Raw genomic sequence first — 56,732 nt, 5'->3', positions numbered from 1 at the left:
ACCGACTTCACCCAGGGCCATGGCCAGGACTTCTTCGAATACCTGACCCACGACAAGGGCTACGCCCGTCGCCTGACCAACTTCGGCAAGATCATCAACCCGCTGGGCATCCGCACCGTGGGCGAGTTCCCCAATCTCACCGAGACCCTGCTCAAGCGCGGTCACTCCGAGCGTGTGGTGCGCAAGATCATGGGCGAGAACTGGGTCAACGTCCTCAAGGACGTCTGGGGCGAATAACGCCAACCCTCCACAGCACACACCTGTAGTCGCTGCCGAAGGCTGCGATCGGCTCCGAAGGAGACGCGCTCCTGCGGCCCTCGGAAGGCTCTTCGAGCCTTATCGCAGCCTTCGGCAGCGGCTACGGATGCACCAATCCAAAAGAATTCCGGAGTTTTGAAACATGGCCAAGATCGCCCCACAACTGCCTATCGAAGTCGACAGCGAAACCGGTGTCTGGACCTCCGACGCCCTGCCGATGCTGTACGTGCCGCGTCACTTCTTCGTCAACAACCACATGGGCATCGAGGAAGTACTGGGCGCCGACGCCTACGCCGAGATCCTCTACAAGGCCGGCTACAAGTCCGCCTGGCACTGGTGTGAAAAAGAAGCCGAATGCCACGGCCTGGAAGGCGTCGCGGTGTTCGAGCACTACATGAAGCGCCTGTCGCAGCGCGGCTGGGGCCTGTTCAAGATCCAGGACATCGACCTCGACAAGGGCACCGCCAGCGTCAAGCTCGAACACTCGGCCTTCGTCTATGTGTACGGCAAGGTCGGACGCAAGGTCGACTACATGTTCACCGGCTGGTTCGCCGGCGCCATGGACCAGATTCTGGCCGCCCGCGGTAGCAAGATCCGCACCGTCGCCGAACAGGTCTACGGCGGTTCCGAAGAAGGCCACGACGATGGCCTGTTCACCGTCAAGCCGTTGTAAGCGGAGTTAAGAAAAATGGCTTTCGAAGCGATGTTCCAGCCGATCCAGATCGGCAAACTGACCATCCGCAACCGGGTGCTCAGCACCGCGCACGCCGAGGTCTACGCCACCGATGGCGGCATGACCACCGACCGCTACGTGAAGTATTACGAAGAGAAAGCCAAGGGCGGTATCGGCCTGGCGATCTGTGGCGGTTCGTCCGTGGTGGCCATCGACAGCCCGCAGGAATGGTGGAGCTCGGTGAACCTGTCCACCGACCGCATCATTCCGCACTTCCAGAACCTGGCCGACGCCATGCACAAGCACGGCGCCAAGATCATGATCCAGATTACCCACATGGGCCGCCGCTCGCGCTGGGACGGTTTCAACTGGCCGACCCTGATGTCGCCGTCGGGCATCCGCGAACCGGTGCACCGCGCCACCTGCAAGACCATCGAGCCGGAGGAGATCTGGCGGGTGATCGGCAACTACGCGCAAGCTGCCCGTCGCGCAAAGGCCGGCGGCCTGGACGGCGTCGAGCTGTCCGCCGTGCACCAGCACATGATCGACCAGTTCTGGAGCCCGCGGGTCAACAAGCGGACCGACGAATGGGGCGGCAGCTTCGAAGGCCGGATGAAGTTCGGCCTGGAAGTGCTCAAGGCGGTGCGCGCCGAAGTCGGCGACGATTTCTGCGTGGGCATGCGTATCTGCGGTGACGAGTTCCACCCGGACGGCCTGTCCCACGAGGACATGAAGCAGATCGCCAAGTATTACGACGACACCGGCATGCTCGATTTCATCGGCGTCGTGGGTTCGGGTTGCGATACCCACAACACCCTGGCCAACGTGATTCCGAACATGAGTTATCCACCGGAGCCGTTCCTGCACCTGGCCGCCGGGATCAAGGAAGTGGTCAAGGTTCCGGTACTGCACGCGCAGAACATCAAGGATCCGAACCAGGCCACCCGCATCCTCGAGGGTGGTTACGTCGACATGGTCGGCATGACCCGGGCGCACATCGCCGACCCGCACCTGATCGCCAAGATCAAGATGGGCCAGGTCGACCAGATCAAGCAGTGCGTGGGCGCCAACTACTGCATCGACCGCCAGTACCAGGGCCTGGATGTGCTGTGCATCCAGAACGCCGCGACCTCCCGTGAATACATGGGCGTGCCGCACATCATCGAGAAGTCCACCGGGCCGAAACGCAAGGTGGTGGTGGTCGGCGCCGGCCCGGCCGGCATGGAATCGGCGCGGGTGGCGGCCGAACGTGGCCACGACGTGACCCTGTTCGAGAAGAAAGAGGCCATCGGCGGGCAGATCACCACTGCGTCGAAAGCGCCGCAGCGCGACCAGATCGCCGGCATCACCCGCTGGTATCAGCTGGAGCTGGCACGGCTGAAGGTCGACCTGCGCCTGGGCACCGCGGCCGATGCCGAGACCATCCTCGACCTGCGTCCGGACATCGTGGTGCTGGCCGTCGGCGGGCATCCGTTCCTTGAGCAGAACGAGCACTGGGGCGCCGCCGAAGGGCTGGTGGTCAGCAGCTGGGACGTGCTCGACGGCAAGGTCGCGCCGGGCAAGAACGTGCTGGTCTACGACACTATCTGCGAGTTTACCGGCATGTCGGTGGCCGACTTCCTCGCCGACAAGGGCAGCCAGGTCGAGATCGTCACCGACGACATCAAGCCGGGCGTGGCCATCGGCGGTACGTCGTTCCCGACCTACTACCGCAGCATGTACCCCAAGGAAGTGATCATGACCGGCGACATGATGCTGGAAAAGGTCTACCGCGAAGGCGACAAGCTGGTGGCGGTGCTGGAGAACGAATACACCGGCGCCAAAGAGGAGCGGGTGGTCGACCAGGTGGTGGTGGAGAACGGCGTGCGGCCCGACGAAGCGATCTACTACGCGCTCAAGGAAGGCTCGCGCAACAAGGGCCAGGTCGACGTCGAAGCGCTGTTCGCGATCAAGCCGCAGCCTTCGTTGAGCCAGGCGGGCGACGGTTATCTGCTGTTCCGCATCGGTGACTGCGTGGCGCAGCGCAACACCCACGCGGCCATCTATGACGCCCTGCGGATCTGCAAGGATTTCTAAGCCATACCTGTAGCCGCTGCCGAAGGCTGCGATCGACTGCGAAGCAGTCGTGCTCTTGAGTTCGCAGGGAAGTCCTGCGGACTTCATCGCAGCCTGCGGCAGCGGCTACAACGACCGAGCTGGTCTTTGGGAGCTCCACCATGTTGAACACCCTTCTTCCCATCCTGCTGTTCGCAGCCATCGGCCTGGCTGTCCTGGGCGCGTTGCGGCGGGTGGCCATGTGGCGCCGGGGCCGTGCGTCCAAGGTCGACCTGATCGGCGGCCTGCTGGCCATGCCCAAGCGCTACATGGTCGACCTGCACCATGTGGTGGCGCGGGACAAATACATCGCCAACACCCACGTGGCCACGGCCGGTGGCGCCGTGGCGTCCATCGTGCTGGCGATCCTGGTGCACGGTTTCGGCCTGCATAACCGCATCCTCGGCTACGCCTTGCTGCTGATGTCGGCGGTGATGTTCGTCGGCGCGATCTTCGTTTACCTGCGCCGTCGCAACCCGCCGGCGCGCCTGTCGAAAGGCCCGTGGATGCGCCTGCCGAAAAGCCTGCTGGCGTTCTCGGCGTCGTTCTTCCTGGTGACCCTGCCGGTGGCCGGGATCCTCCCGGAAAACTTCGGTGGCTGGGTACTGGCCGCGATCCTCGGTATCGGTGTGTTGTGGGGCGTGTCCGAGCTGTTCTTCGGCATGACCTGGGGCGGCCCGATGAAGCACGCCTTCGCTGGTGCCCTGCACCTGGCCTGGCACCGCCGTGCCGAACGCTTCGGTGGCGGCCGCTCCACCGGCCTCAAGCCGCTGGACCTGGAAGACCCGAACGCGCCGCTGGGCGTGGAAAAACCCAAGGATTTCACCTGGAACCAGTTGCTTGGCTTCGACGCCTGCGTGCAGTGCGGTAAATGCGAAGCCGCGTGCCCGGCCTTTGCCGCCGGCCAGCCGCTGAACCCGAAAAAGCTGATCCAGGACATGGTCGTCGGCCTGGCTGGCGGTACCGATGCCAAGTTCGCTGGCAGCCCGTATCCCGGCAAAGCCATCGGCGAACACAGCGGCAATCCGCACCAGCCGATCGTCAACGGCCTGGTGGACGCCGAGACCCTGTGGTCCTGCACCACCTGCCGCGCTTGTGTCGAGGAATGCCCGATGATGATCGAGCACGTCGATGCCATCGTCGACATGCGCCGTCACCTGACCCTGGAAAAGGGCGCCACCCCGAACAAGGGCGCCGAAGTCCTGGAAAACCTGATCGCCACCGACAACCCGGGCGGTTTCGCCCCGGGCGGGCGGATGAACTGGGCGGCGGACCTCAACCTGGCGCTGCTCGGCGAGAAGAAAACCACCGACGTGCTGTTCTGGGTCGGCGACGGTGCCTTTGACATGCGCAACCAGCGCACCCTGCGCGCCTTCGTCAAAGTGCTGAAAGCGGCCAAGGTCGACTTCGCGGTGCTGGGCCTGGAAGAACGCGACAGCGGCGACGTGGCCCGGCGCCTGGGCGACGAGGCGACCTTCCAGCTGCTGGCCAAGCGCAATATCCAGACCCTGGCCAAGTACAGCTTCAAGCGCATCGTCACCTGCGACCCCCACAGTTTCCATGTGCTGAAAAACGAATACGGCGCCCTCGGCGGCGAGTACGTGGTGCAGCACCACAGCACCTACATGGCCGAGCTGATTGCCGGCGGCGCCTTGAATCTGGGCCAGCACAAAGGCAACAGCGTGACCTATCACGACCCGTGCTACCTGGGCCGCTACAACGGCGAGTACGAGGCGCCGCGCGAGGTCCTGCGCGCCCTGGGGATCGAGGTCAAGGAAATGCAACGCTCCGGTTTCCGCTCGCGCTGCTGCGGCGGCGGTGGCGGCGCGCCGATCACCGACATCCCGGGCAAGCAGCGGATCCCCGACATGCGCATGGACGACATCCGCGAAACCGGCGCCGAGCTGGTGGCCGTGGGTTGTCCACAATGCACCGCGATGCTCGAAGGCGTGGTCGAACCACGACCACTGATCAAGGACATCGCCGAACTGGTGGCCGACGCCTTGCTGGAAGACGCCGCGCCTGGCAAGCCGGTGACCCCGGCCAAACGTGAACCTGCGGAGGCCCACTGATGAGCGACATTATCCGCCGCGACCCGCGGGCCGAATGGATCGCCCGTAACCGCCTGCACCCGCTGCACGCGGCCATGCAGCCGGCGCAGCACAGCTGGATGGGGCCCAACGGCATCCTCCGCAAGAACCCCCACGGGATCGGTTTCATCGGCCCCAACGGCATCAAGCGTATCGACCGCAGCGGCGCCCAGCAGGGCGGGGCGGTCAAGCGCAGCGCCGCGGTCGAAGTCCAGCTGCCGCTGCATCAGGTGGCGCAGCCGGCGTTCTACATCAGCGTGGTGCCGGACATGGTCGGCGGCCGCCTGAGCAGTCACGACCGCGACCTGCTGGGCCTGGCCCACCAGTTGGCCGGCAAGGACGGCGCGGTGCTGGCGGTGGTGTTCGGCGAGCATAAGGAAAACGCCTTCGCCACGGCCGGCGTCGACCGCCTGCTGGTGCTCGAGGGCAACGAATTCAGCGGTTATGCACCGGAACAACGGGTCCAGGGCCTGCGGGCTGTGGATAACCAGTTCAGCCCACGCCACTGGTTGCTGCCCGACAGCCGTACCGGTGGCGGCGAACTGGGCCGGCGTTTTGCCGCGGCCCTGGGCGAACGCCCGGCCACACGGGTCTGGCAGGTCAAGGACGAGCAGTGCATCGGCCGCGCCGGTGCCGGCTTGCAGGACCTGGCTCGACCGCTGGCGCGCTTGATCCTGGCCGCTGCCGAATGCGCGGAGCCGGTCAGTGAAACCCGCCACGAAGCCCTGCCGGTGGAGTTATCCACAACGGTGGCGCGCAGCCTGGCGCGAATCGAGGACCTGGGCGCGGTGGCGGTGGACCCGGCGGCGATTCCCATGGCCGAGGCCGAATTCATTTTCTCCGGCGGCAACGGGGTCAAGGACTGGGAGCTGTTCCACAAAACCGCCGCGGCCCTGGGCGCCACCGAAGGCGCGTCGCGGGTGGCGGTGGACGATGGCTTCATGGCCCGCGACCGTCAGGTCGGCGCCTCGGGCACTTGGGTCACAGCCCGGGTGTACGTGGCGGTGGGGATTTCCGGGGCGATCCAGCACCTGCAGGGCATCGGTGCCTGCGACAAGGTGGTGGCGATCAACCTCGATCCGGGCTGCGACATGATCAAACGCGCCGACCTGTCGGTGATTGGCGAAAGCGCCGAGCTGCTTCAAGCCTTGATCGCGGCGGTAGAGGCCTACCGCAACGGCGCCAAGCGCGATGCGGCTTAAGGGAAGGACAGAGCTTATGAGTACCAATGTGATCAGCCTGGTGTCCATCGGCGCCCACCCGACTTCCGGCCGGCCCCGGCGCGCCGAGCAGGATGCGCGGGCGGTCGAGCTGGGGCTGCAACTGGCCGGGGACAGGCTGCAGGTGCTGCACGCCGGCGATATCGCCGAGCCGGCCCTGCGCGCGTACCTGGGCATGGGCCTGGAACAGATGCACGTGCTGGAGCAGTCGGCCGGTGCCGATGCGCTGCCGGCGCTGACCGATTATCTGCGCGATGCCGGGGCGCAAGTGGTGCTCACCGGCAGCCAGGCGGAAACCGGCGAAGGCTCGGGCATGCTGCCGTTCCTGCTGGCGGAAAACCTCGGTTGGCCGCTGGTGGTGGGCCTGGCCCAGGTGGAATCCATCGACGGCGGCGTGGCCCTGGTGCTGCAAGCCCTGCCGCGCGGCCAGCGCCGTCGGCTGAAGGTGCGCCTGCCGTTCCTCGCCACTGTGGATAACGCCGCGCCCAAGCCGCGGCAGAGCGCCTACGGCCCGGCCCGGCGTGGGCTGCTGCAGGCGCGGCAGGTGGAAGTGCTCGACGATGAGTTATTCACCAGCGCCACCCTGCAACCGGCCAAACCGCGGCCCAAGCGCCTGAAAGTGATCAAGGCCAAGAGCGGCGCCGACCGCATGAAAGCCGCGACCGCCAAGGCCAGCGGCGGTGGCGGCCAGGTGCTCAAGGGTGTCAGCGCCGAAGCCGGGGCCGAGGCCATCCTCAAGCTGCTGATCGAAGAAGGCGTGGTCCGCTAGGGTCTGGCCTGTCGCACTATCGTTATCGCGAGCAAGCTTCGCTCCTACAGGGGCGCGGCTTGCCAGCCACTGATTTCCCTCCTGTATCCACGGTTACCCACAATCCCTGTGCGCGCCTCTGTGGATAAGATGTTCGTCCCTCTCTGCAAGCCTCGCCAATCAAGCGCTACAGCGCGTTGTACGAAAAACGATCAAGCTAAGTCGAGGTTTTTCCGAAGGTTTTTTCTGTGGATAAGGAGCTCCCTCGATCCTCCGCCGCTGCCAAGTTGCCCCCAAAGTCTGTTGGCCTCTTTGTGGATAAGATGTTCGCTGTCCGTTGAGAGCCTTATAAACAGCGGCTTCCATAGGGTTGATCAAAAAACAGTCAGTTCCGGGGTTTTGCCCTGCCGGCAGCACTGAAACCTCGATATTTCGCGCTATTCGGCGGTTTTCCACAGCTCGCTGCCCTTGGCCGCAAAGTTGCCCCCAAAGTCTGTTGGCGCTTCTGTGGATAAGGTGTTCGCCTTCATCTGCGGGCCTTTAAAAACGTGGCTTACAGAGCGCTGTTCAAAAAATGAACAAAGTCTTGTGGAAAAGGCCTTTCCGGATAAGTCACGGATTTTCTTCAGGTTCTGCCAGTGAATCCGCCGGCTGAAAGCCGAGTTGCCCACATTTGCTGTGGGTGGAGGTGTGGATAACTTGTTCGCGGTCTTCTGTAAGCCTTGGCGGGTGGTATCTCGACGGGGGCGATCATTTTTTATACAGCTTGGGGGTGACCCTCTCGTTTGTTTCGGGCTCGGATAAAACCTGAGTGAGGTTTGGTTTATATATTCAGCCTGCATAAATGCAGTTTCCTATGGGTATAAGTGGCTGTTTGACGCCTGATGGGCACGCGGCTTTACTCTTTCAAACAAAAGGAGTGGGGCGGATTTTCAAGGGCAATAGTCGAGTTCTTCGGCTGCACTTCAAGATAATCCATGACAGGAGTCAAACATGAAAAGCATGTTTTTGTTTCTGCACTTCCCTAATAGCTGATACCGAGTCTGGTTGATCGGTGAAAGTGCTATCTCCAACGTCCTTCCGGTTGATGAAGTCCACGATTGATTTTTGGAATTAATAAAGGCTGATTCTGAATGATGGACTCGGGAGAATTGCGGGCGTTATGAACGTTACCGTTCCCGCGAGTGAAAGGCACAAGAGTGCCGGTTGTTTAAATTACAAGGAGTTATTGAAATGTCCGAAGCATCCAAAGCAAAAACCAAGGCCAAGCCTGTTGCTGCACAAGGCAAGGAAGCCTATGTCGAGTTACTCAACGAAATGCGTGTGCATGCGAAAAGACGATTGTCGGGCGAGGCCAGGGGCCTGCTGATGGCTTCGCCGCACCTGCAGCAGATTCACCTGCGCAGTCTCTACGTCACCAAGAGTTCCAATGATCCTGCGGTGCGGAACCTCGAGCCTCAGGCCCGGGAAGTGGGGGAAAGCCAAGCTGATCAGTCGGAGTCCGAGCTGGTCAAGGCTACGGAAAGTTTTCAGAACTCGGGTTCGACCGACACCACGGACTACAAGAAAAAGCTCGAAGAGTTGCGTAAGCGGGACAAGGAATCAGCAGATAAACGCATCGACAAGATGTATGACGCGGCGATCGAGCAGTTGGACCAATACCCCCAAAGCGCTGATGCGGTGGTTGGGTTCATGGAAACTTTCGGTGGCCTGTTCAATACCGTGCTGGACAAGGTCAGCGAGTTTTTCACCGAGATTGGCAAGAATATCCTCAATTGGTTGAAGAACGTCTGGGAGAAAATCACTAATACATTCAACTCGATCGTCAGTTGGGTCACTGGCTGGTTCTCTTGACCAGCTGAAATAGTGAGGTGGCTATGAACAAACCTGTCGGTCCACCGCCTTTTATTGATAATCATCAGCCTGAGTGGGACAGGGCTTTTTATATCGAGGAAGGTAGAGCGCTGGCTGCTAACAAGGCCCGGCTCGATGTACTTCGGCAGCACGATAAAAAGAAAACCCAGGAAAGAATTGACGGCTTGTATGACGATTTGCAACGACGTATCGATCCGAATTACAAGCGTGCGCCCAATATCGAAGACTTGGGAAATATCTTTGATACAGCGCAGGACATCATTCACGCCTGGAACTGGTAGTAGCCACTTCACGTCATAAAAAACCGCGAGCATGCTCGCGGTTTTTTATGGCCGGGACAGCGCGTTTAGCCGTGAACCGGCACGCCCTTGAGGTACGGAGCCGGTTCGGCGCCGAGGTTGCTCAGCATGCGTTCGCTGTACCAGTCCACGAAGTTGACCACGCCGAACTCGTAGGTCTTGGAGTACGGGCCTGGCTGGTAGGCGGTGGAGTTGATGCCGCGCTGGTTTTCTTCGGCCAGGCGACGGTCCTGGTCGTTGGTGGCGTCCCACACCTGGCGCATGCGCGCGACGTCGTAGTCCACGCCTTCGACCGCGTCCTTGTGCACCAGCCACTTGGTGGTGACCATGGTTTCCTGGGCGCTGATCGGCCACACGGTGAACACGATGATGTGGTCGCCCATGCAGTGGTTCCACGAGTGCGGCAGGTGCAGGATGCGCATCGAGCCCAGGTCGGGGTTCTTGATCCGGCCCATCAGCTTGGCGCAGCCCTGCTTGCCGTCCATGGTCATGGACACGGTGCCCTTGAGCAGCGGCATGCGCACGATGCGGTTGCGCAGGCCGAAGCTGGCGTGGGCGTAGGGGATCTTCTCGGCATCCCAGGCGGCGGCCGAAGCGGCCACGTGGTCCTTGAACGCCTGGTCGGCGCGCGGGTCGGTGACGTCGTCCCACTCCAGCAGGGTCTTCAGCAGTTCCGGGTGCGCACCGCCGCAGTGGTAGCACTCGCGGTTGTTTTCCAGCACCAGCTTCCAGTTGGCCTTTTCCATCAAGGTGGTCTGCACCGCCACCTTGGTGTTCTCCATGTCGTAGGGTTCCATGTAGTGCGTCAGGGTCGCCAGGAAGTCATCGATGGCCGGCGGGTTCTCGGCCAGCGAGATGAAGATGTAGCCACCGGCGGTCTTCACGTTCACTGGCTTGAGGCCGTACTGCTTCATGTCGAAGTCGGCGCCCATCTCGGTGCCGGCGAACAGCAGGCGACCGTCCAGCTCGTAGGTCCACTGGTGGTAGTGGCAGACCAGCTTGGCGACCTTGCCCTTGTCGCTGGTGCACAGGCGCGAACCGCGGTGGCGGCAGACGTTGTGGAAGGCATGGACCACGCCGTCGGCGCCACGGATCACGATGATCGGATTCTTGCCGACCTGCAGGGTCATGTAGTTGCCCTTGGTCGGAATCTCGCAGGTCATGCCGGCGATCAGCCATTCCTTCTGGAAGATCTCCTGCATGTCGATATCGAACAGGCGCTCGTCGCAGTAGAACGGCTGCGGCAGGGAAAAGGTCCGCTCGCGTTCTTGGAGCATTTGCGCGGTGGCCTTGCGTGCGGGTTCCAGCGGATCGCCCAGGCTCAGGGTTGCGGTGACGTCCATCGTTTTGGTCCTCATGGCCATCTGTGTGGCCGGCGAAAGTGGCTACGGTTGGTGCGACGCAAGGCTGAAAAATCAGCGGTTATCAGTTGAGGCGAGTGTGGGGCCGGCGCGGCCCGGAACCTTATCCATGGGCGACATGGCCCAATCTGTTCCCGACGCGCAAGCCCCGGTGGTTGGGGGCTGGTCGCGATAAGTATGTGAATGTCGCAGATAGGTAAATGGGTGTTCATGGGCCTGCGCACAATCGCCACCATAAAGGCCGGCAGTCGGCCGTGGAGATCAGCATGTCCAACAACTTCCTGAACCCGGTAACCACCCAGACCTGGGCCAATGGCCGACACATCGTCCGTTGCGTCAAAGTCATCCAGGAAACCTGGGACGTGCGCACCTTCTGTTTCATGGCCGACCAGCCGATCATGTTCTTCTTCAAACCGGGGCAGTTCGTCACCCTGGAGCTGGAGATCGAAGGCCAGCCGATCATGCGTTCCTACACCATTTCCAGCTCGCCCTCGGTGCCGTACAGCTTCTCGGTGACCATCAAGCGCGTCCCGGGCGGCAAGGTCTCCAACTGGCTGCACGACACCCTGCACGAAGGCCAGGAACTGGCGGTGCACGGGCCGGTGGGGCTGTTCAACGCTATCGACTTCCCGAGCCCGAAAGTCCTCTACCTCAGCGGCGGCGTCGGCATCACCCCGGTGATGTCCATGGCGCGCTGGTTCTACGACACCAACGGCAATGTCGACATGGTGTTTATCCACAGCGCCCGTTCGCCGAAGGACATCATCTATCACCGCGAGCTGGAGCACATGGCGTCGCGGATCGACAACTTCAGCCTGCACCTGATCTGCGAGAAACACGGCCTGGGCGAGCCCTGGGCCGGTTATCGCGGCTACCTGAACCACAAGATGCTGGAGCTGATGGCTCCGGACTTCCTCGAACGCGAAGTGTTCTGCTGCGGCCCGACGCCGTACATGAACGCGGTCAAGCGCCTGCTCGAAGCCAGCGGCTTCGACATGTCGCGCTACCACGAGGAATCCTTCGGCGCGACGCCGGCGGAAGCCCGTGCCGACGCCGTGGAACAGGCCGAGCAGGCCGCCGAGGCGCCGGAAATCGACATCGCCGACCTGCACCAGGTGGAGTTCACCGCTTCGGGCAAGAGCATCCGCGTGGCGCCGGGCGAGACCGTCCACGCCGCCGCGGCCAAGCTCGGCCTGATGATCCCCAAGGCCTGCGGCATGGGGATCTGCGGCACCTGCAAGGTGCTCAAGCTGGGCGGTGAAGTGGAGATGGACCACAACGGTGGGATCACCGAGGAAGACGAAGCCGAAGGCTACATCCTGTCCTGCTGCAGCGTGCCGAAGGGGGATGTGCGGGTCGAGTATTGAGTGACGGACCGGTAGCCCGTAGCCGCCGCCGAAGAATGAGGCTGCGATCGGTTGCGTAGCAACCGTGAACCCGGAGCTCTCGGTGCTTCTGACCTATCGAGGGGCTGGGTTTGCGACTGCTTTGCAGTCGATCGCAGCCTCGTACCTCGGCAGCGGCTACAGATTGATCCGCTCGCTCAATCGATAAACAGATCCGTCATCAGCGTTTCGCTGCTGTCGGGATCGAAGCGGTAATGGGCGAAGTCGCTCACCCCCTGTTCGCGCAGTATGTCTTCGTCTATCAGCAAGCGCCCGGTGATGCGGCGCTGGCTGCTGGAGAGGATCGCGTGGGCCGCGTCGGCCATGATTGCAGGCGTGCGCGCATGCTTGAACGACTCGCGCGAACCCAGCTGGAACTCGATGGCGGCCGTGGCGATCATGGTCTGCGGCCACAGCGAGTTGACGCTGATGCCGTAGTTGCTGAATTCCTCGCTCATGCCCAGGGTCAGCATGCTCATGCCGTACTTGGTCACGGTGTAGGGGCTGTACTGGGCGAACCATTTACTCGCCAGGTTCAGCGGCGGCGACAGGTTGAGGATGTGCCCACCGCTGGTTTTCAGGTAGGGCAGGGCCGCCTGGCTGCACAGCAGTACGGCGCGGGTGTTGATCTGGTGCATCAGGTCGAAGCGCTTGAGCTCGATGTGCTGCACCCCGGTCAGCTTGATCGCCCCGGCATTGTTGACCAGCGCATCGATGCCGCCGAACTGCTCGGCGGCCTTGGCCAGGGCCTGGCGCACCGTCTCTTCGTCACGCACGTCCACCTGCAACGCCAGGGCCTTGCCGCCCGCCGCCTCGACCTCGCGGGCCACACTGAAGATGGTGCCGGGCAGCTTGGGATGGGGGTCGGCGCTTTTGGCCGCGATCACGATATTGGCCCCGTCCCGCGCCGCCCGCAGGGCGATTTCACGGCCGATGCCACGACTGGCGCCGGTGATGAACAGGGTCTTGCCTTGTAAGGACATGGATGCGCTCCCGATTATTGTCGTTATCCGAGCGGGTACAGCGGCTCGCCAGACAATCTAGTTCATGTCTGGCGGCGCGCGCGGATCAGGGGCGAAAAGGCGAAGGGCCGCGAGTGTTGCCCGCGGCCGGGGAGGGCTCAGTACAGCGCCGGGCGGCGGTCCAGGTGCACGTGGTTATGGGCGCTGATGTGCTTGTGCCGGGCGTCCGCCAGGGGCAGCTCCGCCAGCAGCAGTTGCTGCTGGGGCTGACGGGCGCTGCCGGCCAGCGGATATCCGTCGGCGTCGACGATCAGCGAGCCGCCGACCCAGGCCACGCCACGCTCGTCGCCGCAGCGGTCGCAGGCGGCGATGAACATGCGGTTGACCGCCGCGTTGGCCTGGACCCGGACCATTTCCGCCGGGCGTTCGCCCGGCGGACGCGGCCCGTCCGGCCAGTTGACCGGGGCGCAGAGCAGGGCGGCGCCGGCCAGCGCGGGCAGGCGCACCCATTCCGGGAATTCCAGGTCGTAGCAGATCAGCATCGCGATCGCGCCAAAGCGGGTTTCCACCACCGGCGGCGGTTGGTCGCCAACAGTGAACACCAGCTTTTCCCGGTCCCACAGATGGGCCTTGCGGTACACCGTCACCCGCCCCTCGGGCTCGACCAGCGCGGCGCTGTTGGCCACTTGCCCGGCATTCAGGCGCTCGCAGAAACCGCCGACGATCACCAACTGCAGCTCTGCGGCCAGGGCCTTCCACAGGGTCAGCGTCGGCCCATCGAGGGCCTCGGACAGCGCCAGCGCTTCCTGCCGATCGGTGAACACATAACCGCTCTGCACCAGTTCCGGCAGCACCACCACCTGGGCGCCCTGGGCAGCGGCCTCGCGGATGGCCCGCTGGCCCAGTTCGCGGTTGTAGTCGAGCTCGCCCACCCGTGGGGCGATCTGCTGGCAGGCGACTTTCAGGGTGGGCAATCCAGTCATTGGCCGGCTCCTTCCAGTTGGCGTTCGCTGGCCTGGATCGCCAGGCGCTCGGCGTCCAGGTCCAGGCCCCGGGTCAGCGCCCAGTAGGCCACGCCGGCCACGGCCAGGCCGATGACAAAGGCGATGTCCGCGCCCTCCAGCGCCCGGGCCACCGGGCCCTGGTAGAAACTCAGGGACATGAACGGAATCATTGCGACCAGGCCGAGGAAATAGGCGATGAGCCCGGGCATGGCCCAGCGGCCATAGATGCCGGCCGGGTTGAAGATGTCGCTGATGGCGTAGTGACCTTTGCGCACCACGTAGAAGTCCGCCAGGTTGACCGCGGTCCAGGGCACCAGGAAATACAGCATCAGCAGCACGAAGGTGTTGAAGCTCGCCAGGTAGCTGTCGGGAATGTTCATGGCGATCAGGAAAATCACCACCGCCACCAGGGCGATACCCACCACCCGGCTCTTGAGGTTCGGCTGGATCTGCAGGAAACCGTCGATGGCGCTGATGCCGGTGAGCATCGCGCCGTAGCAGTTGACCGCCATGATGCCGACCAGGGCGGGCACGGCGATCAGCACGGTAAAGGTGCCGAAGCCCGGGATCATCTGGTTGCCGACTTCGCGGACACTGCCGATGGCGTCGGGGGACGGCAGGGCGGAGGCGAGGAAGGCACCCAGGGACATCAGCCACAGCGCCGAGCCCGCGGCGCCCAGGTAGGTCCAGAAAATCACCTGGCGCGACGAGGTCTTGTGCGGCAGGTAGCGCGAATAGTCCGAGACATACACCGAGTAGCTGATCTGGTAGCCGGCGGCCGCCGACAGCTGGATCAGGAACGCCGACCAGGAGAAGTGCGCGTCGGCCACGGCGGCGTCGGCCTGCAGGGTCATCAGCGCGCTGATGGTCAGCACGGTGAACACGCTGATCATGATGTAGGTCAGCCAGCGCTGCACGGCGTGCAGCAGGTCATGCCCGACCACGGCGATGATCACCGCGAGGATGATCATCAGGCTGTACCAGGGCGCCCGCGCGCCGGGCACCACGGTGTTGATGGCGTCGGTGGCGAGGATCACGTTGAACACGTTGAAGCCGATGTAGACGAAGACCACCGCGGTGAAGGGCACGATGGCCCCGCGCAGGCCGAATTGCGCCCGCGACTGGATCATCTGCGGCAGGCCCATGCGTGGCCCCTGGTTGGCGTGGAAGGCCATGCAGAAGGTGCCCAGACAGACGCCGAGGACGATGGCCAGGATCGAGTAGTGCAGGCTCAGGCCGAGGGCGGCGCCGGTGAAGCCGGTGACCATGGTGGTCAGGACGAAGTTGCCGGTGAACCAGAACGGACCCTGGTGCCAGACCTTGCCGTGGCGCTCGTGGCGCGGCACGTAGTCGATGGAGCGGGTTTCGATCTTGAGGCTGGGGGACGGGGCTTTTTCCGTTGCCGCGGGCAGGCTGGTCATGGGGCTGTGCCTTGTTTTTATAAATTGACCCCGGAGTCTCGGATATACGCCTGTGATGTTGAATCAGTGGAGGGAAATAATCAGTTCAGGAATTTGTGAACTGATGTCATGCAGCGCCGGCCCACCGCACCCGATCTCGACAGGAGGCGGCAGGCCGGCGAGGGCATTCAGCCGGCCATGACCTGGCGAATGTCCGCGGCCAGTTCGCGGACCCGCGCTTCTTCGGTGTCCCACGAGCACATGAAGCGCGCGCCGCCTTTACCGATGAAGGTGTAGAAGCGCCAGCCCTTGGCGGTCAGCGCGGCGATGGCCGGTTCCGACAGTTGCAGGAACACGCCGTTGGCCTGCACCGGGAACATCAGCTCCACCCCTGGAATGTCCGCCACCAGCTCGGCCAGCAATTGCGCGCAATGGTTGGCGTGGCGGGCGTATTTGAGCCAGGCGTCGTTTTCCAGCAGGCCGACCCAGGGCGCGGACAAAAAACGCATCTTCGAGGCCAGCTGGCCGGCCTGCTTGCAGCGGTAGTCGAAGTCTTCGGCCAGCTTGTGGTTGAAGAACAGGATCGCCTCGCCCACCGCCATGCCGTTTTTCGTGCCGCCGAAGCACAGTACGTCGACCCCGGCTTTCCAGGTCAGGTCGGCGGGCGAGCAACCAAGGAAGGCGCAGGCGTTGGAGAAGCGCGCGCCGTCCATGTGCAGGTTCAGCCCCAGCTCCTTGCAGGTGGCGCTGATGGCGCGGATTTCTTCCGGGGTATAGACGCTGCCGACCTCGGTGGCCTGGGTCAGAGTCACCACCCGTGGCTTGGGGTAGTGGATGTCCTGGCGCTTGAGGGCGATGTCGCGGATCGAGTCCGGGGTCAGCTTGCCGTTCTCGGTGCCGGCGATCAGCAGCTTGGAGCCGTTGGAGAAGAATTCCGGCGCGCCGCATTCGTCGGTTTCGACGTGGGCGGTTTCCGAGCAGATGACGCTGTGGTAACTCTGGCACAGCGACGACAGGGCCAGGGAGTTGGCGGCGGTGCCGTTGAAGGCGAAGAACACCTCGCAGTCGGTCTCGAACAGCTTGCGGAAATAATCGGCGGCGCGCGCGGTCCACTGGTCGTCGCCATAGGCGCGTTCGTGGCCGCGGTTGGCCTGGTCCATGGCCGCCCAGGCCTCGGGGCAAATGCCGGAATAGTTGTCGCTGGCGAATTGTTGGCTCTTGTCGGTCATGGCCGTCTTCCGTGCTAAGGGTCCGAGAGGGGAGTCCTTCGATAAAGGGCTCCGGATAAGGCGCTCCTGGGTAAGGAGCCCTTGGGTAAAGCGTCCGCAACGAGGTCTGGGCCGGCAGGACAGCGCAGGCCCCGCAGAGATCGGTGGAGCGCCACTTTACCCAAGATTGAGGGGGGAGCACACGCTCTGTTTATGGGTGAAAAATGCACAGGCCATGAGGATATATGCCAGACTCGCTGCTGACCCCGCTGGCCGCCCGGCGCGATGGCGCCCTGGACCTGCTCAAGTGGCTGGCGCTGCTTTGCATGGTGCTCGATCACCTGCGCTACGTCGGCTGGAGCCTCGATCTGCTGTATGTGCCCGGGCGCCTGGCGTTTCCCTGGTTCTGCCTGGCGCTGGCGGCCAATGTGGCGCGGGCCGGCGCGGTGGGTCGCGAGGGCGCGGGGCAATGGCGTTACCTGGGCTGGCTGCTGTTGTTCAGCTTGCTCAGCGAGGTGCCGTACCGGCTGTACATTCCCGACCCCGACACCCTGAATGTGCTGCCGACCCTGGCCCTGGGCCTGTTGGTGGCCCGCGCCTGGCAGCGTCGCGGTGGGCTGGCGCTGTGGCTGGGGATCGGCGCGGCCTTGCTCGGCGGGCTGTTCGACCGGTACCTGATGTTCGGCCTGTTCGGCGTCTTGCTGCCGCTGGCGATGTTGCTGGTGCTGCAGCGCCGCTGGTACTGGGCGCTGCTGCCGGGGTTGCTGTGCCTGGCGGCCAACCAGTGGCAAAGCCTGCTGCCGGCGGCGCGCCTGGGTAATCAGGTGGCCGCCTGGGCGCTGTTCGCCTGCGTGCTGGCGCCGTGGCTGGGGCTGGCGATCCTGCGCCGGATGCGCGGTTTTTCGCCGCCACCGATGCGGCGCTGGGCCTATCTGCTGTATCCCGGGCATTTCCTCCTGCTGCTGATGCTGCGCAACCTGCTGGCCTGACGGCGAACCGTTGTCGCTACGAACGCCCTGTAGCCGCTGCCGAGCTGGCGAGGCTGCGCTCGGCCGCGAAGCGGTCGTAAAACCAGGCAACCTGTTCTTCCAGGCATATCGCGTGCTGAGGTTTTGCGAGGACTGCGTCCTCGAGCGCAGCCTCGCAGGCTCGGCAGCGGCTACAGATGCGACACACCAACCCGAAAGCTGTGGCGCCACTGGTCGGTGGCGGGGGCTGGCGGTCGCGGGCAAGCCACCGATATAGAGCCTTCGGCGCGTGGCGCCCGCAAGCAATTGTCTCTCTGCGCCAGGCCATGTCGTAAACGCACCTTTGCGTGGCGTCCATAGGCATTTGGCCGGTCAGCGCCGGTCATACCATCGCATCCAAAGGGCACTACCGCAGGGTACGTGCCTCACCGAGACGAAAGGCGCACCGCCGCCGCTGGGAGAGACGCGATGTTCAGCAAGCAAGACCAAATCCAGGGTTATGACGATGCACTGCTGGCGGCCATGAATGCCGAGGAGCAACGTCAGGAAGATCACATCGAGCTGATCGCGTCGGAGAACTACACCAGCAAGCGCGTGATGCAAGCGCAAGGCAGCGGCCTGACCAACAAGTACGCCGAAGGTTATCCGGGCAAGCGCTACTACGGCGGCTGCGAGCACGTGGACAAGGTCGAGGCCCTGGCCATCGAACGCGCCAAGCAACTGTTCGGCGCCGACTACGCCAACGTCCAGCCGCACTCCGGTTCCTCGGCCAACAGCGCCGTGTACCTGGCCCTGCTGCAAGCCGGCGACACCATCCTGGGCATGAGCCTGGCCCACGGCGGCCACCTGACCCACGGCGCCAAGGTGTCGTCCTCGGGCAAGCTGTACAACGCCGTGCAGTACGGCATCGACACCAACACCGGGCTGATCGACTACGACGAAGTCGAGCGCCTGGCCGTCGAGTGCAAGCCGAAGATGATCGTCGCCGGCTTCTCGGCCTACTCCAAGACCCTCGACTTCCCACGCTTCCGCCAGATCGCCGATAAGGTCGGCGCGCTGCTGTTCGTCGACATGGCCCACGTCGCCGGCCTGGTCGCCGCTGGCCTGTACCCGAACCCGCTGCCTTACGCCGACGTGGTCACCACCACTACCCACAAGACCCTGCGCGGTCCGCGGGGCGGCCTGATCCTGGCCAAGGCCAACGAAGAAATCGAGAAGAAGCTCAACGCCGCGGTCTTCCCGGGCGCCCAGGGCGGCCCGCTGATGCACGTGATCGCCGGCAAGGCGGTGTGCTTCAAGGAAGCGCTGGAGCCTGGCTTCAAGGCCTACCAGCAGCAAGTGATCGACAACGCCCAGGCCATGGCCGGCGTCTTTATCAAACGCGGCTACGATGTAGTGTCCGGCGGCACCGACAACCACCTGTTCCTGGTCAGCCTGATCCGTCAGGGCCTCACCGGCAAGGAGGCGGACGCCGCCCTGGGGCGCGCCCACATCACCGTGAACAAGAACGCCGTGCCGAACGATCCACAGTCGCCGTTCGTGACCTCCGGCCTGCGTATCGGCACCCCGGCGGTGACCACCCGCGGCTTCAAGGTTACCCAGTGCGTGGAGCTGGCCGGCTGGATCTGCGACATCCTCGACCACCTCGGCGATGCCGATGTCGAGGCCAATGTCGCTCGTCAGGTATCGGCCCTGTGCGCGGACTTCCCGGTTTATCGCTGAGTGCGGTTTTGGAGTAAATGACTATGCAACGCTACTCGGGCTTCGGCCTCTTCAAGCACTCCCTCAGCCACCATGAAAACTGGCAGCGCATGTGGCGCACGCCGACCCCGAAAAAGGTCTACGACGTGGTCATCGTCGGCGGTGGCGGGCATGGCCTGGCGACCGCCTACTACCTGGCCAAGGAGCACGGCATCACCAACGTCGCCGTGGTCGAGAAAGGCTGGCTGGGCGGCGGTAACACCGCGCGCAACACCACCATCGTGCGTTCCAACTACCTGTGGGACGAGTCGGCGCACCTGTACGAACACGCGATGAAACTGTGGGAAGGCCTGTCCCAAGACCTCAACTACAACGTGATGTTCTCCCAGCGCGGCGTCTACAACCTGTGCCACACCCTGCAGGACATCCGTGATTCCGAGCGTCGGGTCAGCGCCAACCGCCTCAACGGCGTGGACGGCGAGCTGCTCAACGCCAAGCAGGTGGCGGACGAGATTCCGTACCTGGACTGCTCGAAAAACACCCGCTACCCGGTGCTGGGCGCCACCGTCCAGCGCCGTGGCGGCGTGGCCCGTCACGACGCCGTGGCCTGGGGCTTCGCCCGCGCCGCCGACGCCCTGGGCGTGGACCTGATCCAGCAGACCGAAGTGATCGGCTTCCGCAAGGAAAACGGTGTGTGCATCGGCGTGGAAACCAACAAGGGCTTCATCGGCGCCAAGCGCGTCGGCGTGGTCACCGCCGGTAACTCCGGGCACATGGCCAAGCTCGCCGGCTTTCGCCTGCCGATCGAATCGCACCCGCTGCAAGCGTTGGTGTCCGAGCCGATCAAGCCGATCATCGACAGCGTGATCATGTCCAACGCGGTGCACGGTTACATCAGCCAGTCCGACAAGGGCGACCTGGTGATCGGCGCCGGTATCGACGGCTGGGTCGGCTACGGCCAGCGCGGTTCGTACCCGGTGATCGAGCACACCATCCAGGCCATCGTCGAGATGTTCCCGATCCTTTCGCGGGTGCGCATGAACCGCCAATGGGGCGGCATCGTCGACACCACCCCGGACGCCTGCCCGATCATCTCCAAGACCCCGGTGCCGAACATGTTCTTCAACTGCGGTTGGGGTACCGGTGGCTTCAAGGCAACACCTGGCTCGGGCAACGTATTCGCCGCGAGCCTGGCCAAGGGTGAAATGCACCCGCTGGCCGCACCTTTCTCCATCGACCGTTTCCACAACGGTGCGCTGATCGACGAACACGGCGCTGCAGCTGTCGCCCACTAACAGGAGAAATCCCTATGTTGCACATCTTCTGTCCTCACTGCGGCGAACTGCGCTCCGAAGAGGAATTCCATTCGTCCGGCCAGGCGCATATCCCGCGTCCACTGGACCCGAACAACTGCACCGACGAGGAGTGGGGCGACTACATGTTCTTCCGCGACAACCCTCGCGGCCTGCACCACGAGCTGTGGATCCATGCCGCCGGCTGCCGTCAGTACTTCAACGCCACCCGCGACACCGTGACCTACGAGATTCTCGAAACCTACAAGATCGGTACCAAGCCGCAATTCACCGACAAGACCGATAGCCCGAAAGCGGCCACGCAGGCTCTGGGAGAGAAGGTATGAGCCAGTCCAATCGCCTGTCCAACGGCGGACGCATCGACCGCAACAAAGTCCTCAGCTTCACCTTCAACGGCCAGACCTACAAAGGCTTCGAAGGCGACACCCTGGCCGCCGCCCTGCTGGCCAACGGCGTGGACATCATCGGTCGCAGCTTCAAGTATTCCCGGCCGCGCGGGATCTTCGCCGCCGGTGCCGAAGAGCCGAACGCGGTGCTGCAGATCGGCGCCACCGAAGCCACCCAGATCCCCAACGTGCGCGCCACCCAACAGGCGCTGTACCAGGGCCTGGTCGCCACCAGCACCAACGGCTGGCCGAGCGTCAACAACGACATGATGGGGATTCTCGGCAAGGTCGGCGGCAAGCTGATGCCGCCGGGCTTCTACTACAAAACCTTCATGTACCCGCAATCGTTCTGGATGACCTACGAGAAGTACATCCGCAAGGCCGCGGGCCTGGGTCGCTCGCCGACCGAGAACGATCCGGACACCTACGACTACATGAACCAGCACTGTGACGTGCTGATCGTCGGTGCCGGCCCCGCCGGCCTGGCCGCGGCCCTGGCGGCTGCGCGCAGCGGTGCGCGGGTGATTCTCGCCGACGAGCAGGAAGAATTCGGCGGCAGCCTGCTGGACAGCCGCGAAAGCCTGGACGGCAAGCCGGCGGCCGAGTGGATCGCCACCGTGGTCGCCGAGCTGAAGTCGCTGCCGGACGTGACCCTGCTGCCACGGGCTACCGTGAACGGCTACCACGACCATAACTTCCTGACCATTCACGAGCGCCTGACCGACCACCTCGGCGACCGCGCACCAATCGGCCAGGTGCGCCAGCGCATCCACCGGGTGCGCGCCAAGCGCGTGGTACTGGCCACCGGCGCCTGTGAGCGTCCGCTGGTCTACGGCAACAACGACGTGCCGGGCAACATGCTGGCCGGCGCGGTCTCGGTCTACGTGCGCCGCTACGGCGTGGCACCGGGCAAGAAGCTGGTGCTGAGCACCAACAACGACCACGCTTACCGTGTGGCCCTGGACTGGCTCGATGCCAGCCTGCAAGTGGTGGCCATCGCCGATGCCCGTCACAACCCACGCGGCGCGCTGGTGGAAGAAGCCCGCGCCAAGGGCATTCGCATCCTCACTTCCAGTGCGGTGATCGAAGCCCGTGGCAGCAAGCATGTGACCGGCGCCCGCGTCGCGGCGATCGACGTCAAGGCTCACAAGGTCACAAGCCCGGGCGAGTGGCTGGACTGCGACCTGATTGCCAGCTCCGGCGGCTACAGCCCGGTGGTGCACCTGGCGTCGCACCTGGGCGGCAAGCCGATCTGGCGTGAAGACATCCTCGGTTTCGTACCGGGCGAAGCACCGCAGAAACGCGTGTGTGTCGGCGGCATCAACGGCGTCTATGGCCTCGGCGATTCCCTGGCCGACGGTTTCGAAGGTGGCGTGCGTGCCGCCAGCGAAGCGGGTTTCAAGGCCGTGGAAGCGATACTGCCCAAGGCCCTCAGCCGTGTGGAAGAGCCGACCCTGGCGCTGTTCCAGGTGCCCCATGAGAAAGGCACCGCGCGGGCACCCAAGCAGTTCGTCGACCTGCAGAACGACGTCACCGCCGCCGCCATCGAACTGGCGACCCGCGAGGGCTTCGAGTCGGTCGAGCACGTCAAACGCTACACCGCCCTGGGCTTCGGTACCGACCAGGGCAAGCTCGGCAACGTCAACGGCCTGGCCATCGCGGCCCGTTCGCTGAACGTGAGCATCCCGCAGATGGGCACCACCATGTTCCGTCCGAACTACACGCCGGTGACTTTCGGTGCGGTGGCCGGTCGTCACTGCGGGCACATCTTCGAGCCGGTGCGTTTCACCGCGCTGCATGCGTGGCACGTGAAGAACGGCGCCGAGTTCGAGGACGTCGGCCAGTGGAAGCGCCCCTGGTACTTCCCGAAGAATGGCGAAGACCTGCACGCCGCGGTCAAGCGCGAGTGCAAGGCGGTGCGCGACAGCGTCGGCCTGCTCGACGCCTCGACCCTGGGCAAGATCGATATCCAGGGCCCGGACGCCCGTGAGTTCCTCAACCGCATCTACACCAACGCCTGGACCAAGCTCGACGTGGGCAAGGCGCGCTACGGCCTGATGTGCAAGGAAGACGGCATGGTCTTCGACGACGGCGTGACCGCCTGCGTCGGCGAAAACCACTTCATCATGACCACCACCACGGGCGGCGCGGCGCGCGTCCTGCAATGGCTGGAGATCTATCAGCAGACCGAATGGCCGGACCTCAAGGTGTACTTCACCTCGGTCACCGACCACTGGGCGACCATGACCTTGTCCGGGCCGAACAGCCGCAAGCTGCTCAGCGAAGTCACCGACATCGACCTGGACAAGGACGGCTTCCCGTTCATGACCTGGAAAGAAGGTCTGGTGGGCGGTGTGCCGGCGCGGGTGTTCCGCATTTCCTTCACCGGCGAGCTGTCGTACGAAGTCAACGTCCAGGCCGATTACGCCATGGGCGTACTGGAGCAGATCGTCGAGGCCGGCAAGAAGTACAACCTGACCCCGTACGGCACCGAAACCATGCACGTACTGCGGGCCGAGAAGGGCTTCATCATCGTCGGCCAGGACACCGACGGCTCGATGACCCCGGACGACCTGAACATGGGCTGGTGTGTCGGTCGCACCAAACCGTTCTCGTGGATCGGCTGGCGTGGCATGAACCGCGAAGACTGCGTGCGCGACCAGCGCAAGCAACTGGTGGGCCTGAAACCGATCGACCCGAACCAGTGGCTGCCGGAAGGCGCGCAACTGGTGTTCAACACCAAGCAGGCGATCCCGATGAGCATGGTCGGTCACGTGACCTCCAGCTATGCCCATAACTCCCTGGGTTATTCGTTTGCCATGGGTGTGGTCAAGGGCGGCCTGAAGCGGATGGGCGAGCGGGTGTTCGCGCCATTGGCCGACGGCACGGTGATCGAGGCGGAAATCGTTTCTTCGGTGTTCTTCGATCCGAAAGGCGATCGCCAGAACGTTTAACAAAGGTCCTGTAGCCGCTGCCGAAGGCTGCGATAAGGTTCGAAGAACCTTCCGGCGCCATCAAGAGCGGCGCCTGCTTCGCAGTCGTTCGCAGCCTGCGGCAGCGGCTACAGGATCGGTGGTTTTCGCACAACAGAATTTCAAGACAGGTGCTCTATGACCGCAGTCAACGTTTACCAACAGCGCCCGACCACTGGCGCCAAAGCCGAGTCGTCGCTGCACCATGCCGACCTCGCCAGCCTGGTGGGCAAGGGCCGCAAGAACGCAGGCGTGACCCTGCGCGAGAAGAAACTCCTCGGCCACCTGACCCTCCGTGGCGATGCTCATGACCCGGCCTTCGCTGCCGGCGTGCACAAGGCCCTGGGCCTGGAGCTGCCAGTGGCCCTGACCGTGGTCGCCAAGGGCGAGACCAGCCTGCAGTGGATGGGCCCGGACGAATGGCTGCTGGTGGTGCCGAGCGGCGAAGAATTCGCCGCCGAGAAAAAACTGCGCGAAGCGCTGGGCGACCTGCACATCCAGATCGTCAACGTCAGTGGCGGCCAGCAGATTCTCGAACTGTCCGGCCCGAACGTGCGCCAAGTGCTGATGAAGTCCACCAGCTACGACGTGCACCCCAACAATTTTCCGGTGGGCAAGGCCGTCGGCACTGTGTTCGCCAAGTCGCAACTGGTGATCCGCCGCATGGGCGAAGACACCTGGGAACTGGTGATCCGCCGCAGCTTCTCCGATTACTGGTGGTTGTGGCTGCAGGATGCCGCCGCCGAATACGGCCTCAGCGTCCAGGCGTAACACAAATCCCTGTAGCCGCTGCCGAAGGCTGCGATCGACCCCGCAGGGGGCGTCGCTCTTGAGGGCGCTGGAAGGTCCTTCGACCAACGTGGCCCGGACTTATCGCAGCCTGCGGCAGCGGCTACAGAAGTGTACTTACGAACAGGAGTCACCCCGCATGAGCCGCGCACCCGATACCTGGATTCTCACCGCCGACTGCCCCAGCGTGCTCGGCACGGTGGACGCGGTGACCCGCTTTCTGTTCGAGCAGGGCTGCTACGTCACCGAGCACCACTCCTTCGATGACCGGCTTTCGGCGCGTTTTTTCATTCGCGTGGAATTCCGCCAGCCCGAGAATTTCAACGAGCAGGGCCTGCGCGACGGTCTGGCCGAGCGCGCCCGGGCTTTCGACATGAACGTCGAGCTGACCCCGCCGCAGCATCGGCCGAAAGTGGTGATCATGGTCTCCAAGGCCGATCACTGCCTCAACGACCTGCTCTACCGCCAGCGCATCGGCCAGCTGGCGATGGACGTGGTGGCGGTGGTGTCCAACCACCCGGACCTCAAGCCCCTGGCCGACTGGCACCAGATCCCGTATTACCACTTCCCCTTGGACCCCAACGACAAGCCGTCCCAGGAGCGCCAGGTGTGGCAGGTGATCGAGGACTCCGGCGCCGAACTGGTGATCCTTGCGCGCTACATGCAAGTGCTGTCGCCGGAGCTGTGCCGCAAGCTCGATGGCAAGGCGATCAACATCCACCACTCCCTGCTGCCCGGTTTCAAGGGCGCCAAGCCTTATCACCAGGCCTACAACAAGGGCGTGAAACTGGTGGGCGCTACCGCGCACTACATCAACAACGACCTGGACGAGGGCCCGATCATCGCCCAGGGCGTGGAAGTGGTGGACCACAGTCATTACCCCGAGGACCTGATCGCCAAGGGGCGCGATATCGAAGGCCTGACCTTGGCGCGGGCCGTGGGTTATCACATCGAACGGCGGGTGTTCCTCAACGCCAACCGGACGGTGGTGCTTTAGCGGCAGCTGCAAGTTTCGAGCTTCAAGCCGCAAGAAAGAGCGGTAGATGTCAGACGTAGCAACGGTTTCACGCTTCAAACTTGCGGCTTATGGCTTGACGCTTGTAGCTGCTCTAATAACAACAGCGAGGTGAAAGCATGTCTGGTAATCGTGGTGTCGTGTATCTCGGCAATGGCAAGGTCGAAGTACAGAAAATCGACTATCCAAAAATGCAGGACCCGCGCGGCAGGAAGATTGAGCACGGCGTCATCCTGCGCGTGGTATCCACCAATATCTGCGGCTCAGACCAGCACATGGTGCGCGGCCGTACCACTGCCCAGGTCGGCCTGGTCCTGGGTCACGAAATCACTGGCGAGGTGGTGGAGAAGGGCAGCGACGTCGAGAACCTGAAGCTCGGCGACCTGGTCTCGGTGCCGTTCAACGTGGCTTGCGGGCGCTGCCGTTCCTGCAAGGAGCAACACACCGGGGTCTGCCTGACCGTCAACCCGGCCCGCGCCGGCGGTGCCTACGGCTACGTCGACATGGGCGACTGGACCGGCGGCCAGGCCGAATACGTGCTGGTGCCGTACGCCGACTTCAACCTGCTGAAACTGCCGGACCGCGACAAGGCGATGGAGAAGATCCGCGACCTGACTTGCCTGTCCGACATCCTGCCGACCGGCTATCACGGTGCGGTAACGGCTGGCGTCGGCCCGGGCAGCAGCGTCTACATCGCCGGTGCCGGCCCGGTAGGCCTGGCCGCGGCTGCGTCCGCCCGTCTGCTGGGCGCGGCGGTGGTGATCGTTGGCGACGTCAACCCGGTGCGCCTGGCCCACGCCAAGGCCCAGGGTTTTGAAATCGCCGACCTGTCCAAGGACACCCCGCTGCACGAACAGATCGCCGCGCTGCTCGGCGAGCCGGAAGTGGATTGCGCGGTCGACGCGGTGGGCTTCGAGGCTCGCGGCCATGGCCATGCCGGTGCCCAGCACGAAGCGCCGGCCACGGTGCTCAACTCGTTGATGGGCGTGGTGCGGGTTGCCGGCAAGATCGGTATTCCCGGCCTCTACGTCACCGAAGACCCGGGCGCTGTGGATGCGGCGGCCAAGATGGGCAGTCTGAGCATCCGCTTCGGCCTCGGCTGGGCCAAGTCCCACAGCTTCCACACCGGCCAGACCCCGGTGATGAAGTACAACCGCCAACTGATGCAAGCCATCATGTGGGACCGCATCAACATCGCCGAAGTGGTCGGCGTGCAGGTCATCAGCCTGGACGACGCTCCGCGTGGCTACGGCGAATTCGATGCCGGCGTGCCGAAGAAATTCGTCATCGACCCGCACAAGCTGTTCAGCGCGGCCTAAGGCTTTGACGCAGTAAAAAGGGCGACCCTCGGGTCGCCCTTTTTTATGTCTGTTTTCGATGTTCAGAAACCTGCGCCCGGATAGTGGAGCCAGTACTTTCCGGACAGTATTTCTGCAATATCGGGTGGAGGGAACACAGACGGCGCATCTCGGTTGAAGCGGGAGCGCCATTGCGGAAGCCACCAATAGTTGAGTGCGGTTCCTCTGGGTTTAAGGACAAACCCCAGCACTGTGTCATCGATCCGCCCCTCTTTATAAAACCTGTGGCTGTGATCCATGAGGTTCAGGTAATGGTTGATGGGCAGCTTCAGCATCAGGATCGAGGTATAGACCTTCTCCGACTGTGTGCGTGTCGGACTTTCAAGCAGACCGAGCGCTTCGCAGTAATACGCTTGCGGCTGCTGGGTGATGCTGCTGGCCGTGGGTTCGGCGAGGATATCGAAGACGTTGGTGTCTTCTTGCCAGGCTCTTTCATTACCTTGCTTGAAGTAGTCGGTAACGAAACGGGTCAGCGGGCCGTTGGCTACGGTTTGGCCTGCACAGGCCAAATCATCGACCGGTGACCAGACGCGCCAGGCCACGATGGAGATGAGTGCAATGGCCAAGAGTGGATACAGGATTTTTTTCATTGTGGTTTGCTGTGTTTGTAGCGACGGAAAACAGTAAAGTCATGATCACCCCTGGAGGCGGTGCCATTGAAGTTTCGGAAACCTGCATCATTGACCTCAACCTTTAACCAGCCCGCAGATACACAAACCCCCTTGGCAACGACAAAACCAACGTGACCACTCGCGTCTGAATAATTGGCGGTGTAAGCACCAATATCGCCAGGTAGCGGTTGTGTCTCGACTTTCCAGCTATTGAGTAACTTGTCAGGATTACCCCACTCGGCAGCCAAGGGCGGACTCAGGCTACCATTGCCTGGAAGCCATGTCAGTCGACCATGTTCAATAAGCGCCACGGAAATACCGACAGAAGTGAGAACGTCGTAAACGAACAAGTTGCATTTGTTAGTGTTTTTCTTGAATGAGGTGGTTTTCTCTAGAGTTGGATGAGGTAGCGATTCCTTTTCTTTTGGTCCTGCCCAATCGGTCGAACCACGATGGGAAAGTGCTTTCATCAATATTTTTCTAGGTATGTCATGAACGGCGATTTTTACCGTTCTGATTTCATTGTTATTATTCTTTACTCCGTACTCTACTGAGTAGAAGTTATCATTCGATGGCGTGTCCTGAGTCGATAGCTGGATTTTTGTCCATGGAGATACCGCAACCAGATTTAACCGATTTCCTACGGTTAGCGTGGCTTTTCCTATGGCTTTCTTATTGCCGGCGGCACTAACGATAAGCAAGGAAACTTCATATTTCGGCTTGCTTTCAATGGTAGTCAAAACTGCATTGTCAGGCCCCCTGACAATCGTCTCGAGTTTACGGGCGGTCAGAGTGTAGGTAATCGTTGATTCTTGTTTTTTGGTGATTTTTTTATCGATGGGTTTGTTATCTATAAGAAGCTCGAAATGCACGCCATCTGGCGTATCCATCAGGAAGTCTTTAAAGACCAATATGATTTCTGATTTCATTGAGGCACCTTATTCAATAGGTTCTTCGTAGGAGAAAAACTCCCAAGTCGAGTCATCACCCACAAAAACAGTATCGCAGGAGGAATAGTCTTCGACGGGGTGTTCTTTTCCCTCTCCGGTTGTTTGGCAAGTACCGTCGTTGAATAAGGTAAGTTGGTCTTTATTCTTTATCTTGTAGGCCAGCCCAGGTTTCTCTATATCATCCTGGCGCTCGATGATGACTTGTAGGCTTTTTGGAAGGCCTGCGCTAGAAAGCAAAGCTATCCCGCTACCCACTGGAGCAGAGTGATCTACACCAGCAAGTCCGCTGTGTTGTTGTGTGAGTAGGGTATTGGTGAAGGGTGGACAGCCACAGGCGACATAGTCTCCTTCCCGTGCGGCGGGACCCGCCGGTAGGTAGACCGTCCTTTCCCCTACGGCAACAATAGGGCCCTTTCCAATAGCACAAACCGGGCAACTGGCTAGTTGGCCAACCGAACTGATAATTCGGCCCTCTATGTATATACCGTCGTTTCCCTCAAGAATGACACCGCCAGTAGAGGTAGGACCTCCCTTGGACGCTAGCTTTCGTGGATCAGCTGATGACATGGGCTCCCTCCCATTTAACGAGCCCGAATCTCACACTTCGCTTAATCCAATTTCAAGGCCGGTTTTGTATCTATACGTGACAAATATTCGAGATCGGTGGTTACGCGAGTGAAAATCGCACCATTCCAAAAAGCAGTATTCGCTCCAGTTTCAAAAGCGTGAGCTGGTGATGATGTACGCTCAATTGCAGTCCGGGGCACTGCATTTTTCACTTCGTTATAGTTACTCGGGGATTTACTCGTGACCGGGAACATTCCTATTGGCCATCAGTCAAATGGCTGCTTTTTCCCACCCAATCTCGGGTGGTTTTCATGCTCAAGAGGTTGTCTCGATGAAAATTTCCCGCAGTGTTGCACTGGCTACGTTGCTGACCCTGGGAGCCAGCCCGGTCTTTGCCGCAGGCTTCAGCCTGAGCGATGCCGCCAATGCGGTGTCCAGCATGCAGGGTGGCGACAAGGCCGCCGCTGCCGCTCCAACCTCGCAGACCGCCAATCTGCTCAGTGCACTCTCGCAACTGGATGTCACGCCGGAGCAGGCCATCGGCGGTACCGGCGCGATGCTGGGCCTGGCGAAGAACCAGCTGAGCAGCACCGACTACTCGCAACTGAGCAAAAGCGTTCCGGGGCTGGACAAGCTCTCGGGCGGCAACGCGCTGGGCAGCCTGGGCGCCTTGAGCGGCCTGCTGGGGCAGAGCGGTGGCAACAAGACCGCCGGCCTGGAGAGTGCGTTGGGTAACGTGCAGAACACCAATGACCTGAACAGCGCGTTCAGCGCCCTGGGCATGGACAGTGGCATGATCGGCCAGTTCGCCCCGGTGCTCCTGCAATACCTGGGTCAGCAGGGCGTGGGTGGTTCGCTGCTCAACAGCCTGGGCGGGATCTGGGGCGTAGGCAGCGGTAGCTGATCAACGGCGCTCGGCGCGCAAGGCGTCGATGCGCTGGTCCTTTTCGGTCCAGAGCTGGTTGACCCAGTTCTGGACGGTCTGGCGAAACGCCGGATCGTTTTCGTAATCCCCCTGCCACAACGCCGGGTCCAGCTCACGGGTCTGGATATCGACGATCACCCGCGGCACGTTGCCGCTGATCAGGTCCCAGAAACCGGGAATCTTCTGCTGCGGATAGACCACCGTCACATCGAGGATGGCGTCGAGCTGTTCGCCCATGGCCGCCAGCACGAAGGCCACGCCGCCGGCCTTCGGCTTGAGCAGCTGCTTGAAAGGGGATTGCTGCTGCTCACGCTTGGCCGGCGTGAAGCGGGTGCCTTCCAGGTAGTTGACCACCGTGACCGGCTGGCGTTTGAACAGCTCGCAGGCGGCCTTGGTGATTTCCAGGTCCTTGCCTTGCAGCTCCGGGTTCCTGGCCAGGAACGCCTTGCTGTAGCGCTTCATGAAGGGGTAATCCAGGGCCCACCAGGCGAGGCCGAGGAAGGGCACCCAGATCAGCTCTTTTTTCAGGAAGAACTTGAAGAAGGGGGTACGGCGGTTGAGGGTCTGGATCAGCGCCGGGATGTCGACCCAGGACTGGTGGTTGCTGATCACCAGATAAGAAGTGTCGCCCCGCAGCTCGTCACCGCCGCGGATATCCCACTGGGTGGGAATGCACAGGGCGAAGATCAGCTTGTCGATTTCGGCCCAGGTTTCGGCAATCCACATCACCGCCTTCGACGCATGGTCGCGCAGGCGCCCTGGCAGGACCAGCTTGAGCAGGGCGAACACCATCAGCGGCCCGAACAGGACCAGGGTGTTGAGCAACAGCAGCAGGGTGACGAAACAGCCGGTGAGCAGGCGGCGCATAAGGAACTCTTGAAAGCCTTTGGGCGCGCCATGATAAGCACCTTCGCCGGGCAGGCCAAATCCTGATGTGCTGACGAATGTTTCACGTATACCGGGATATGCTGGCGGTCAATTTCGCCGATCGTGGCGGCTGCGGGTTTTCTCGCGGGCCGAACCAATTGCCCGGCCACGGTCTAAAATCCTGCTGCCCACTTTCCAAGGAACCTGCTCACGTGAAATCCGTCCTTGCACTCCTGTCCCTGCTGGCGCTGCCGGTCATGGCCGCCGAGCCGACCCTCTACGGGCGCTACGAATACATTCAACTGCCGGAAATCGGCGAAACCCTCAAGGCCAAGATGGACACCGGCGCCCTGACCGCCTCGCTGTCGGCCAAGGACATCGAGACCTTCACCCGCGATGGCGAGGAGTGGGTGCGTTTCCGCCTGGCGACCAAGGACGCCGACGGCAAGGTCTACGAACACAAGGTGGCGCGGATCAGCAAGATCAAGAGCCGCGCCGATGAAGACGAAGACAAGGAAGAGGCCCAGGTGGCCAAGCGTCCGGTGGTCGACCTGGAAATGTGCCTGGGTAACGTCAAGCGCACCGTCGAGGTCAACCTGACCGACCGCAGCAGCTTCAACTACCCGCTGCTGATCGGCGCCAAGGCCCTGCGCGAGTTCGGCGCCGCCGTGAACCCGGCCCGGCGTTACACCGCGGACAAGCCCGACTGCTGATTGACGGCGCATGAGGCATCCGGCACCGTTCTGGCACTTACCTCCCGTGCTTGGATGCCATGCCTCATATCCTGATTGTCGAAGACGAAGCGGCGATTGCCGATACGCTGATTTTTGCCCTGCAGGGTGAAGGTTTCAGCACCACCTGGCTGAATCTCGGGCAGGCGGCGCTGGACTATCAGCGCCATACACCGGCGGACCTGCTGATTCTCGACATTGGCCTGCCGGACATCAGCGGCTTCGAAACCTGCAAGCAACTGCGGCGCTTCAGCGAGGTGCCGGTGATGTTCCTCAGTGCCCGGGACGGTGAAATCGACCGGGTGGTGGGCCTGGAAATCGGCGCCGACGATTACGTGGTCAAGCCCTTCAGCCCGCGCGAGGTCGCCGCGAGGGTCAAGGCCATCCTCAAGCGCATGGCGCCGCGAGCGGTGGTCGAGGCGCCGGCCTCGCCGTTCCAGGTCGATACCGACAAGTTCCAGATCAGCTACCGCGGCCAGCTGCTAAGCCTGACCCGCCATGAATTCCGCCTGCTGCATTGCCTGCTGGAGCAACCCGAGCGGGTGTTCAGCCGCGAGCAGTTGCTCGATGCCCTGGGCGTGGCGGCGGATGCCGGCTACGAGCGCAGCATCGACAGCCATATCAAGAGCCTGCGGGCCAAGCTGCGACTGGTGACGGCCGATGCCGAGCCGATCCAGACCCATCGCGGCCTGGGCTACAGCTACAGCCCGGGGCACAGCTGATGCCGTTGGGAATCCGGATTTTCCTGGTCTACGTCCTGTTCGTCGGCCTGACCGGTTATTTCGTGCTCAGCACCGTGATGGAGGAGATCCGCCCGGGCGTGCGCCAGTCCACCGAGGAAACCCTGGTGGACACCGCCAACCTGCTGGCGGAAATCCTGCGCGATGACTTCAAGGCCGGCACCCTCAGCGAGAACCGCTGGCCGCAGCTGCTCAAGGCCTATGGCGAGCGGCAGCCGGCGGCGACCATCTGGGGCCTGCCGAAGAACCAGGTCAACCACCGCATCTACGTCACCGACGCCCAGGGCAAAGTGGTGCTGGACTCCAGCGGCCTGGCGGTCGGCCAGGACTATTCGCGCTGGAACGACGTGTACCTGACCCTGCGTGGCCAATACGGCGCGCGCTCCTCGCGCAGCGTGGCCGATGACCCGAACTCCTCGGTGATGCATGTCGGCGCGCCGATTCGCGACAACGGCCGGATCATCGGCGTGGTCACCGTGGCCAAGCCCAACAGTTCCCTGCAACCCTACGTCGACCGCACCGAGCGCCGCCTGCTGTGGTACGGCGCCGGCCTGATCGGCCTGGGCCTGCTGTTCGGCGCCTTGCTGTCCTGGTGGCTGAGCGCTGCCCTGCGCCGCCTGACCGGTTATGCCCAGGCGGTCAGCGAAGGCCGTCGCGCCGAGCTGCCGCACTATCGCGGCGGCGAGCTGGAACAGCTGGCCACGGCGGTGGAGGACATGCGCACCCAGCTGGAGGGCAAGGCCTATGTCGAGCGTTATGTGCACACCCTGACCCACGAACTGAAAAGCCCGCTGGCGGCGATTCGCGGGGCGGCGGAGCTGCTGCAGAGCGAGATGCCCGGCGAACAGCGCGCACGTTTCGTCAGCAACATCGACAGCGAAAGCGCGCGCATGCAGCACTTGATCGAGCGTTTGCTGAACCTGGCGCAGGTCGAGCAGCGCCATGGCTTGGAAGAGCGGGAGGCGGTGCCGCTGGCGGACCTGGCGAACCAGGTGCTGGACAGCCAGAAGGCACGGATCGAGGGCAAGGGCCTGCAGGTCGAGCAGCGCATCGACCCGGGGCTGAAGCTGTCGGGAGAAGCGTTCCTGTTGCGCCAGGCCCTGGGCAACCTGCTGGAAAACGCCCTGGACTTCACCCCCGCCGGTGGCGTGCTGCGCTTGAGCGCCAGCCGGGCGGGCGACCAGCTGCGGTTGAGCCTGTTCAACCAGGCCGAGCCCATCCCGGACTACGCCCTGGCGCGCCTGACCGAACGTTTCTACTCCCTGCCACGGCCTGATAGTGGGCGCAAAAGCACCGGCCTGGGGCTGAACTTTGTCGAAGAAGTGGTGCAGCTGCATGGCGGCCAGATGCGGATCGGCAACGTGGCCGGGGGCGTTGAAGTGACCTTGCAGTTCCCGGCCTGATTCCCTGCGTGTACCGTTTTGCGGCTGCTTCGCAGACCGATCGCAGCCTTCGGCAGCGGCTGCACAGACTCCGTGCATCCTGTAGCCGCTGGCGCAGCCTGCGATCGGGCGCGAAGCGGCCGCCAGATCTGCCAGCCACCCCATCTCTATGGGGCCACCGATAGACGCTCCTGCAAAGGGCGAGGGGCAATCTCCACACAGTCTCCACACAGCCCCCATAAAACCCCCACATGGGCTGCCCAGACTCTCCCTCATTCGAACAGGGAGAGAACCCATGAATCGCAATCTGACCATAAAGCTGGGGGCTATCGCCCTTTTGATCCTGGGGCTGCTGGTCCCGCTGTTGATGATCGACGGGCTGATCCAGGAGCGCCAGGAACTGCGCGACGGTGTGCTGACCGATATCGCCCGCAGCTCCAGCTACAGCCAGCAACTGAGCGGCCCGCTGCTGGTGGTGCCTTATCGCAAGGTGGTGCGCACCTGGAAAACCAACGAGAAGACCAACACGCGTTACCAGGAGCTGGGAGAAGAGCGCGGGCAGCTGTATTTCCTGCCGGAGCATTTCGAACTCGATGGCCAGGTACGGACCGAATTGCGCGCCCGGGGGATCTACCAGGCCCGGCTGTTCCATGCCAACAACCGCATCAGCGGCCAGTTTGCGCTGCCCGAGCAATTGGGGATCAAGGAAGACTTCGTCGACTACAAATTCGAGCAGCCGTTTCTCGCCGTGGGCATCAGCGACATTCGCGGCATCGAACAGGCGCTGGCCCTCGAACTGAACGGGCAGAACCTGCCTTTCGCGCCCGGCAGCCGGATTGACTGGCTTGGGGAGGGGGTACACGTCAATCTGCCGCTGCTGGACGGCAAGCGCAGCACCGACCTGGACTTCGCCTTCGATCTGCAATTGCAAGGCACCGGCCAGTTGCAGGTGCTGCCGGTGGGCAAGACCAGCAAGGTGCGCCTGCGTGCCGACTGGCCTCATCCGAGCTTTATCGGCAACTACCTGCCGGCCCAGCGTGAGATTTCCGACCTGGGTTTCGCCGCCAACTGGCAGACCTCGTTCTTCTCCACCAACCTGGAAAGCGCGTTGATCAATTGCCTGGCCAGCGGGCAGTGCAAGGAGTTCAAGAACCGCTCCTTCGGCGTGAGCTTCATCGATCCGGTGGACCAGTACCTCAAGAGCGACCGTGCGATCAAATACGCGCTGTTGTTCATCGCCCTGACCTTTGCCGGCTTCTTCCTCTTCGAGGTGCTCAAGAGCCTGGCGGTGCACCCGGTGCAATACGCCCTGGTGGGCGTGGCCCTGGCGTTCTTCTATCTGTTGCTGCTGTCGCTGTCGGAGCACATCGGCTTCGCCCTGGCCTACCTGCTGTCGGCCGGTGCCTGTGTGGCGCTGATCGGCTTCTACGTCAGCCATGTGTTGCGCAGCCTGGGCCACGGCCTGAGTTTCGCCGCCGGCCTGGCCGCTTTGTATGGCCTGTTGTACGGCTTGCTCAGCGCCGAGGATTACGCGCTGCTGATGGGCTCGCTGCTGCTGTTCGGCCTGCTGGGTGTGTTCATGGTGCTGACCCGCAAACTCGACTGGTACGGCGTAGGCCAGGCCAAACCGGCCCAGCCGCTGACGTTCGAGGCGCAGGTGGCCCATGAGTAGGTCGTTGGGGTTGCGCGAGGACCAGCAGGCAGCGGAAGCCTTGCTGGCATGGATAGTCGGGTTGCTGCCTGAAGCACCGTGGGGCGGCCATCGCGAGCAAGCTCGCTCCTACAGGTTTCGCGGTGTCCCATGTAGCGAGCTTGCTCGCGATAGGGCCGGCCCGGCCACCACCGCACTTCAGGTGATGACCGCGCCCGGGGCCTTCAAACCGGCGGCTGGGTCGCCAGCATCGAAGGGCGTCGACTGACCTCGGCGTACCAGGCCGCCAGTTGGGGCTGGGCGTCGCGCCACCGCAGGTCGGGGTGGCGGAAATCGAGGTAACCCAGGGCACAGGCGACGCCGATGGAAGCGACGTCGAAGTGGCTGGCCAGTTCGGCGATCGCATCGGCCTCGAGCACGGCCAGGGCGCGGCGGATCTTGTCGCGCTGGCCATCGAGCCACTGCTCCCAGTGTTTCTCGGGGGTGCGCAGGGCCAGTTCGTAACGGATCAGCACCGAGGCATCGAGGATCCCGTCGGCCAGGGCCGCCAGGGTCAGGCGCCGCCAGCGGGCCGAGCCTTCGCGGGGGATCAGCGGGTTGCCTACATGCTGCTGGTCGAGGTAGTCGAGGATCACCCGGCTGTCGTACAGCACGTTGCCGTCGGCCAGGCGCAGGGCGGGAATCTTGCCCAGCGGGTTGTCCTGGTTGAGGGCGGTGTCCGGGTTCACCGGGGTCAACTGGCTGGCTTGCAGGGCCACGCGGTCCAGCTGGCCGGTCTCGTGCAGCAGCACCATGACTTTGCGCACATAAGGTGATGCCGGGTTGTGGAACAGCGTCATGCTGGGGGTGGACATGAATATTCCTCGAAGGTGGAAGTGGAGCGCAGGCTCGCTGCCCCGGGGATCTTAACGCAGCCTCTGGCCCCGGCCACAGGGGCGGCATGCAGGACAGACAAGGAGTGATGAATGCGCAGGTGTTATTTTCGACACGGGTTGTACAGCCTGGTCCTGACGCTGTCGGGCGCGCTGGCGGTGTACCTGGCCTTGCAGTACGAGTTTCGTCGCCACGGCGAGGGTGAGCCGGAGTTGATCATGGCGTTCGCCTACATGGCCTGGTACTGGGCGCTGCCGGCGCTGGCCCTGCCGGCCCTGGGTTGTGCCCTGCTGAGCCTGCGGGGCCCCGGCCCGGTGACCCGGCCCTGGCGCTGGAGCCTGGCGGCGAGCTATGTACCGCTGCTGGGGCTGGCGCTGTTCTGCGTACTGGTGGCCGCCGAGGCGCAGCAGGAAAATCGCGTATTCATCCCGGTGCTGCCGATCGGCCTGGGGCTGGCGCTGTACCTGTGGCGCGGTTTTCCCGCCGCCGGGGTCAGGCCGGGGGCGGGTGGTTGAACAGACCCCGCAATGCGATCAGGGCCGGGGCGCCCAGGCCGAGCCAGCTCAGGGCGTCCCAGATGCCGTCGCCGAGCAGCGCGGAGAACAGCCCCGCGGCACAGAGCACGGCAATGAACAGCGGCGCGCCGAAGACCTTCCAGAAATTCGATTGCCGCGGCCTCATGGCGCCACCGCGGCGGGTTCGCCCAAGGCCGGCCGGGCCGCGCGGCGCCGCACCAGCCACAGGTACACGCCGCTGCCCAGGACAATGATGGTCAGCACATCCAGGGTCGCCCAGAGGATCTTCATCGGCAGGCCTCCGTAGTCGCCGAAGTGCAGCGGTTGCGACATGCCCATGGCGTCCATGTACCAGGGACGTTCGGCCACCGCGGTGACCTCCAGGGTGCTGGCGTCGATCAGCACCGGGGTCAGCAGGTGCGAGGTCAGGTGGGTGTTGCCTTTCATGAACACCGCGTAGTGATGCTCGCTGGAAAAACGTGTGCCGGGGAAGGCGATGAAGTCCGGCTGCATGCCCGGCGCCACCTCCTTGGCGATCTCCAGCAGGCGGCTGGCCGGGGCCGGTCGGGTCAGTGGCGGGGCCTCGCGGTAAGGCTCGATCATCGCGCTGAGGCTGTCGTTGCGCCAGGCCGCGATCAGCAGGTCGGCGCAGGCGCTGATCACCCCGGTGACGCCAACCACCAGGGCCCAGGTCAGGGTCACCACGCCGATCAGGTTATGCAGGTCCAGCCAGCGCAGGCGGGTGGACTTGTCCTGGCGCACCGTGGCGAATTCCAGCCGGCGCATGAACGGCAGGTACAGCACCACGCCAGAGACGATCGCCAGCACGAACAGCAGCCCCATGAAGGCCAGCAGCAGCTTGCCCGGCAGGCCGGCGAACATATCCACGTGCATGCGCAGGAAGAACATCATCAGCCCGCCGTTGGCCGAGGGCGTCTCCACGGCTTCGCCGGTGCGCGCGTCGAGCATGAAGGTGTGGGACGAGTTGGGCTCGGTGCCGGCGGTCCTGGCCATGATGGTGAGCACGCCGTTGGGGTCTTCCTCGTCCCAGCCGAAGTACTGCATGACCTCGCCCGGCCGATGGGCCTCGGCGGCGCGCACCAGCTGCTGCAGGTCCAGCTGCGGGGTGTCGGCGGGCATTTCCCGCAACTGCGGAGCGTCACCCAGCAGGTGATCGATCTCGTGGTGAAAGATCAGCGGCAGGCCGGTCAGGGCCAGCATCAGCAGGAATACCGTGCAGATCAGGCTGGTCCAGGTGTGGATAAAGGACCAGCGGCGGATGGTTTTGCTTTTCATTTCTTAGCCTTCAGACACAGCAAAGCCGTCCTTGCAGGACGGCCTGGTTGTTAACTCAGCCGATTACCACTGATAGGTGGCACTGGCGACCACGCTACGCTGATCGCCGAAATAGCAGTAGGAACCATCGCAGGTGGACAGGTAGTCCTTGTCGAACAGGTTGGTGGCGTTGAGTTTCAGCGACGCGCCTTTGAGGCTGTTGTCCAGGCGGCCCAGGTCGTAATGCACGGCAGCATCGAACACCGTGTAGGCATTGGCCTTGCCCAGCCAGGTATTGGCCTGGTCGCCGTAGGTGTTGCCGGTATAGCGGGCACCGGCGCCAATGCCGAAACCGTCGAGCACGCCGCTGTGCCAGGTGTAGTCGGTCCACAGGGAGGCTTGCTGGTTGGGCATCAGTTGCAGGCGGTTGCCTTTGTAGATGCCTTTTTGCACCTCGGACTTGGCCAGGGTGTAGGCGGCGATGACCTTGAGGTTGTCGGTCACGTCGGACACGGCTTCCAGTTCCAGGCCTTTGACCTTCACTTCGCCGGTCTGGTTGGTGACCGACTCGCCACCGGCACCGATGCTGGTTACCAGCACGTTTTTCTGGGTCAGGTCGTAGACCGCCGCACTCAGCAGGGTGTTGGAGCCCGGCGGCTGGTACTTGATGCCCAGCTCCCATTGCTTGCCTTCCGTGGGCTTATACGACTCGGTCGGGGAGACGCTGGCGTTGCTGGCGGGCTGGAAGGATTCGGCGTAGGACAGGTACGGCACCAGGCCCGAGTCGAACACATAGCTCAGCGCCGCGTTGCCACTGAAGTTCTTGCTGCGGTCGGTGTTGGTCACGTCGTTCTTGTTGAAGTACGTGGTGCCCTGGTGCACCCAGTCTTCACGCCCGCCCAGGGTCAGGCGCCATTTGTCCAGGGCCATCTGGTCCTGCACGTAGAGGCCGGTCTGCACGGTTTTCTGGTTGTAGTCGTAGTAAGCGCTGGAGCGCGCCGGGCGCACGATCGGCTGGCCATAAACCGGATTGAAGATGTTGGTGGTCCCGCCGTCGCCGTAAATCGACAGGTAGGAAGTGTCGGTCCGTTGGTGATCCAGACCGATCAGCACGGTGTGGGTGATGTCGCCGGTGGCGAAGTCGGCCTGGAAGTTGTTGTCGACCGCGAACTGGCTGATGTCCTCGTCCACGTTGGTCGAGGTACGGCTGATATTGCCTGCCGCGTCAGCCGGGGAGTAGGCGTAGGAACCCACGGTCAGTTGCTGGAAGGACAGCTCCGATTTGGTGTAGCGCAGGTTCTGGCGGAACTGCCAGACATCGTTGAAACGGTGTTCGAAGGCATAGCCCAGGGCGTAGTAGGTACGGTCGTAGAACTCGTAGTCCGGGTCGCCGAGGTTCTTGTGATGGGAGACGTCGCCCAGTGGCGATTTGATCTTGGTGCCCTGGATCGGCATGAACTGGCTGGTCGCCCCGGTGTCGTCGCGGGTGAACTGCGAGAGCAGGGTCAGCTTGGTATCGGTATCGATGTTCCAGGTCAGGCTGGGGGCGATGTTGTAGCGCTTGTTGTCGATGTGATCGACCTGCGTACCGGCATCCCGCACCACGCCGCTGAGGCCGTAGAGGAACTGGCCTTCATCGTCGATCTTGCCGGTGCTGGCGAAGTTGATCTGGCGGTAGTTGTCGCTGCCGTACTGCAGCTGAATGGCATGGCTCGATTCCGCGCTGGGACGCCGGCTGACCATGTCCAGCAGGCCGCCCGGAGGGGTCTGGCCGTAGACGGAGGAAGCCGGGCCGCGCAGCAGGGCCAGGCGGTCGAGGTTCCAGGTCTCCGCTTTCGGGTTGGCATACACACCGCGGGGCAGCGGCAGGCCGTCGAGGAATTGGGTGGGCTCGAAGCCGCGCACGCGCATCCAGTCATAACGGGTGTCGCTGCCGTAGCTGGCGGAAACGATACCGGGCATGTAACGCACGGCATCGTCCAGATTCTGCACGTTGCGGTCTTCCATCTGCTGGCGGGTCGCGACGGAAATCGAACGCGGCGCTTCGACCAGCGAGGTGTCGGTCTTGGTGCCGGCGGCGGTGCGCGTGGCGAGGTAACCGTCCACCGGCCCCCAGGCACTCTCATAAGCCTGCTGGCCGGTGATGCTGGTTTCCGGCAGGGCCACCACACCGTCGGGAATCGCCACCAGGCTGTAGGTGCCGGCACTGCTTTGTTCCAGTTGCAGGCCGGTGCCGCGCAGGGCCTCGCGCAGGGCGCCGGCGGCGTCGAACTGGCCCTTGACCGGGGCCGAGGTCTTGCCGGCGGCCAGGCTCGGGTTGAGGCTCAGGGCCAGGCCGGCCTGGCTGGCGATCTGGTTCAGGGTGCTGGCCAGGGGCGCGGCCGGCAGGTTGTAGGCGCGCACGCTGGACGCCTGTTCGGCGGCGATCAGCGGGGTGCTGGCCAGCGGGGCGCAAAGGGCAATCGCCACGGCCAACAGGCTGGGGCGCAACAGGGTGTCTAGCGAGCGGGACATACAGCGGCTCCTGGATGGAAACATTTCTCAATTGCCTATGTGCCGGACGAGATTCAAAAAGTGATAGGGCGGACTGAAAATAATTTCGATTCACGAAAGCAAGAGGGGTATTTCAGGTTGGGGCAGGCGGCGTCAGTTGGGAATTTTCGCGAGCTTGCTCGCGATAAAAATCGTGCCGCCTAGGGCTTGGCCTTGCTCTCGGCCCGCGCCACCAACGTCACCCACCAGGGCGTATGCCGCTCGATTGCCACGGGCAGCGTCGGCAGCAGCGCGCTCAGGGCCAGGTCGGTGTCGTGCAGCGGGAAGCTGCCGGTGATGCGCAGGTCGGCCACCTCGTCGGCCACCCCCAGATGGCCGCGGCGGTAGCGCCCCAGTTCGCTGACCAGGTCCGCCAGGCGCGCGTTGTCCACCACCAGCATGCCGCGGGTCCAGGCGTCGGCGCCGGGGTTCAGGGCCAGCAGCGGGCCGAGGCCGTCGCGGCGTATCAGCACCTGCTGGCCTTCCTTGAGGATCTGCTCGTCCTGGCTGGATTCCGGCCGCGCGGCCACGGCCGATTGCAGCACGCTCAGGCGCGTGCCCTGTTCCTCGCGCTTGACCAGGAAGCGCGTGCCCAGCGCGCGCATATGGCCTTCGCGGGTTTCGACGATAAAGGGGCGGGCGTCGTTGTGGCCGGTCTCGACCAGGATCTCGCCTTCCTGCAACACGATGCGTCGCTGCTTTTCGTCGAAACGCACATCCACGGCGCTGTGGGTATTGAGGTTGATCACGGTGCCGTCGGCCAGGCGCAGGGTGCGCTGCTCCCCGGTGGCGGTGCGCTGGTCGGCGAGCCAGTAATCCAGCTGGCCGTAACGGTCGCCGGCGAACAGGGCCAGGCCCAGCAGCAGGGCGACGCTGGCCAGCCCGCTGCCGAGCTTGCGCACGCGCCGCCGGATGCCGTCCCGCGATTGCAGCAGGGCGCTGCGGGCCGGGCCGCTGGCGACGCTGAAACGCTGGTCGAGCATGCCCAGCTGGCGCCAGGCGCGGGCGTGTTCTTCATCAGCGGCGTGCCATTTGGCGAATTCTTCGCGGGCCATTGGGTTGCCTTCGCCGGAATCCAGCGACAACTGCCAGGCAATCGCCGCGTCCAGCACCCGGGCGGACACCGGTTTGGCGTTGAGCGGGCTCATGCCGGCTCACCGTACAGGGCGACGTAGCACTGGCGAATGCCCTGGGCCAGGTACTGCCTGACCCGCGGCACGGACACCCCGAGGCGTTCGGCGATTTCGGCGTGGCCGAGGCCGTCGAGGCGGTTATAGAGGAAGGCGGCGCGGGCCTTGCTCGACAGCTTGCCCAGCAGGCGGTCGATGGCCTTGAGGTCTTCGAGGATCGATTGCTGTTCTTCCGGGGAGGGGTGTTCCTCTTCCGGGATCAGCATCAGTTCGGTGAGGTAGGCCTGCTCCAGCGCGGCGCGGCGGAAGTAGTCGAACAGCAGGCCCTTGGCGATGGCCACCAGGAACGCCCGCGGCTCGCGCGGGGCTTTCAGTTCGTCGCGGCCCAGCAGGCGGACGAAGGTGTCCTGGCTCAGGTCCTCGGCCCGTTGCGGGCAGGCCACGTTGCGCCGCAGCCAGGCCAGCAGCCAGCCGCGATGGTCGCGATACAACGCACCAACGAGGTCACTGTGGGGGCTTTGGGCTGACGGCACCTGGGTATCCCAATCGAGAAGTTGAAACTAACGAGAATTATTCGCGATTGTGGCAGGGCGCAAAGAGCCGCGCAATGGGCGCCGGTCGGCGGGGTGGATAGCCAATGTTTCGGGCCGATACCTGTAGCCGCTGCCGAGCAACGCGAGGCTGCGACCGGCAACGCAGTTGCCGTAAAGCCTGGGCTTGCAGTGTGTCAGGCAGAACGCGCTGCCCCCGGCCGGCGACCGCTATGCGCTCGATCGCAGCCTTGCGTTGCTCGGCAGCGGCTACAGGGTCAGAAGGAGTGGCTCTGCTGCCGGCGTTTCCATTGGCTGAGCCGTTGTTGCAGGTTCAGCGGGCTGTGGATCTGCTGCTGGCGGGCGCGGCTGAACAGGATCAGCGCCAGCTCGGCGGTGGCCAGGGCGTCGGCGGCGGCATGGTGGCGTTCGCCGGCGTGCAGCTTGAAGTAGCCCATCCAGTCATCCAGCCCGGCTTCGCGGATATGCGCCTGGGGGTAGAGCAGCGGGGCCATTTCGGCGACGTCGAGGAACGGATGCTGCAGGCGATAACCCAGGCTGTCCTTCAGCGCCCGGCCGAGCATGTGCTGGTCGAATGGCGCATGGAAGGCCAGCAGCGGGCTGTCGCCGACGAACGCCATGAAATCCAGCAAGGCTTCCACCGGGTCGCTGCCGGCGGCGATCGCGCTAGGGCCGAGACCGTGAATCAGCACGCTGGGGCTGAGCTTGTGATCGGTACGCTGCAAGGTGCGCTCGAATTGCTGGCTGAAGTCGATGGCGCCGTCTTCTATCACCACCGCGCCAATGGACAGCACCTGGTCGCGATTGAGGTTGAGCCCGCTGGTTTCCAGGTCCAGCACCACCCAGCGCTGTTCGCGCAGGCTGCATTCACCCAACGCCGGGGCGACGGGCAGGCCCTCGCGGCGTTGTTGCTGTTCGGCGCTGAGTACCGCGCTGGCCGGGCGCAACCAGGCGAACAGGCTCATAGCTGATACCTCAGCGCCAGGCTGCTTTGCAGGCGCTGGGCCTGGCGCATCGACTCGCGCAGGATCCGCCGGTCCAGGTGATTGAGGCTGTCCGGGTCGACGCGGTTGGAGTAGGGCAGGTTCTGCCGGGTCTGCAATTGGTGCTGTTGCATGCGGGTCTGCTGGATGAAGTGATAAGCCTCTTCATACGCGGCGCCGTCAAGGGTTTCGATGACTTCCCTGGCCACCAGCTGGCGCAGGCGCTCCAGGGTGTTGTTGGCATCGATGCCATTGGCCAGGGCCAGCAGGCGCGCACCGTCGACGAAGGGGGTGAGGCCCTGGACCTTGAGGTCGAGGGTGGCTTTTTCGCCATTTTTCCTGGCCAGGACGAACTCGCGAAAACGCCCCACCGGCGGGCGCTGGCGCAGCGCGTTCTCGGCCATCATGCGCTGGAACAGGCGGTTGTCGCCGACCTGGTCGAGGATGCCGAGGCGCAGTTGCGCGCAGCCCTGCTCGTCGCCCCAGACCACCCGCAGGTCGAAATAGATGCTCGAACCTAGCAGGTTCTCCGGCGTGGCCTCACGGATGAAGGCGGCGAAGCGCCGTGCCCACTCGGCGCGGGACAGGCACAGCTCGGGGTTGCCGGCCATGATGTTGCCCTTGCACAGGGTGAAGCCGCACAGCGCCAGGCTCTGGTTGATCTGCTGCGCCAGGGGCAGCAGCTTGCCGCGAATCTCTGCCGCATGAGCCGCGTCGCGCGCTTCGAACAGGATGCCGTTGTCCTGGTCTGTGTGCAGGGTCTGCTCGCGCCGGCCTTCGCTGCCGAAACACAGCCAGCTGAACGGCACGCCGGGGTCGCCCTTGTCGGCCAGGGTCAGCTCGATGACCCGGCACACGGTGTGGTCGTTGAGCAGGGTGATGATGTGGGTGATCTGGGTCGAGGACGCGCCGTGGGCGAGCATGCGCTCCACCAGCTGGCCGATCTCGCCGCGAATCGCCACCAGGTTGTCGATCCGTGGCGCGTTGCGGATGGTCCGCGCGAGGTGCACCAGGTCGACCCGTTGCAGGGAAAACAGGTCGCGCTCGGAAACCACGCCGCACAGGCGCTGCTCTTTGACCAGGCAGACGTGGGCGATGTGCCGTTCGGTCATGGCGATGGCGGCGTCGAATGCGCTGTGGTCCGGCGAGAGGGCGAACGGCGCCTGGGTCATGTGCCGTTCGATACCCTGGTTGAAGTCGCTGGTGCCGTCGGCCACCACCTGGCGCAGGTCGCGCAGGGTGAAGATGCCGAGCGGCGCCTTGTGTTCATCCACCACCACGATGCTGCCGACCTGCTGGTCGTGCATCAGGCTCACGGCTTCGCGCAGTGGGGTGGACGGGCTGCAGGTCACTGGGTGGCGCATCGCCAGTTCGCCCAGCCGGGTGTTGAGGGAGTATTGGGTGCCGAGGGTTTCCACGGCTTTTTGCTGGACCTGCTGGTTGACCTGGTCCAGCAGGCTGCTGACGCCGCGCAAGGCGAAATCGCGAAACACCGCGCAAAGGGCGAACAGCTTGATGAAGGCCGGCTTGTTCAGTTGCAGGCAGAAGGTGTCCTCGGCCGCCAGGTGTTCGGTGCGGGTGGCGCGCTCGCCCAGCAGCGCGGCGAGGGGGAAACACTCGCCTGCGGTGATCTCGAAGGTGGTTTCGGTACCGCCCTTGAGGGCGTGCTGGCGCTCGCCGACCACCCGGCCCTGCTTGACGATATAGAAGTGTTCGACCGGTCCGTCGGCGGGTTTGATGATGCTTTCGCCGGGGCCGTAGAAACGCAGTTGGCATTGCTCGACCAGATACGCCAGGTGAGCGTTTTCCATCTGATTGAAGGGGGGGAACCGCTGGAGAAACTGCATCGTGCCGTGGATGTTCTGCAACACCGCGGTTTTCCCTGCCTGGGTGAAGGCATCCGCTTTACTCATAACCATTACCGCAGTCTTTTTGGATTTGTCGTGGTCGGGTCTTGGGTCATGGTCGGTCCCACGCTGCCAGGTGCCCATTGGACGTAAGTCTAGGTAGCGGCTCTGCACCTGTTAATTCGCTTCAAGCAGGTGTCAAAACTGTGAAAAAAGTACTTATCCGGCCTCTTGGAAAAAAATCCGACGAAGTGCACATTGGAGGCCTGCTTAGCGATGTCTGACCACTGTGCTAGGGGATCGATTTGAATATGTAGAGAAAGCCATGTCCGACCACGATATTTTGAGTGATGCCGAGCGCGAGGCGTTGAACGCCGTGATGCTCGAGCCCGATCTGCCGCCCCAGCGCGTGTTGATCGCCGATGATGACAAGGATGCCCGTGAGTTGCTGTCGGAGATTCTCGGACTGGATGGCATTCGCTGCATGACCGCAGCCAGTGGCAAGGCAGCACTGGAACTGTTGAACTCGAACAAATCGATCGGACTGCTGATCACCGACCTGCGCATGGCCCCCTGCAACGGCCTGGATCTGATACGCCAGGTGCGCGAATCGGAGCGGGCGGCGTTGCCGATCATTATCATTTCCGGGGATGCCGATGTGCGTGACGCCATCGCGGCCATGCACCTGAGCGTGGTGGACTTCCTGCTCAAGCCGATCGACACCGGCAAGCTGCTGGCGCTGGTCAAGCATGAGCTGGGAGTGGTGCGCTAGGAGCAGGGTGTCCCCTGTAGGAGCGAGCTTGCTCGCGATAAGATTCCCCGGCAGAAACACAAAAGCCCTGGTCTCGCGACCAGGGCTTTTTCTTTACCGCGTCAACGCAGGATCACAGGCCGTTGTGGGCCTTGAACTCGCGACGACGACGGTGCAGCACCGGCTCGGTGTAGCCGTTGGGCTGCTTGGTGCCTTCGATCACCAGTTCGACCGCCGCCTGGAAGGCGATGTTGCTGTCGAAGTTCGGTGCCAGAGGACGGTACAGGGTGTCGCCGGCGTTCTGCCGGTCCACCACGGGCGCCATGCGCTTGAGGCTTTCCATGACCTGGGCTTGGGTGACGACGCCATGGCGCAGCCAGTTGGCGATGTGCTGGCTGGAAATACGCAGGGTGGCGCGGTCTTCCATCAGGCCGACATCGTTGATGTCCGGCACCTTGGAACAGCCGACGCCCTGGTCGATCCAGCGCACCACGTAACCGAGAATGCCCTGGGCGTTGTTGTCCAGTTCGTTCTTGATCTCTTCGGCCGACCAGTTGGTGTTGCTGGCCAGCGGGATGGTCAGGATGTCGTCCACCGAGGCGCGGGCGCGCTTGGCCAGCTCGGCCTGGCGGGCGAACACATCGACCTTGTGGTAGTGCAGGGCGTGCAGGGCCGCGGCGGTGGGCGAGGGTACCCAGGCGGTGTTGGCGCCGGCCAGCGGGTGGGCGATTTTCTGTTCGAGCATGGCGGCCATCAGGTCCGGCATGGCCCACATGCCTTTACCGATCTGCGCGCGGCCTTGCAGGCCGGTGCTCAGGCCGATATCGACGTTCCAGTTCTCGTAGGCGCCGATCCACTTGGCGGCCTTCATCTCGGCCTTGCGCACCACGGCGCCGGCTTCCATGGAGGTGTGGATTTCGTCGCCGGTACGGTCGAGGAAGCCGGTGTTGATGAACACTACGCGCTCGCTGGCGGCCTTGATGCAGGCCTTGAGGTTGACCGTGGTGCGGCGCTCCTCGTCCATGATCCCGACTTTCAGGGTATTGCGCGGCAGTTCCAGCACGTCTTCGATGCGCCCGAACAACTCGTTGGTGAAGGCGGCTTCTTCCGGGCCGTGCATCTTCGGCTTCACGATGTACACCGAGCCGGTGCGGCTGTTGGTGCGCGAGGTGTTGCCGTTGAGGTTGTGGATCGCCGCGAGGCTGGTGACCAGGCCATCGAGGATGCCTTCCGGCACTTCGTTGCCTTGGCTGTCGAGGATCGCGTCGATGGTCATCAGGTGACCCACGTTGCGCACGAACAACAGCGAACGGCCGTGCAGCTTCACACTGCCGCCGTTGGGCGCCGTGTATTCGCGGTCGGCGTTCATGGTGCGGGTGAAGGTCTTGCCGCCCTTGGCCACTTCTTCGGCCAGGTCGCCCTTCATCAGGCCGAGCCAGTTGCGGTAGATCACCACCTTGTCGTCGGCGTCGACGGCGGCGACCGAGTCTTCGCAGTCCATGATGGTGGTCAGGGCGGCTTCCATCAGCACGTCCTTGACGCCGGCGGCGTCGGTCTGGCCAACCGGGCTGCTGGCGTCGATCTGGATTTCGAAATGCAGGCCGTTGTGTTTCAGCAGGACCGCGGTCGGTGCTGCGGCATCGCCGTGGTAGCCGATCAGTTGGGCGTCGTCGCGCAGGCCGCTGTTGCTGCCACCCTTGAGGGCGACCACCAGCTTGCCGTCGACAATCTTGTAGCCGGTGGAGTCGACATGGGAGCCGGCGGCCAATGGCGCGGCTTCGTCGAGGAAGGCGCGGGCGAAGGCGATGACTTTGTCGCCGCGCACCTTGTTGTAGCCTTTGCCTTTTTCCGCGCCATCGGCTTCGCTGATGGCGTCGGTGCCATAGAGCGCGTCGTACAGCGAGCCCCAGCGGGCGTTGGAGGCGTTGAGGGCGAAGCGGGCATTCATCACCGGGACCACCAGCTGCGGACCGGCCATGCGGGCGATCTCGTCATCGACGTTTTGCGTCGTGGCCTGGAAGTCCGCCGCTTCTGGCAGCAGGTAACCGATGTCTTGCAGGAAGGCTTTGTAGGCGATCGGGTCGTGGGCCTGGGCTTTCTCAGGAGCTCTACGGGCTTGGTGCCAGGCATCGATACGCGCCTGGAAATCGTCGCGTTTGGCGAGTAGGGCTTTGTTCTTCGGTGCCAGGTCGTGGATGACCTTGTCGGCGCCGGCCCAGAACGTGTCGGCGGTGAGGCCGGTACCGGGAATGGCTTCGTTGTTCACGAAGTCGAACAGGACTTTGGCGACCTGCAGGCCACCGACTTGAACGTGTTCAGTCATTGCTTGCCTCACTCTGCTCAGCTATTTCGCTTTTCAGCTCTTCAAATTGACAATGAAGCCTCTGGCCATTTAAACCACAAACCCCTCTACCAGTACATGCCATCGCGGGCGGCTGGGATGGTTCCAATCAACGGCTCGGAGCCTTGCTGACAGGGCTTTCAGGGTTGCGACTGCGCCTTGGCAGACATCGATCCAACGTTATGTAGTGCACGCTGCGGCATACTACATGATGAGTTGCGGTTGTGAAAATTAGACTAAATACGTCGTTCCGCGACTCAAGTTCGCGGCACGGTCACGCTGGGGAACGGGATGTTCTCAAAAAACTTGCGGATTGTTCCATAGAATTCTAAAAACATGTACACGATTTGTCTCAAGCCCCTTTTTTCCTTGTAGGAGCGAAGCTTGCTTGCGATGGCATCCTGACAGTCCCAACGATGCCGGCCGGGTGATTCTTGTCGCAAGCAGGCGTCGCTCCTGCCGGGCCGCGGCGACCCTGCGGCTTGCCTATACTTGACCTTCTACAACAAAAGTCCTGACAGAGGGTTGCGCCATGGACCACCTCGTACTCACCGTATTCGCCCCGGACAAGCCCGGACAGGTCGAGCGCATCGCCCAATGCATCGCCGCGCACGGCGGCAACTGGCTGGAGAGCCGCATGTCGCGGATGGCCGGGCAGTTCGCCGGCATTCTGCGGGTCGGCGTGCCGGCCGAAGCCTATGACGAGCTGGTGGACGCGCTGCAAGGCTTGGCGGCCCAGGGCATTCGGGTGCTGATCGCCGAAAGCGGCATCGAACAATCCTGCACCTGGAAGCCGATCGCCATGGAACTGGTGGGCAACGACCGGCCGGGCATCGTGCGCGACATCACCCGCCTGTTGAGCGAGCAGGGGGTGAACCTGGAGCGGCTGGTGACCGAAGTGCGCCCGGCCCCCATGAGCAGCGAGCCGCTGTTCCACGCCGAAGCGATCCTGGCGGTGCCGCTGACCTTGTCCCTCGATGTCCTGCAGTCGCGCCTGGAAACCCTGGCGGATGACCTGATGGTGGAGTTGGTGCTGCGCAGCGAGGTGTGAACCTGAAAGGGCGGGTTATCCAGTTTTAGCGTGCATGCGCCTGTGGATAACCTGTAGAGACCTGGCGCCAGCCCAAGCCGGTCAAGGCTTTGCGGAATCTGATCAAAAAACCAGCAGTTTCAAGGGCTTGTGCACAAACGGCGGGGATCACGCTGTGGATAACCTTGGGAAGGATAGATGCAGGCCACGCCAACCGTGGCCTGCAGCGCTTTGTACGTTTAATGATCAGTTGCGTTTGCGCAGGCTCAACCAGGCATCCACGCTGTACACCGCCAGGCCGGCCCAGATAAACATGAATGCCACCAGGGTGCTCGACGACAGGTGTTCGCCGAACAGCAGTACCGCCTGCAGCAGCACCAGGGTCGGCGCCAGGTACTGCAAGAAGCCCAGGGTGGTGTAGGGCAGGTGACGGGCGGCGGCATTGAAGCACACCAGCGGCACCAGGGTGACCGGGCCCGCCGCCACCAGCCACCAGGCCTCGGAGCTGGTCCAGAAGGCCGCCTGGGCACTGGTGGCGGTGGGGTTGAACAAGAGCCAGGCGAGGGCGATCGGCACCAGCATCCAGGTTTCCACCACCAGCCCCGGTAGCGCCTTGACCGGTGCCTGCTTGCGGATCAGTCCGTAGAAACCGAAGGTCAGCGCCAGCACCAGGGAAACCCAGGGCAGGCTGCCGACCTGCCACACCTGCTGCGCCACGCCCACCGCCGCCAGGCCCACTGCGAGCCACTGCATGCGCCGCAGCCGCTCACCGAGGATCAGCATGCCCAGCAGCACGTTCACCAGCGGGTTGATGTAGTAACCCAGGCTGGCTTCGAGCATGCGCCCGTTGTTCACCGACCAGACATAGGTCAGCCAGTTGGCCGCGATCAGGGTGCCGCTCAGGGCCAGGATCGCCAGGCGCCTGGGGTTGTCCCGCAACTCGCGCCACCAGCCGGGATGCTTCCAGACCATCAGCAGCAGCGCGCCGAACAGCGCGGACCAGAGCACCCGGTGGATGATGATTTCCACGGCGGGCACGTTGGCGATGGCTTTGAAGTAGATCGGGAACAGGCCCCAGATGATGTAGGCGCTCAGGCCCAGGATGTACCCGCGACGCGGGTTGGCGGCTTGCATGCAGAATCCTTGCTTAGGCAGCTAACAAAGAGAGGGATTGTAAGGAGGTTTGTCAGGCCGTGTCTTTCTCGGCGTCATTCCGGTGACCCCGCTGTTGTGATCGATCCGGCTTCTGCAGGAGCGAGGCTTGCCCGCGATCAAGACGCCGCGGTGCATCAGACTCATCGAGGCGAGGCTATCGCGGGCCAGCCTCGCTTCTACAGGTCGGATCAGGGCTTGGGGTCAGAACAGCTTCAGCGGTTCTTCGTTGAGCGCCGAGAGTTGCTCGCGCAACGCCAGCACCTGGTCGCCCCAATAACGCTCGCTGCCGAACCAGGGGAAGCTGCGTGGGAACGCCGGGTCGTCCCAGCGCCGGGCCAGCCAGGCGCTGTAGTGCATCAGGCGCAGGGCGCGCAGTGGTTCGATCAATGCCAGTTCGCGCGGGTCGAAGTCGTGGAACTCGCTGTAGCCATCCATCAGTTCCGACAGCTGCCCCAGGCATTCCTGGCGATCGCCGGCGAGCATCATCCACAGGTCCTGCACCGCCGGGCCCATGCGGCAGTCGTCGAGGTCGACGATATGGAACACCTCGTCGCGGCACATCATGTTGCCGGGATGGCAGTCGCCGTGCATGCGGATGTTCTGGTGCGGCGTGGCCTGGTAGACCTCTTCCACCCGCTTGAGCAGGTCGCGGGCCACCGACTCATAGGCCGGTAGCAGGCTCTTGGGCACGAAGTCGCCTTCCAGCAGGGTGGTCAGCGAATCGTGGCCGAAGTTCTTCACCCCCAGCGCTTCGCGATGCTCGAACGGGCGTGTGGCGCCGACCGCATGCAGGCGGCCGAGCAATTGCCCCAGGCGATACAGCTGGTCGAGGTTGCCGGGTTCCGGCGCCCGGCCGCCACGGCGTGGGAACAGAGTAAAGCGGAAGCCTTCATGCTCGAACAGGCTTTCGCCCTGGTGAATCAGAGGCGCCACCACCGGCACTTCGCACTCGGCGAGTTCGAAGGTGAAGCGGTGTTCTTCGAGGATCGCCTCGTTGGTCCAGCGCTGCGGGCGGTAGAACTTGGCGATCAGCGGCTCGCTGTCTTCGATGCCGACCTGGTAGACACGGTTTTCGTAACTGTTGAGTGCCAGGACACGGGCGTCGCTGAGAAAACCGATGCTTTCGACGGCATTGAGGACTAGATCAGGGGTAAGGGTTTCGAACGGGTGAGACATGCTGGCTCCTGCGCGCAGCAGGCTGCTGCGTCCGGCCAAGCATGGTAGCGCACGAAGGATGACAGGTGGTGACTGCGAGGGCGCTATCGCGGGCAAGCTCGCCCCTACACGGATCTGTAGGAGCAAGGCTTGCCCGCGAAGCGGTCTATCAGGCGCCGACGATACCGCCGTCTTCCCGGGTGATCACCATCACCGAGGAACGCGGCTTGCCGTTGGGCAGGTGCTCGGGGAAGGTCGAACCGCCGTTCTCGCCCGGGTGCTGGATGCCCACGAACAGGCTCCGCTGATCCGGCGAGAAGGTGATGCCAGTGACTTCGCAGCCCACCGGCCCGACCATGAAGCGACGGATTTCACCGGAGTCCGGGTCAGCGCAGAGCATCTGGTTGTTGCCCATGCCGGCGAAGTCGCCGGTGTTGCTGGAGTCGCCGTCGGTGAGGATCCACAACCGGCCGGCCTTGTCGAAACCCAGGCCGTCGGGGCTGTTGAACATGTTCTGCGGGGTGATGTTCGACGAGCCGCCTTTGGGCTGGCCGGCATGCACGGCCGGGTTGCCGGCGACCACGAACAGGTCCCAGGTGAAGTCCATAGAACCGTGGTCGCCACGGGCGGTCTGCCAGCGCAGGATCTGCCCGTAGACGTTTTTCTCCCGCGGGTTCGGGCCGCCCACTGGCTGGCCGTCTTCGCCACGTTTGGAGTTGTTGGTCAGGGTGCAGTAGACCTGGCCGTCCTTCGGGCTGACCACGATCCATTCCGGGCGGTCCATGCGTGTGGCCTTGACCACGCTGGCCGCGAGGCGGGCGTGGATCAGCACTTCGGCCTGGTCGGCGAAACCGCTGCTGGCGTCGATGCCGTTCTTGCCATGGCTCAGCTCGACCCATTTGCCCTTGCCTTTCGGGTGGTCCGGGTTGCCGTCGCCGTTGTCGAAGATCGCCACGTACAGGGTGCCGTGGTCCAGCAGGTCGCGGTTGGCCTTGGGGTTGCGGTGGTTGATGCGGTCGCGGCTGACGAACTTGTAGATGAACTCGCCACGCTCGTCGTCGCCCATGTAGACCACGGCGCGTCCGTCGCGGGTTTCGGCCAGGGCGGCGTTTTCATGCTTGAAGCGGCCCAGGGCGGTGCGCTTGATCGGCTTGGACTGCGGGTCGAATGGGTCGATCTCCACGACCCAGCCGTGACGGTTGAGTTCGTTGGGGTTTTTCGCCAGGTCGAAGCGCGGGTCGAACTGATGCCAGTTGATGTCGCGGCTGCTCGCCGAGGCGCCATAGCGTTTCTGCGCGGCATCGAAGGTCTGCTGGGCGTTGCTGCTGCCGAAGCAGTCGGTGAAGTTCTCTTCACAGGTCAGGTAGGTGCCCCATGGCGTCTTGCCGTTGGCGCAGTTCTGGAAGGTGCCGAGGACTTTGCGGCCGCTCTTGTCGGCGCTGGTTTTCATCAGCGCGTGGCCAGCGGCAGGGCCGCTCAGGCGAATCGGCGCGTTGCCGTGGATGCGCCGGTTGTAGCGCGAGCCCTGGACGAACTGCCATTGGCCGCTGCGGCGCTGTACTTCGATCACCGACACGCCTTCGCTGGCCAGGGCCTTGCGCACGTCTTCCGCCGACTGCGGCATGCCGCCGTGGGGGTAGAGGTAGCGGTAGTTGGTGTATTCGTTGTTGATCGCCATCAGTGCGCGATTCTTGTCGTCCGGGAAGGCGAACAGGCTCATGCCGTCGTTGTTGTCACCGAACTGGACCTCCTGGGCCGCGGCGGTGCCATTGCCACTCGGGTCGAACGCCGGGCCGTTCTTCTGCAGGGGCTGGCCCCAGCTGATCAGCACCGAAGACTTGTAGCCCGGCGGCAGGGTGATGGTGTCGCTGGTGGCGGCGGCAATGCCTTCAAAGCCCAGCAGCTTGCTGGAACCGGCGCTGACGCTGGCGGCCAGCACGCTGCGGCTCAGCAGGTTGCCACCGAGGAACATGGCCGCGCCGCACAGGGCACCGGCGCTGATGAAACCACGGCGGCTGAGGCCGACCATCTTTTCGAGGTCGGTAGGTTGGTCTTCTTCTAATAGGCTCATCACAGGCTTCCTGCAGGATTTTGCAGCCACCTTAATCAGCGTCGATGACGAACATGTTGCAGCGCCGCAAGCATTGCGCGGCGATAGAAACCTAGAGCGGCGTGCCGAGCAGCACGTTGGACGGCGAGAACTGCACCCTTACCGGCTGGCCGGCGCTCAAGCCAAGGTGTCGCAGGTGCAGCGGTTCGGCCAGGGCACAGAGCGTCTGGCCGCTGGGCAGGGCGATTCTGATTTCGCTGGGGCCGTCTTCGGCGTCGAGGATCGCTTCCAGGGTGCCCAGCAGACAATTGTGTCCGGGTGTTGCGGGCTGATCGATAGCCAGCAATTCCAGCCAGCCGGCCTTGATCAACGCCACGACGCCTGTGCCGGGCTCCAATTCCAGGTGCAGGGTGCTGTCATGGGTGATCTGCGCCTGGATCGCCAGGTCTTCTGCGAGCGCCAGTCGTATCAGATCGTTGCGCCCCTGCGCTTCGATCGCCAGCACCGTGCCGTGCAACTGGTTGCGGGCGCTGGTGCGGAGCATCAGGCGCCCCAGCAGATCGAGGTCGGCGGCGTCTTCGGCGGCTTCCAGCACCTGGGCCTGCAAGACCTGCAGGCGCTGGTAGAGGCGCAGCACCCGTTCGCCTTCGACGGAGAGCCTGGCGCCACCGCCGCCTTTGCCGCCGACACTGCGTTCGACCAGGGGCTTTTGCGCCAGGTTGTTCAACTCGTCGATGGCGTCCCAGGCCGCCTTGTAACTCAGGCCGGCGCTTTTCGCGGCACGGGTGATCGAGCCCTGTTCGGCGATGTGCTGCAGCAGGGCAATGCGCTGCGGGCGACGGGCGATGTGCTGGGTCAACAAGGTGGGCAAGGGCATGGCTGAACGCTTTGAACGCTGGGAATGGAAAGGGAGTTTGCGGCTTGAGGGGCGAGAGTCAAGTTCAGTCGGGCTCGCCGGGTTTTGGCGTGCGTGCCAGGCAATAGACGTCTACCCGCCGCGCCCCGGCCTTGAGCAGCAGCCGCGCCAGGGCGTGGGCGGTCGCGCCGGTGGTGAGCACATCGTCCACCAGCGCCAGGTGCCGGCCATGGACCACCGCCTCGGGCAGCAGGGCGAAGGCGTGGTGCAGGTTGCGGTGCCGCGCCCTGGCATCCAGGCCCTGCTGCGATGGCGTGTCCTGGGTGCGCTGCAACGAGGTTTCGTCACAGGGGATTTGCAGGATCTCGCCCAGCCAGCGCGCGAGCATCGCCGCCTGGTTATAGCCGCGTTGGCGCAGGCGCTTGCGGGCCAGGGGCACCGGCAGCAGGGCGTCGGGTTGCGCCAGGTCCTCGGCAAAGCGATGTTGCAGCGATTGCGCGAGAAGTTCGGCCAAAAGACGGCCAAAGGGCCATTTGCCGTTGTGCTTGAAACGGCTGACCAGGCTGTCGACCGGAAAGCCATAACGCCAGGGCGCCACCACCTGGGCGAAGGCGGGCGGTCGCTTGAGGCACTGGCCGCAGGTCAGGCCGGCCGCGGGCAAGGGCAGGGCGCACACCTGGCAATGATCGCCGAGCCACGGCAGTTCGGTTTCGCAGGCGGTGCAAATGGCTTGGGGGGTGTCGGTCGGCTCGTCGCAGAGTAAACAGGTTTGTTTGTTTTTTAACCAGATGTAAACCGGTCCTTGGTAATGTGGTTGACACTGCATGGCGCTTCCTTAAATATGCCCAACATCCGTGTCGCGGCTGTGGGTATTGCCTTCCCGCAGCCGCTTGCCAAGCATAATCAAGGAATCGCCCATGAGCGCCAGCACCACCGCCAATCTGCGTCATGACTGGACTTTGGCTGAAGTCAAAGCCCTCTTCGTCCAGCCGTTCAATGACTTGCTGTTCCAGGCGCAGACGGTGCACCGCGCGCATTTCGACGCCAACCGCGTCCAGGTTTCTACCCTGTTGTCGATCAAGACCGGCGCCTGCCCGGAAGATTGCAAATATTGTCCGCAGTCCGGTCACTACAACACCGGCCTGGAAAAAGAAAAACTGATGGAAGTGCAGAAGGTCCTCGAAGAGGCCGCGCGCGCCAAGGCCATAGGTTCGACCCGTTTCTGCATGGGCGCGGCCTGGAAACACCCGTCGGCCAAAGACATGCCGTACGTGCTGGAAATGGTCAAGGGCGTGAAGGCCATGGGCCTGGAAACCTGCATGACCCTCGGTCGCCTGGACCAGGACCAGACCGAAGCGCTGGCCAAGGCCGGCCTGGACTACTACAACCACAACCTCGATACCTCGCCGGAGTTCTACGGCAGCATCATCACCACCCGCACCTACAGTGAACGCCTGCAAACCCTGGCCTACGTGCGCGATGCCGGGATGAAGATCTGCTCCGGCGGCATCCTCGGCATGGGCGAGTCCCTCGATGACCGCGCCGGCCTGCTGATCCAGTTGGCCAACCTGCCGGAGCACCCGGAGTCGGTGCCGATCAACATGCTGGTGAAAGTGGCCGGCACGCCGCTGGAAAACTCCGAGGACGTCGACCCGTTCGACTTCATCCGCATGCTTGCCGTGGCTCGTATCCTGATGCCGAAATCCCATGTGCGCCTGTCCGCCGGCCGCGAAGCGATGAACGAGCAGATGCAGGCCCTGGCGTTCTTCGCCGGTGCCAACTCGATTTTCTACGGCGAGAAACTGCTGACCACCGCCAACCCGCAGGCCGACAAGGACATGCAACTGTTCGCGCGCCTGGGCATCCAGCCGGAAGCCCGCGAAGAGCATGCCGACGAGGTGCACCAGGCCGCCATCGAGCAGGCGCTGGTGGAGCAGAAGAGCAGCGAGCAGTTCTACAACGCCGCCGTCTGATCTGCTGCCTCTGTAGGAGCGAGGCTTGCCCGCGAATGGTTCACCGCGTGAGCCCAGGGACACAGAGGTGTCTGGATCGCGGGCAAGCCCCGCTCCTACAAGGATGATGTTTCTTTTCTTGCCTGCGAGGCCTGCATGTCTTTCGATCTCCGCGCGCGTCTCGCTGCCCGTCGTGCCGAAAATCTCTATCGTCAGCGCCCACTGCTGGAAAG

50 protein-coding genes (2 of these 50 only partly in view) are annotated in these 56,732 nt (G+C 63.5%); 27 read left to right on the top strand and 23 right to left on the bottom strand.

The genetic code is table 11. The features are described 5' to 3' along the window. The 8 genes from CXQ81_RS30400 to CXQ81_RS30365 all read left to right on the top strand — a co-directional run. Positions 1-237 carry the end of a dipeptidase gene (locus tag CXQ81_RS30400; protein WP_007926352.1) on the top strand. Its footprint begins 741 nt before the window's first position, so the window shows 237 of its 978 coding nt (coding positions 742-978); its start codon lies off the left edge, out of view; the stop codon is at positions 235-237. A 163-nt stretch (positions 238-400) separates the two neighbouring features. Then, positions 401-931, top strand: coding sequence for a DUF5943 domain-containing protein (locus tag CXQ81_RS30395; protein WP_007926354.1), 531 nt, complete (start codon positions 401-403; stop codon positions 929-931). A 15-nt stretch (positions 932-946) separates the two neighbouring features. Further along, entirely contained in the window at positions 947-3,007 is a 2,061-nt protein-coding gene (gene dgcA, locus CXQ81_RS30390; protein WP_007926356.1) for a dimethylglycine demethylation protein DgcA, read from the top strand. Positions 3,008-3,147: 140 nt separating this feature from the next. Further along, the gene (gene dgcB, locus CXQ81_RS30385) at positions 3,148-5,097 is read left to right on the top strand and encodes a dimethylglycine demethylation protein DgcB (protein ID WP_101339321.1); all 1,950 of its coding nucleotides are present in this window, start codon (positions 3,148-3,150) and stop codon (positions 5,095-5,097) included. Beyond that, entirely contained in the window at positions 5,097-6,317 is a 1,221-nt protein-coding gene (locus CXQ81_RS30380) for an electron transfer flavoprotein subunit alpha/FixB family protein (protein WP_101339320.1), read from the top strand. Before dgcB ends, CXQ81_RS30380 begins: the two co-directional genes overlap by 1 nt. A 16-nt stretch (positions 6,318-6,333) precedes the next feature. Next, complete coding sequence (locus CXQ81_RS30375) at positions 6,334-7,104, top strand: electron transfer flavoprotein subunit beta (protein ID WP_007926363.1); 771 nt, start codon at positions 6,334-6,336, stop codon at positions 7,102-7,104. A gap of 1,212 nt (positions 7,105-8,316) precedes the next feature. Beyond that, positions 8,317-8,937 (top strand): hypothetical protein, encoded by a 621-nt coding sequence (locus tag CXQ81_RS30370; protein ID WP_007926364.1) that lies wholly within the window; start codon positions 8,317-8,319, stop codon positions 8,935-8,937. Positions 8,938-8,960: 23 nt separating this feature from the next. Next, positions 8,961-9,239, top strand: a complete 279-nt coding sequence (locus tag CXQ81_RS30365; protein WP_007926365.1) for a hypothetical protein — start codon at positions 8,961-8,963, stop codon at positions 9,237-9,239. Positions 9,240-9,304: 65 nt separating this feature from the next. Here the strand turns inward: CXQ81_RS30365 and gbcA are convergent, their stop codons facing one another. Beyond that, entirely contained in the window at positions 9,305-10,600 is a 1,296-nt protein-coding gene (gbcA, locus tag CXQ81_RS30360; RefSeq protein WP_101339319.1) for a glycine-betaine demethylase subunit GbcA, read from the bottom strand. A gap of 284 nt (positions 10,601-10,884) precedes the next feature. Between gbcA and gbcB the strand changes: the two genes are divergently transcribed. Further along, on the top strand, positions 10,885-11,985 hold the full coding sequence (gene gbcB, locus CXQ81_RS30350) for a glycine-betaine demethylase subunit GbcB (RefSeq protein WP_009045947.1): 1,101 nt from the start codon (positions 10,885-10,887) through the stop codon (positions 11,983-11,985). 176 nt (positions 11,986-12,161) lie between these two features. Here the strand turns inward: gbcB and CXQ81_RS30345 are convergent, their stop codons facing one another. The 4 genes from CXQ81_RS30345 to CXQ81_RS30330 all read right to left on the bottom strand — a co-directional run bounded on the left by CXQ81_RS30345 (position 12,162) and on the right by CXQ81_RS30330 (position 16,598). Then, positions 12,162-12,986 carry an NAD(P)-dependent oxidoreductase gene (locus CXQ81_RS30345; protein WP_101339318.1) on the bottom strand — a complete coding sequence of 275 codons (825 nt, stop codon included), beginning with the start codon at positions 12,984-12,986 and terminating at the stop codon, positions 12,162-12,164. Positions 12,987-13,123: 137 nt separating this feature from the next. Further along, a complete protein-coding gene (locus tag CXQ81_RS30340) occupies positions 13,124-13,948 on the bottom strand; it encodes a nitrilase-related carbon-nitrogen hydrolase (protein ID WP_101339317.1) in 825 nt (274 codons plus the stop codon). Continuing rightward, entirely contained in the window at positions 13,945-15,390 is a 1,446-nt protein-coding gene (locus CXQ81_RS30335) for a cytosine permease (RefSeq protein ID WP_009045944.1), read from the bottom strand. Before CXQ81_RS30335 ends, CXQ81_RS30340 begins: the two co-directional genes overlap by 4 nt. A 167-nt stretch (positions 15,391-15,557) precedes the next feature. Continuing rightward, a complete protein-coding gene (locus CXQ81_RS30330; protein WP_007926372.1) occupies positions 15,558-16,598 on the bottom strand; it encodes a low specificity L-threonine aldolase in 1,041 nt (346 codons plus the stop codon). Positions 16,599-16,822: 224 nt separating this feature from the next. Between CXQ81_RS30330 and CXQ81_RS30325 the strand changes: the two genes are divergently transcribed. The 8 genes from CXQ81_RS30325 to fdhA all read left to right on the top strand — a co-directional run bounded on the left by CXQ81_RS30325 (position 16,823) and on the right by fdhA (position 27,040). Then, entirely contained in the window at positions 16,823-17,566 is a 744-nt protein-coding gene (locus CXQ81_RS30325) for a TraX family protein (RefSeq protein WP_101339316.1), read from the top strand. 447 nt (positions 17,567-18,013) lie between these two features. Beyond that, entirely contained in the window at positions 18,014-19,267 is a 1,254-nt protein-coding gene (gene glyA / locus CXQ81_RS30320) for a serine hydroxymethyltransferase (RefSeq protein WP_007926375.1), read from the top strand. Positions 19,268-19,290: 23 nt separating this feature from the next. Beyond that, positions 19,291-20,541, top strand: a complete 1,251-nt coding sequence (locus CXQ81_RS30315) for a sarcosine oxidase subunit beta family protein (RefSeq protein ID WP_007926378.1) — start codon at positions 19,291-19,293, stop codon at positions 20,539-20,541. Between the two features lie 14 nt (positions 20,542-20,555). Then, the gene (locus CXQ81_RS30310; protein ID WP_007926380.1) at positions 20,556-20,885 is read left to right on the top strand and encodes a sarcosine oxidase subunit delta; all 330 of its coding nucleotides are present in this window, start codon (positions 20,556-20,558) and stop codon (positions 20,883-20,885) included. After that, on the top strand, positions 20,882-23,899 hold the full coding sequence (locus CXQ81_RS30305; protein WP_101339315.1) for a sarcosine oxidase subunit alpha: 3,018 nt from the start codon (positions 20,882-20,884) through the stop codon (positions 23,897-23,899). Before CXQ81_RS30310 ends, CXQ81_RS30305 begins: the two co-directional genes overlap by 4 nt. Before the next feature lie 156 nt (positions 23,900-24,055). Continuing rightward, positions 24,056-24,688 (top strand): sarcosine oxidase subunit gamma, encoded by a 633-nt coding sequence (locus tag CXQ81_RS30300; protein WP_087089457.1) that lies wholly within the window; start codon positions 24,056-24,058, stop codon positions 24,686-24,688. A 157-nt stretch (positions 24,689-24,845) separates the two neighbouring features. Beyond that, positions 24,846-25,703: a formyltetrahydrofolate deformylase gene (gene purU, locus CXQ81_RS30295; protein WP_007926386.1), complete on the top strand. Its 858-nt coding sequence runs from the start codon at positions 24,846-24,848 to the stop codon at positions 25,701-25,703. Between the two features lie 137 nt (positions 25,704-25,840). Continuing rightward, the gene (gene fdhA / locus CXQ81_RS30290; protein ID WP_053262918.1) at positions 25,841-27,040 is read left to right on the top strand and encodes a formaldehyde dehydrogenase, glutathione-independent; all 1,200 of its coding nucleotides are present in this window, start codon (positions 25,841-25,843) and stop codon (positions 27,038-27,040) included. A gap of 62 nt (positions 27,041-27,102) precedes the next feature. Here fdhA and CXQ81_RS30285 read toward each other — a convergent pair whose 3' ends face one another. Genes CXQ81_RS30285 through CXQ81_RS31600 form a run of 3 tightly spaced genes read right to left on the bottom strand, consistent with a single transcriptional unit; the run spans position 27,103 to position 29,207 of the window. Beyond that, complete coding sequence (locus CXQ81_RS30285) at positions 27,103-27,669, bottom strand: hypothetical protein (RefSeq protein WP_101339314.1); 567 nt, start codon at positions 27,667-27,669, stop codon at positions 27,103-27,105. Then, positions 27,666-28,619 carry a CHAP domain-containing protein gene (locus CXQ81_RS30280; protein ID WP_101339313.1) on the bottom strand — a complete coding sequence of 318 codons (954 nt, stop codon included), beginning with the start codon at positions 28,617-28,619 and terminating at the stop codon, positions 27,666-27,668. Before CXQ81_RS30280 ends, CXQ81_RS30285 begins: the two co-directional genes overlap by 4 nt. Before the next feature lie 9 nt (positions 28,620-28,628). After that, entirely contained in the window at positions 28,629-29,207 is a 579-nt protein-coding gene (locus CXQ81_RS31600; protein WP_256593445.1) for a PAAR domain-containing protein, read from the bottom strand. Positions 29,208-29,538: 331 nt separating this feature from the next. Between CXQ81_RS31600 and CXQ81_RS30265 the strand changes: the two genes are divergently transcribed. Next, positions 29,539-30,111, top strand: a complete 573-nt coding sequence (locus CXQ81_RS30265; RefSeq protein ID WP_097135183.1) for a DUF2780 domain-containing protein — start codon at positions 29,539-29,541, stop codon at positions 30,109-30,111. On the opposite strand, the gene CXQ81_RS30260 is transcribed toward CXQ81_RS30265, so the two are convergent. Next, positions 30,112-30,999 carry an acyltransferase gene (locus CXQ81_RS30260; protein WP_007926017.1) on the bottom strand — a complete coding sequence of 296 codons (888 nt, stop codon included), beginning with the start codon at positions 30,997-30,999 and terminating at the stop codon, positions 30,112-30,114. A gap of 212 nt (positions 31,000-31,211) precedes the next feature. Between CXQ81_RS30260 and CXQ81_RS30255 the strand changes: the two genes are divergently transcribed. The 4 genes from CXQ81_RS30255 to creD all read left to right on the top strand — a co-directional run bounded on the left by CXQ81_RS30255 (position 31,212) and on the right by creD (position 35,524). Beyond that, positions 31,212-31,712 carry an ATP-dependent zinc protease gene (locus tag CXQ81_RS30255; RefSeq protein WP_038575213.1) on the top strand — a complete coding sequence of 167 codons (501 nt, stop codon included), beginning with the start codon at positions 31,212-31,214 and terminating at the stop codon, positions 31,710-31,712. Between the two features lie 59 nt (positions 31,713-31,771). Next, entirely contained in the window at positions 31,772-32,452 is a 681-nt protein-coding gene (creB, locus tag CXQ81_RS30250; RefSeq protein ID WP_062824395.1) for a two-component system response regulator CreB, read from the top strand. Next, the gene (gene creC / locus CXQ81_RS30245) at positions 32,452-33,873 is read left to right on the top strand and encodes a two-component system sensor histidine kinase CreC (RefSeq protein WP_101339312.1); all 1,422 of its coding nucleotides are present in this window, start codon (positions 32,452-32,454) and stop codon (positions 33,871-33,873) included. The genes creB and creC overlap by 1 nt, the downstream gene beginning before the upstream one ends. A 274-nt stretch (positions 33,874-34,147) precedes the next feature. Continuing rightward, positions 34,148-35,524, top strand: a complete 1,377-nt coding sequence (gene creD, locus CXQ81_RS30240; protein WP_101339311.1) for a cell envelope integrity protein CreD — start codon at positions 34,148-34,150, stop codon at positions 35,522-35,524. Between the two features lie 203 nt (positions 35,525-35,727). Here the strand turns inward: creD and CXQ81_RS30235 are convergent, their stop codons facing one another. Then, entirely contained in the window at positions 35,728-36,357 is a 630-nt protein-coding gene (locus tag CXQ81_RS30235) for a glutathione S-transferase (RefSeq protein ID WP_101339310.1), read from the bottom strand. Positions 36,358-36,468: 111 nt separating this feature from the next. Between CXQ81_RS30235 and CXQ81_RS30230 the strand changes: the two genes are divergently transcribed. After that, a complete protein-coding gene (locus CXQ81_RS30230) occupies positions 36,469-36,891 on the top strand; it encodes a hypothetical protein (protein ID WP_101339309.1) in 423 nt (140 codons plus the stop codon). On the opposite strand, the gene CXQ81_RS30225 is transcribed toward CXQ81_RS30230, so the two are convergent. The 7 genes from CXQ81_RS30225 to CXQ81_RS30195 form a co-directional block, all read right to left on the bottom strand. Further along, positions 36,869-37,057, bottom strand: coding sequence for a hypothetical protein (locus CXQ81_RS30225; RefSeq protein ID WP_092419578.1), 189 nt, complete (start codon positions 37,055-37,057; stop codon positions 36,869-36,871). The two genes, CXQ81_RS30230 and CXQ81_RS30225, sit on opposite strands and share 23 nt — an antisense overlap. After that, positions 37,054-38,187 (bottom strand): PepSY domain-containing protein, encoded by a 1,134-nt coding sequence (locus CXQ81_RS30220; RefSeq protein ID WP_101339308.1) that lies wholly within the window; start codon positions 38,185-38,187, stop codon positions 37,054-37,056. The genes CXQ81_RS30225 and CXQ81_RS30220 overlap by 4 nt, the downstream gene beginning before the upstream one ends. A gap of 63 nt (positions 38,188-38,250) precedes the next feature. Then, complete coding sequence (locus tag CXQ81_RS30215) at positions 38,251-40,680, bottom strand: TonB-dependent siderophore receptor (protein ID WP_101339307.1); 2,430 nt, start codon at positions 40,678-40,680, stop codon at positions 38,251-38,253. Positions 40,681-40,859: 179 nt separating this feature from the next. Next, positions 40,860-41,846 carry a FecR domain-containing protein gene (locus CXQ81_RS30210; RefSeq protein ID WP_101339306.1) on the bottom strand — a complete coding sequence of 329 codons (987 nt, stop codon included), beginning with the start codon at positions 41,844-41,846 and terminating at the stop codon, positions 40,860-40,862. After that, positions 41,843-42,361 (bottom strand): RNA polymerase sigma factor, encoded by a 519-nt coding sequence (locus CXQ81_RS30205; RefSeq protein ID WP_007926037.1) that lies wholly within the window; start codon positions 42,359-42,361, stop codon positions 41,843-41,845. Before CXQ81_RS30205 ends, CXQ81_RS30210 begins: the two co-directional genes overlap by 4 nt. A gap of 275 nt (positions 42,362-42,636) precedes the next feature. After that, positions 42,637-43,344, bottom strand: coding sequence for a PolC-type DNA polymerase III (locus CXQ81_RS30200; protein WP_101339305.1), 708 nt, complete (start codon positions 43,342-43,344; stop codon positions 42,637-42,639). Beyond that, positions 43,341-45,281, bottom strand: coding sequence for a putative nucleotidyltransferase substrate binding domain-containing protein (locus CXQ81_RS30195; RefSeq protein ID WP_101339304.1), 1,941 nt, complete (start codon positions 45,279-45,281; stop codon positions 43,341-43,343). The genes CXQ81_RS30200 and CXQ81_RS30195 overlap by 4 nt, the downstream gene beginning before the upstream one ends. Before the next feature lie 253 nt (positions 45,282-45,534). Between CXQ81_RS30195 and CXQ81_RS30190 the strand changes: the two genes are divergently transcribed. Beyond that, the gene (locus CXQ81_RS30190; RefSeq protein ID WP_009045922.1) at positions 45,535-45,981 is read left to right on the top strand and encodes a response regulator; all 447 of its coding nucleotides are present in this window, start codon (positions 45,535-45,537) and stop codon (positions 45,979-45,981) included. A gap of 112 nt (positions 45,982-46,093) precedes the next feature. Here the strand turns inward: CXQ81_RS30190 and CXQ81_RS30185 are convergent, their stop codons facing one another. Beyond that, a complete protein-coding gene (locus CXQ81_RS30185) occupies positions 46,094-48,283 on the bottom strand; it encodes a malate synthase G (RefSeq protein WP_101339303.1) in 2,190 nt (729 codons plus the stop codon). A 550-nt stretch (positions 48,284-48,833) separates the two neighbouring features. Here CXQ81_RS30185 and CXQ81_RS30180 point away from each other — a divergent pair. Further along, positions 48,834-49,352: a glycine cleavage system protein R gene (locus tag CXQ81_RS30180; protein ID WP_007926052.1), complete on the top strand. Its 519-nt coding sequence runs from the start codon at positions 48,834-48,836 to the stop codon at positions 49,350-49,352. Positions 49,353-49,577: 225 nt separating this feature from the next. On the opposite strand, the gene rarD is transcribed toward CXQ81_RS30180, so the two are convergent. The 5 genes from rarD to CXQ81_RS30155 form a co-directional block, all read right to left on the bottom strand. Continuing rightward, on the bottom strand, positions 49,578-50,465 hold the full coding sequence (gene rarD, locus CXQ81_RS30175) for an EamA family transporter RarD (protein WP_007926054.1): 888 nt from the start codon (positions 50,463-50,465) through the stop codon (positions 49,578-49,580). 222 nt (positions 50,466-50,687) lie between these two features. Beyond that, the gene (locus CXQ81_RS30170; RefSeq protein ID WP_101339302.1) at positions 50,688-51,662 is read right to left on the bottom strand and encodes a serine/threonine protein kinase; all 975 of its coding nucleotides are present in this window, start codon (positions 51,660-51,662) and stop codon (positions 50,688-50,690) included. Positions 51,663-51,810: 148 nt separating this feature from the next. Further along, the gene (locus CXQ81_RS30165; protein WP_101339301.1) at positions 51,811-53,712 is read right to left on the bottom strand and encodes a PhoX family phosphatase; all 1,902 of its coding nucleotides are present in this window, start codon (positions 53,710-53,712) and stop codon (positions 51,811-51,813) included. A 91-nt stretch (positions 53,713-53,803) separates the two neighbouring features. Next, positions 53,804-54,568: a TOBE domain-containing protein gene (locus tag CXQ81_RS30160; protein ID WP_101339300.1), complete on the bottom strand. Its 765-nt coding sequence runs from the start codon at positions 54,566-54,568 to the stop codon at positions 53,804-53,806. A gap of 64 nt (positions 54,569-54,632) precedes the next feature. Next, on the bottom strand, positions 54,633-55,373 hold the full coding sequence (locus CXQ81_RS30155; RefSeq protein WP_101339299.1) for a ComF family protein: 741 nt from the start codon (positions 55,371-55,373) through the stop codon (positions 54,633-54,635). A 91-nt stretch (positions 55,374-55,464) separates the two neighbouring features. On the opposite strand from CXQ81_RS30155, the gene bioB reads away from it, so the two are divergent. Together bioB and bioF are read left to right on the top strand one after the other, a co-directional pair. Continuing rightward, positions 55,465-56,520, top strand: coding sequence for a biotin synthase BioB (gene bioB / locus CXQ81_RS30150; RefSeq protein WP_007926062.1), 1,056 nt, complete (start codon positions 55,465-55,467; stop codon positions 56,518-56,520). A gap of 135 nt (positions 56,521-56,655) precedes the next feature. Continuing rightward, on the top strand, positions 56,656-56,732 hold the 5' end (the start) of the coding sequence (gene bioF, locus CXQ81_RS30145) for an 8-amino-7-oxononanoate synthase (RefSeq protein WP_101339298.1). The gene runs 1,102 nt beyond the window's last position; only the first 77 of its 1,179 coding nucleotides appear in the window; the start codon lies at positions 56,656-56,658; its stop codon lies off the right edge, out of view.

Source organism: Pseudomonas sp. 09C 129, assembly GCF_002843625.1.
GTDB lineage: Bacteria > Pseudomonadota > Gammaproteobacteria > Pseudomonadales > Pseudomonadaceae > Aquipseudomonas > Aquipseudomonas chlororaphis.
Note: the sequence above shows the minus strand (reverse complement) of the source record. Positions and strands in the feature narration are given on the sequence as shown.

Excerpts from the sequence above, each read along its gene's own strand:
- CXQ81_RS30395 (WP_007926354.1), top strand. The coding sequence starts at position 401 with ATGGCCAAGATCGCCCCACAACTGCCTATCGAAGTCGACAGCGAAACC.
- dgcA (WP_007926356.1), top strand. The coding sequence starts at position 947 with ATGGCTTTCGAAGCGATGTTCCAGCCGATCCAGATCGGCAAACTGACC.
- dgcB (WP_101339321.1), top strand. The coding sequence starts at position 3,148 with ATGTTGAACACCCTTCTTCCCATCCTGCTGTTCGCAGCCATCGGCCTG.
- CXQ81_RS30380 (WP_101339320.1), top strand. The coding sequence starts at position 5,097 with ATGAGCGACATTATCCGCCGCGACCCGCGGGCCGAATGGATCGCCCGT.
- CXQ81_RS30375 (WP_007926363.1), top strand. The coding sequence starts at position 6,334 with ATGAGTACCAATGTGATCAGCCTGGTGTCCATCGGCGCCCACCCGACT.
- CXQ81_RS30370 (WP_007926364.1), top strand. The coding sequence starts at position 8,317 with ATGTCCGAAGCATCCAAAGCAAAAACCAAGGCCAAGCCTGTTGCTGCA.
- CXQ81_RS30365 (WP_007926365.1), top strand. The coding sequence starts at position 8,961 with ATGAACAAACCTGTCGGTCCACCGCCTTTTATTGATAATCATCAGCCT.
- gbcA (WP_101339319.1), bottom strand. The coding sequence starts at position 10,600 with ATGGACGTCACCGCAACCCTGAGCCTGGGCGATCCGCTGGAACCCGCA.
- gbcB (WP_009045947.1), top strand. The coding sequence starts at position 10,885 with ATGTCCAACAACTTCCTGAACCCGGTAACCACCCAGACCTGGGCCAAT.
- CXQ81_RS30345 (WP_101339318.1), bottom strand. The coding sequence starts at position 12,986 with ATGTCCTTACAAGGCAAGACCCTGTTCATCACCGGCGCCAGTCGTGGC.
- CXQ81_RS30340 (WP_101339317.1), bottom strand. The coding sequence starts at position 13,948 with ATGACTGGATTGCCCACCCTGAAAGTCGCCTGCCAGCAGATCGCCCCA.
- CXQ81_RS30335 (WP_009045944.1), bottom strand. The coding sequence starts at position 15,390 with ATGACCAGCCTGCCCGCGGCAACGGAAAAAGCCCCGTCCCCCAGCCTC.
- CXQ81_RS30330 (WP_007926372.1), bottom strand. The coding sequence starts at position 16,598 with ATGACCGACAAGAGCCAACAATTCGCCAGCGACAACTATTCCGGCATT.
- CXQ81_RS30325 (WP_101339316.1), top strand. The coding sequence starts at position 16,823 with ATGCCAGACTCGCTGCTGACCCCGCTGGCCGCCCGGCGCGATGGCGCC.
- glyA (WP_007926375.1), top strand. The coding sequence starts at position 18,014 with ATGTTCAGCAAGCAAGACCAAATCCAGGGTTATGACGATGCACTGCTG.
- CXQ81_RS30315 (WP_007926378.1), top strand. The coding sequence starts at position 19,291 with ATGCAACGCTACTCGGGCTTCGGCCTCTTCAAGCACTCCCTCAGCCAC.
- CXQ81_RS30310 (WP_007926380.1), top strand. The coding sequence starts at position 20,556 with ATGTTGCACATCTTCTGTCCTCACTGCGGCGAACTGCGCTCCGAAGAG.
- CXQ81_RS30305 (WP_101339315.1), top strand. The coding sequence starts at position 20,882 with ATGAGCCAGTCCAATCGCCTGTCCAACGGCGGACGCATCGACCGCAAC.
- CXQ81_RS30300 (WP_087089457.1), top strand. The coding sequence starts at position 24,056 with ATGACCGCAGTCAACGTTTACCAACAGCGCCCGACCACTGGCGCCAAA.
- purU (WP_007926386.1), top strand. The coding sequence starts at position 24,846 with ATGAGCCGCGCACCCGATACCTGGATTCTCACCGCCGACTGCCCCAGC.
- fdhA (WP_053262918.1), top strand. The coding sequence starts at position 25,841 with ATGTCTGGTAATCGTGGTGTCGTGTATCTCGGCAATGGCAAGGTCGAA.
- CXQ81_RS30285 (WP_101339314.1), bottom strand. The coding sequence starts at position 27,669 with ATGAAAAAAATCCTGTATCCACTCTTGGCCATTGCACTCATCTCCATC.
- CXQ81_RS30280 (WP_101339313.1), bottom strand. The coding sequence starts at position 28,619 with ATGAAATCAGAAATCATATTGGTCTTTAAAGACTTCCTGATGGATACG.
- CXQ81_RS31600 (WP_256593445.1), bottom strand. The coding sequence starts at position 29,207 with ATGTCATCAGCTGATCCACGAAAGCTAGCGTCCAAGGGAGGTCCTACC.
- CXQ81_RS30265 (WP_097135183.1), top strand. The coding sequence starts at position 29,539 with ATGAAAATTTCCCGCAGTGTTGCACTGGCTACGTTGCTGACCCTGGGA.
- CXQ81_RS30260 (WP_007926017.1), bottom strand. The coding sequence starts at position 30,999 with ATGCGCCGCCTGCTCACCGGCTGTTTCGTCACCCTGCTGCTGTTGCTC.
- creB (WP_062824395.1), top strand. The coding sequence starts at position 31,772 with ATGCCTCATATCCTGATTGTCGAAGACGAAGCGGCGATTGCCGATACG.
- creC (WP_101339312.1), top strand. The coding sequence starts at position 32,452 with ATGCCGTTGGGAATCCGGATTTTCCTGGTCTACGTCCTGTTCGTCGGC.
- creD (WP_101339311.1), top strand. The coding sequence starts at position 34,148 with ATGAATCGCAATCTGACCATAAAGCTGGGGGCTATCGCCCTTTTGATC.
- CXQ81_RS30235 (WP_101339310.1), bottom strand. The coding sequence starts at position 36,357 with ATGTCCACCCCCAGCATGACGCTGTTCCACAACCCGGCATCACCTTAT.
- CXQ81_RS30230 (WP_101339309.1), top strand. The coding sequence starts at position 36,469 with ATGCGCAGGTGTTATTTTCGACACGGGTTGTACAGCCTGGTCCTGACG.
- CXQ81_RS30225 (WP_092419578.1), bottom strand. The coding sequence starts at position 37,057 with ATGAGGCCGCGGCAATCGAATTTCTGGAAGGTCTTCGGCGCGCCGCTG.
- CXQ81_RS30220 (WP_101339308.1), bottom strand. The coding sequence starts at position 38,187 with ATGAAAAGCAAAACCATCCGCCGCTGGTCCTTTATCCACACCTGGACC.
- CXQ81_RS30215 (WP_101339307.1), bottom strand. The coding sequence starts at position 40,680 with ATGTCCCGCTCGCTAGACACCCTGTTGCGCCCCAGCCTGTTGGCCGTG.
- CXQ81_RS30210 (WP_101339306.1), bottom strand. The coding sequence starts at position 41,846 with ATGAGCCCGCTCAACGCCAAACCGGTGTCCGCCCGGGTGCTGGACGCG.
- CXQ81_RS30200 (WP_101339305.1), bottom strand. The coding sequence starts at position 43,344 with ATGAGCCTGTTCGCCTGGTTGCGCCCGGCCAGCGCGGTACTCAGCGCC.
- CXQ81_RS30195 (WP_101339304.1), bottom strand. The coding sequence starts at position 45,281 with ATGGTTATGAGTAAAGCGGATGCCTTCACCCAGGCAGGGAAAACCGCG.
- CXQ81_RS30190 (WP_009045922.1), top strand. The coding sequence starts at position 45,535 with ATGTCCGACCACGATATTTTGAGTGATGCCGAGCGCGAGGCGTTGAAC.
- CXQ81_RS30185 (WP_101339303.1), bottom strand. The coding sequence starts at position 48,283 with ATGACTGAACACGTTCAAGTCGGTGGCCTGCAGGTCGCCAAAGTCCTG.
- CXQ81_RS30180 (WP_007926052.1), top strand. The coding sequence starts at position 48,834 with ATGGACCACCTCGTACTCACCGTATTCGCCCCGGACAAGCCCGGACAG.
- rarD (WP_007926054.1), bottom strand. The coding sequence starts at position 50,465 with ATGCAAGCCGCCAACCCGCGTCGCGGGTACATCCTGGGCCTGAGCGCC.
- CXQ81_RS30170 (WP_101339302.1), bottom strand. The coding sequence starts at position 51,662 with ATGTCTCACCCGTTCGAAACCCTTACCCCTGATCTAGTCCTCAATGCC.
- CXQ81_RS30165 (WP_101339301.1), bottom strand. The coding sequence starts at position 53,712 with ATGAGCCTATTAGAAGAAGACCAACCTACCGACCTCGAAAAGATGGTC.
- CXQ81_RS30160 (WP_101339300.1), bottom strand. The coding sequence starts at position 54,568 with ATGCCCTTGCCCACCTTGTTGACCCAGCACATCGCCCGTCGCCCGCAG.
- CXQ81_RS30155 (WP_101339299.1), bottom strand. The coding sequence starts at position 55,373 with ATGCAGTGTCAACCACATTACCAAGGACCGGTTTACATCTGGTTAAAA.
- bioB (WP_007926062.1), top strand. The coding sequence starts at position 55,465 with ATGAGCGCCAGCACCACCGCCAATCTGCGTCATGACTGGACTTTGGCT.